We start from the raw sequence: 56,444 nt of genomic DNA on the forward strand, positions 1-56,444 counted from the left end.
GATCTACACCCGCCAGGAGCGCAACGGCATCCTGCTCGGCACTTACGAAAAGGCGTGCAAGCCATGGTCGCCGGTCAACACGCCCTGGGATTTCGGCCACGAGCTCTTGCAACCCGACCTCGACCGCATCGCGCCGTCGCTGGAGGTCGGCTTCAAGCATTTCCCCGGCATCGAGAAGGCCGGCATCAAGCAGATCATCAACGGTCCCTTCACTTTCGCATTGGATGGCAATCCGCTCGTCGGCCCGGTGCAGGGCCTGACCAACTTCTGGTGCGCCTGCGCCGTCATGGCCGGCTTCAGCCAGGGTGGCGGTGTCGGCCTGGCGCTGTCCAACTGGATGGTGCATGGCGATCCCGGCTTCGACGTATGGGGCATGGACGTCGCCCGCTTCGGCGAATGGGCCAGCCTGCGCTACACCAACGCCAAGGTGCGCGAGAACTATTCGCGCCGCTTCTCGATCCGCTTCCCCAATGAGGAACTGCCGGCAGCGCGCCCGGCGCAGACGACGCCGCTTTATGACACCATGCTCGCCAACAACGCCGTCATGGGCGACTCCTGGGGCCTTGAAACGCCGCTGTGGTTCGCGCCGAAGGGCAAGGAGCCGAAGGATATCGTGTCCTTCCACCGCTCCAACGATTTTGGGCCGATCGGCGAGGAAGTGCGCGCCACGCGCGAGCGCGTCGGCGTCACCGAAATCGCCAACTTCGCCAAATACGAGGTCTCCGGACCGGGGGCGGAGGATTTCCTCAACCGGCTGATGACCAACCGCATGCCGAAGGCGGGCCGCATCGTGCTGACCCCGATGATCAACGAATTCGGCAAGCTGATCGGCGACTTCACCATCGCCAAGGCCGCGGAAGAACGCTTCATGATCTGGGGCTCGTCGGCCGCGCAGAAATATCACATGCGCTGGTTCGAAAAGCACCTGCCGAAAGATGGTCCAAGGGCGTCAGAGGTGCGCATCCACCGCTTCGACCAGACGCTTGTCGGCCTGTCGATTGCCGGACCGAAGTCGCGGGATCTCCTGCAGAAGCTGGTCGATGTCGACATCTCGACCAAGGCCTTCCGCTTCATGGATTTCCGCGAAATGGCGGTCGGCGGCGCGCCCTGCATGGTCAACCGCATCACCTATACCGGCGACCTCGGCTACGAGATCTGGATGGCGCCGGCCTATCAGCGCTTGGTTTACAAGGCGATCAGGGACGCAGGCGAAGAATTCGGCCTGGTCGATTTCGGCATGCGCGCCCTGCTCTCCATGCGCCTGGAAAAGAACTTCCCGACCTGGTTCCGCGAATTGCGCCCGATCTACGGACCGTTCGAAGGCTCGATGGACCGCTTCATCAAGCTGGAGAAGAACGACTTTATCGGCCGCGACGCGGCCGCCAGGGAACGGGCCGAAGGACCGAAGCTGCGCCGCGTGTCCTTTATCGTCGAGGCGGCCGACGCCGACGTGATGGGTGACGAGCCGATCTGGGCCAAGGTCGGCAAGGACTACGGTACGGTGGAAAAGCCGCATGGCTTTGGCGCGCCGCGCTTCGATGCGGCCGGCAAGGAAGTGCGGGGCTCCAAGGCGGCACAAGGCGCATCCGCCGTGCGCGGCATCGTCGACGGCGACTGGCGCGTGGTCGGTTGGGTCACCTCCGGCGGCTATGCCCACTACGTCCAGAAGTCGATGGCGCAGGGCTACGTGCCGGCGACGCTGGCCGAGGATGAAAGTGCCGGCCTGTTCGAGATCGAAATCCTCGGCCATCGCCGTCCGGCCCGCATCAATGTCGAGGCGCCGTTCGACCCGAGCGGCGAGAAGATGCGGAGCTGAGGTTTCGCCATGGACAGCGCGGCGCCAAAGGGGAGCTTCGGCCGCCACCGCAAGATCATGCCGTTTGTGCCGGGCTCGATCGAGGCGCTGCGCGACGCCTCCCGCCGGAAGGCGGCTGATCTCAACCAGCATGTGCTGGGCTATGGCGCGACAGCCGAAGCGGAATGGGCGGCGGCAGGCATTGCCGCCCCCGACCTGGCCGAAATGCGCCAATACCGGCTGGCGCGCATCCGCGCCGAGCTGAAGCGCCGCGGCTATGCCGGCGCGCTGCTCTACGATCCCGTCAACATCCGCTATGCGATCGATTCCACGAACATGCAGCTTTGGGTGGCGCACAACCCGACACGGCATTGTTTCGTTGCCACCGACGGGCCGGTGGTGCTGTTCGACTATTTCTCCTGCGAACATCTGTCGGACCATTCCGGCGTCGTCGACGAGGTTCGCCCCGCCGTCTCGTGGATGTATCTCTACAGCGGCGAACTCACCGAGCAGAAGGTCGGCCGCTGGGCGGCCGGGATCGCCGATCTGGTGCGGGAACATGGCGGCTGCAACAGCCGCATCGCGGTCGACCAAATCAATCCGGAAGGCGTCGAGGAACTTGCGCGCCGCGGCATTTCCATCGGCAATGGCGAAGCGGTGATGGAGAATGCCCGGCTGATGAAATCGCCGGACGAGATCCTTGCCATGCGCCGCGCCATCGTCGCCTGCGAGGCGGCAATGGGCGAGATGGAACAGGCGCTGAAGCCCGGCATCTCTGAGAATGAATTATGGGCCGAACTGCACCGCGGCAACATTGCCCGCGGCGGCGAATGGATCGAGACGCGGCTGTTGGCATCCGGCCCGCGCACCAACCCCTGGTTCCAGGAATGCTCCTCGCGCCTCATCGAGGCGGGCGATCTCGTCGCCTTCGACACCGACCTGATCGGCCCCTACGGCTTCTGCGCCGACCTGTCGCGCACCTGGCTGTGCGGGGATGTGAAGCCAACCGACGAACAGCGCGATCTTTTCCGCATCGCCGCCGACCAGATCGCGCACAACACCGAATTGATACAGCCGGGCACCGCCTTCCGCGACCTTGTCGACCGCTCGGCGGTGCCGCCCGGCGACTGTTTCCCGACCCGCTATGGTGTGCTCTACCATGGCGTCGGGCTGGCCGACGAATACCCCACCTTGCCGCATGCCGACGACTGGACATCGGACACGCCCGACGGCGTGATCGAGCCAGGCATGGTGCTGTGCGTGGAGAGCTATATCGGCAGGCTCGGCGGGCGCGAGGGTGTCAAGATCGAAGAACAGATCCTGGTCACTGGCACCGGCAACGAAAAGCTTTCAACCTATCCGCTGGATGCGAGGCTGCTCGACTAAGCCGGCAAGGGCCTCGCGCATCGCGGCAACCGTTTTTTCCGGCGTCGTTTTCGCGGTGATGAAGGGCAGGCCCTTGCGCAGGCCCGTCCAGCCGACGACCTTCACTTGCCGGGCGGCCCGCTCGAAGCGCTGCGCCAGCGCCCAGCTCTCGCAGTCGATCGCCGCGACATCGGCCCTGCCCTCGGCCACGGCGACGATCGAAGCGCGATGTCCGCCGCTTTCGCTGCGCGAGGAAAACACATCAAGGCTTTCGCCCAACGCCTCCAGGTCGCGCGTCGGCGCGATGATACCGGACATGGAATCGAGGCTGTTGAAGGTGAAGCGCTTGCCCCGGATCAGATCGAGCGGGATGACGGGCCTGCCATTGCCAGGCGCAGGCACCGACGCCTTGCCGTCCGCCCGCATCACCAGCGCGCTCGAATAAAGCTCGCCCTGGCCGCCTTCGTAGACGTCATAGCTCGGCTGGCCGACAACCTGCACATGGCCGGCTAGGCCAAGCTCCATCGGCCCCCAGCAAGTCTGCGCGAACAGCAGTGCGGGATGCAGCCAGAGCTGGTGAAAATCGAGCGCGTCCGGCGGCAATGTCGCGGGGTCGGGCGCGATCAGAACGCCGGTGCCACTATGAATGCCGCCCGGCACCGGCGGCAGATCGCCGTTGCGGCGAATGACGGTCTCCGGCGCATCGATTATCCCCCCTTGACGGAAGGCATCGCGCAGCAGTGCCCATTGGTCGTCGACCTCGCGGCGCACTTCCGGCCAGTCATACATCGGCAGCGCTGCAACGAATTCGCTCATGCCGGGATCTGACCATTAAATCTGGAGAGAGGTTCACAAAAACGCGGCGTCGGATTTGAGTTAGCCGACACCGTCCGTCGTGTCGCGGGCTTCATTCCTTGGGCGGCTCGGCCGGGACTGGCGCGGTGCCGAGCCCGCTGATGCTCCGCGCCCTGACGCGCGGCTTGAACGCCCTGCCCGGCTCCGGCTGGCGCCGCAACACCGGATGCACGATCGGCTCCTTGGCCTTGAAAGCATAGGACCTGATCAGCGCGAAATAGCTGGGATAGGCATAGCCATTGTTCATCCGCAGCCATTCCTCGCGACGCTCGCGAAACAGCTGAGGCAGTCTGTACCAGGCCACCGTCGGGGTCTTGTGGTGGACGAAGTGCAAATTGTTGTTGAGGAACAGGAACGACAGCGGCGAGCGCTCGATGATCACCGTGCGGCCTTCCGGATGCTCGGACCATTGATGCTCCGCAAAAGTGCGGATCGCGATCAGCGACTGGCCGAGCCACACCGGCAGAATATAGAGCCAGAGCGGAATGCCGAAGCCGAACTGCACGATCGGCGCCACGACGGCGAGGCCGATCGCATGCAGCAGCCAGGCTTTGCGGATGGCCTTGTCGCCGGCCATCATATGTTTGGCGTCGTCGGTGAAGAAGCCGATGCAGGACAGCCAGGGACCGAGGAAGAACCGGCCGGCCATGGTGTTGTTGACCTTGAGCAGGAATTTCATTGCCCGCGGCAGGTCGTCATGCTGCCACAGCGCCTGGTAATAGCTCTCCGGATCGTCGAGCGGATCGGTCAGGCGCTCGTCGGCATGATGGCGCAGATGAAGCGTCTTGAAACGGCGGAACGGCCAGACCAGACCGATCGGCAGGAAGACGAAAGCCTCGTTGATCAGCGCATTGCGCGTCGGATGGCCGTGCAGCACTTCGTGCATGATCGACGACTGAAGTGCCAGGATGAAACCGAGGATGGCGAGCGCGGGGATCGGATAGGACGGCCAGAGCAGTAGACCGGTGGCGAGCCATGCTCCGTAACAGAAGAAAGCGAGGGCTACGGTTGGCCACTCGATGGCCGGTGTATTGCGTCGCCTTATGCTCTTGCCAGTCATGCTATCGACCACTGCCCCTCAGTCGCCGGAACCCCAGTGGCTCCTGACAGCATAGTGTCAGGAGAAACGATTCCACTCAACGAGACAAAGTGTACAAGATGTTGCGATTGCGCATTTTCAACCGCACATGTTACAGGTTGTAAACAGACCTAGGGATTCATTTGCGCCTGAAGCGCCCCGTCAGGACCTTCCAGCGAAAATTTTTCCTCATGATTCGGAGAGTCGGAAAATGGACAAACGGGATTTGTCAGCAATCTTTCGGGAGCGTCTCAAGCTGCTCCTGACACGGTCCGACCTCAACCAGTCCGCCTTCGCCACCGCCGTCGGCATCGATCGGTCGGCGCTGTCGCAGCTGATGTCGGGCGCCTCGACGCGCCTGCCGCGGGCCGAAACGCTCCTCAATATCGCGGCCGAGTTCAAGGTGTCGCTGGATTGGCTGCTCGGCCTCAGCCAGGACGAGGGCGTCACCGGTGAAATCCGCGAAAGCCTGGAGATCGAGGAAGCCCCCGACGGTTTTGACCGCACGCTTCTGGCCAGATGGTTCGCCGAGGCCGCGGGCACCAAGATCCGCTATGTGCCGGCTGGCATTCCCGATCTTCTGCGGACGCACGCGCTGGTCGACTATGAGGCAAACATCACCAACAGGAGCAGGCTCGCACAGGCCAGCGAGACCCAATACCGCATCGAATACAACCGGCGCCCGGAGACCGACATGGAAGTCTGCATGCCGCGTCACACGCTGGAGATTTTTGCACGCGGCCTCGGCGTCTGGGATCGCTTTCCGGAGGCCGACCGTCAGCAGCAACTCGCCCATATGGCGACGCTGCTTGATGATCTCTACCCGACTTTCCGCCTGTTTCTCTACGACGGCCGCATGCGCTATTCGATCCCGCTCACCATCTTCGGACCTTACCGCGCCGCCATCTATGTCGGCGACATGTACGTCGTGCTGAACGCCACCCAGCCGGTCCAGGCCTTGACCCGGCATTTCGACAATCTGATCCGGGCCGCCGACGTCAACCCGCATGAGGCAGCAAGCTTCGCGCGCAATCTGGCTGGCCTGTCGTTTCCATCAGGTTCCGCATGACAGCGGCACCCGTAACCGCGCCCTTCAACTGCGACTCCGCCGTCGCTATTTCATTGACTGGACATAAAGACTTCTTTATATCCTTATCCGAATTCAGAACATGAAAGCCAATCCGATGACGACGACCAACCCGATCGACGCGCTGCTGGCGCAAAAAGGCGTGCTTTTGGCTGACGGCGCCACGGGCACCAATTTGTTCGCAATGGGTCTGGAGGCTGGCGAGGCGCCTGAGTTGCTGAACGAGACCGCGCCCGACACCATCACCCGCCTGCACCAGAATTTCGTCGACGCCGGCGCCGACATCATCCTGACCAATTCGTTCGGCGGCACCCGTCACCGGCTGAAGCTGCATCATGCGCAGGACCGCGTGCACGCCCTGAACAAGCGCGCCGCCGAGATCGCCCGCGCGGTTGCCGACAAGGCCGGCCGCAAGGTGATCGTTGCCGGCTCCGTTGGCCCGACCGGTGAGTTGCTGGTGCCGCTTGGCGCCATGACCTATGACGAGGCGGTAGACGCCTTCGCCGAGCAGATCGAAGGCCTCAAGGAGGGCGGCGCCGAAATCGCCTGGATCGAGACCATGTCGGCGCCCGACGAGATCCGTGCCGCCGCCCAAGCGGCGATCCGCGTCGGCCTGCCCTATACCTATACCGGGTCTTTCGACACAGCCGGCCGCACCATGATGGGCCTGCTGCCGAAGGACATACACGGCGTCGCCGACGGCTTGTCGCAAGCCCCTCTCGGCGTCGGCGCCAATTGCGGCGTCGGCGCTTCCGACATCCTCGCCTCGCTGCTCGACATGACGCAGGCGAAACCGGAGGCAACCGTGATCGTCAAGGGCAATTGCGGCATTCCCGCATTCCGCGGCACCGAGATCCACTATTCCGGCACGCCCGAATTGATGGCCGACTATGTGCGCCTTGCCGTCGACGGCGGCGCGAAAATCATCGGCGGCTGCTGCGGCACCTCGTTCCAGCACCTGGCCGCCATGCGCAAGGCGCTCGACGCCCACACCAAGGCGGATCGTCCGACCGTCGAGACGATCGTCGAGCGCATCGGTCCGATGCGCAACAAGGTGGCCACGGCGAACAGCGCCGAGACCAGCGAGGCCCGCCGCGAGCGTCGTCGCAGCCGGGCCTGAAGCCACCGCTTTCTAATTATTCGCTGTTGTCAGCGTAGCTCGACTGCGCCGATTTGAGATCGACGACATTGTCGCCGCGCATCGTCATCAGCGCTCCGGATGAAACCGGATCGGTGATCTGCTCCAGCATAATGCGGAAACGGTCGTTGGTCAGAGCCGACATGGCGGTGTGGCGCGCCTGCGCGACATCGTCGCCGATGCGCCTGGATTCGGCTGATTGGGCGGCCGCCGAAGCGTCCCGTGCCGGCGGTGTCGAGTTGGCGGTAGTCCTGATCTGCAATTCCGGCTCCCTCAGCCCCACACACCTATCCGGCGTAACAAGAGGAAATTGCGATCCGGTACCGGAAATGCCGCGCAATTTAACGGATCGCAAATTCCGCAAGAAAAGGCCGGCAGGGAATGTCCCCTCGCCGGCCTGCCTCACCCGCCCGTGGTTCGGTTTCTCACGTCAGAACGATCTCATCTGAAAGAAACCGGCCGTCATCACTACCGATTGCCGCCCAGCGCCGAGGCAAGGCGCACAAGCGAGAGGAACTCGGACCTGTACCCAAACGGGTCGGCCCCCCGGGCGGCAGTGGCGATCTCCATGATCCTGTCATAGCCGAACTTCGCCGTCGCATCCTCGTCGCGCAGTTTCTGGCCGAAGGCCGCGACCGCGACGGAGAAACGCTGGTCGGTGGTGGCCTGGTCGAAAGACGCAACCTCGTTGGCCGACGTCACCGGGGTGGTGATCAGCTTCGAGAGGTCCTCGTTGGGCAGCTTGTAGCGTATCTTGACGAAGGCGTATTCGTCCGCATTGGCGACGCCACCATTGTTCACCGCGGCCTGGCCATAGCGAAGCGGTTCGATCTGTTCGCCGCCGCTGCCCTTGGGCGTGATCTCGTAGATCGCGGTGACCGAATGGCCCGAACCGATCTCGCCGGCATCGACGCGGTCATTGTTGAAATCCTCGCGGTTCAAGGCGCGGGTCTCATAGCCGATCAGCCTGTACTCCGAGACCTTCTGCGGATTGAACTCGACCTGGATCTTCACGTCCTTGGCGATGGGGAACAGCGTCGAGGAGGCATCCTCGACCAGCACCTTTTCCGCCTCGGCCAGCGTGTCGATATAGGCGGCGGTGCCATTGCCGTTCTGGGCGATGGTCTGCATCATCTCGTCGTTGAGATTGCCGCGGCCGAAGCCGAACACCGACAAGAAGACGCCGCTCTTGCGCTCTTGTTCGATCAGGCGCTTGAGATCGTCATCGTCGCTCTGGCCGACATTGAAGTCGCCGTCGGTGGCGAGCATCACGCGGTTGACCCCGTCCTTGATGAAGGACTGCTCGGCCAACTTGTAGGCCTCCTTGATGCCGGCCTCGCCGGCCGTCGAGCCACCCGGCTGCAAATTGTCGATGGCGTTGAGGATCTTGTCCTTCTCGGCAACCTTTGTCGGCATCAGCACCGTGCCGGCATCGCCGGCATAGGTGACGATCGAGATGGTGTCGTCGGCCTTCAGCTTGCTGACCAGCAGCCGGAATGCCGCCTTGAGCAGCGGCAATTTATCCGGTTCGTCCATCGAGCCCGAGACGTCGATCAGGAACACCAGATTGGCCTTGGGCTGCTCGGCCGGCTTGACGTCGAAACCCTTGATGGCGACATGCATCAGCTTGCTGTGCGCGTTCCACGGCGTCGGCATGACGCTGACGGTCGAATTGAACGGCGTCGACGCCGCATCCGGCCCCTTCCAGTCATAGGGGAAGTAGTTGATCATCTCCTCGACCCGCACCGTGTCGGCCTGCGGCAGGAAGCCCTCCTTCAGCGAACGGCGCACGAAGGAATAGGAGGCGGTGTCGACGTCGATCGAAAAGGTCGAGACCGGGTCCTCGAGTGCCGAATGTACCGGATTGGTCTTAAAATCCTGGACGCGATCGCGGTTTTCCTCCTGTGGTGCGATCTGGTCCGCCGGCGCCATGGCGGGCTGCTGCGGTGCTATCATTTTGGACATGCGTGCGGCTCGCGACGTGCTGGGCGCGGCAGTGCTATCCAGGGCGAACTCGCCCGTTGGCGCAGGTGGCGCAGGTTCCGCCGGCGCAACCTGTTCCTGCGCATTCTGCGGCGCCAGGCCTCCAGCAACGGCCGATTCGGATTTGCTCGGCGCCGCCAAGGCCTCCGTTTCGTCGCGGCTTTCCGCGTCGGTCTTCTTGTCTTTCTCAGGCGCGCTCGTTGCGAGCGGTTTGTCGATCGCCTGATCGCCCGTGGCCTGTTTAGCCAGCGGCTTCACCGTGGCGGGCTTGTCGGCCAGCGTCTCGGTGATCTTTTCGCCGCCGCCGAAAGTGGACGGCTGTTCCCTCAGCATATGGAAAGTGGCGTATCCGGCGATCGGCAGCGCGACGAGCCCGGCAATAGCCGGCGTGGCAATGAGTTTCTTTTGCATGATTTCGCTCCAGAGCTTTCGTGCTCGCTCTGTGAGACGAAGGCCGCCGGCCGATCCTTGGCTGACGGCGGAAATATTTTCCTCATCATAGGCGCGCAAGGCGGCCTCGAAGGCGCGCGCCTTCGCGCTCTCGCCGGGAGCCGGGATCACTATGTCGCGCAGCCTCTTGAGTTCGTTCTCGTCGACCATGGTCACACTTCCCCGGCTGAACGCATGAGCGTCTTCAGCCGTTTCTTCGCTTCATGGATGTGCCAGGAAACCGTCGTCTCCGAGATCGCCATCGCCTCGGCGGCGGCCGCGTGGCTCAAGCCCTCGCCATAGACCAGCAGCACGGCGTGGCGCTGCTTGTCGGGCAGTTGCCGGACCGCGACCCACATCGCCTCGGCAGGATCCTCGTTCTCGGCAGGATCCTCGCCCGAAATCAGCGCGTGGACGCCATAGGCTTCGGTCTTGACCGTCTCGCGGGCGCTCTTGCGCATCATGTCGCGCGCGGCGTTCAGCGTCATGGCATAGAGCCACGTGGTGAAGGCGCTGCCGCCGCGATAGTCGCGGATCGCCTTGCCGAGCCGGACGCAGACTTCCTGGGCGATGTCTTCGGCGTCCGCCTTCCGACCGCACCAGCGGTAGGCGGCGCGATAGACGAAGTCATAGTGCCTTTCGAGCAACGCGCCGAAAGCTCCCCTGTCTCCGCCCTTCGCCCGCCCGATCAGTTCGGCGTCGGAGGCTTCGCTCTCATCCAGCATCATCGCCATCATTTGCCTGTTGGACGAAGGCTAATGGCCAATCCTTGGGGTGAGGGAAAGATTTTTTTACTGGTACCTCTTCCTTCTCCCCGTTCTACGGGAGAAGGTGCCCGAAGGGCGGATGAGGGGCGGCGCCGACCTCTCGAAGATTGGCTTTACCCGAGCGTCTCGGAAAACAGGGTGATCAACCGGTTCCAATGCCGCTCGGCGCCATCTTCGTTGTAGACGCTGTGGTCCGGCACGCACCAGCCATGCGCCATGCCGACATAATTCTCCAGCACGTAATCGACTTCCGCCGCCCTGAACGCCTCGGCCAGCCGCGCTGATTGTTCGGGCGGAAAACTCCTGTCGACGCCGGCCATGCCGACATGGACGCGTGCCTTGACCGACCCCGCCTTGCGGTGCGGACTGTCGGCCGCGTCGCTGGCGAGATTGCCGCCGTGGAAACTGGCCGCCGCCCTGATGCGATCCGGATAGGAGGCGGCTGCGTTCAGCGCCCGCGCGCCGCCCATGCAATAGCCGACAACGCCGATCGGCCCGGTGACGCCTTCGGCAGCGAGTGCGTCGAGGAAGGCGCCGCTGTCGGCAATCGTCATCTCCTGCGTCGTGGCGCTGATCAGCGCCATCAGCGGCACCTTGGTTCTTTCCTCGACGAACGCGGTTTTGGCATCGAACGGACCGTAGGGCGCGTTGCGATAGAAGAGATCGGGCACCAGCACCGGATAGCCCTCGTCCGCCAGCCGCCCGGCCATGCCGTCGAGCGCGGGGCGCGGGCCGAAGGCATCCATATAGAGGATGATGCCGGCCTTGGGCGGGGAAGCGTTGGCCGGGCGGAACAGCCCCGCCCTCGCCATACCGTCCCTGGTCTTGATCTGAAGGTCTTGTTTCGCCATCGCCAGCTCCGTTCGGTTGCTGGGCGATACATATCCGGGCACGCCGACAGGGCAAGCTGTTGCCTGATTTTGGCAGTCAACATTTCGTGCGGCAGCGCGACGAGCTTACCGGCCCGCGAACGCTGCCATGTGGAAGGCCTGCACCTCTGAGGGGTAGCGATAGGCTGTGCCATAGGGACAGGCGTTGCGGTCAAGGCAGCCGCCGTCACAACAGGGCCCGCCACTCGGCCCGCGCACATGCGCCAGGCAGGCCTGGTAGGCGAAGCCTTGGATGGAATAGGCATCGACCGGACAGGATTTCAGGCACGGTTTGTCGACACAGGTGTCGCAAAGATGGACCGCCTCGCGAGCCTCCGGGAGCGCGATCTCGTCCTCGAACAGCAGCGCGCCGCGATAGGCATGCCAAAGCCCATATCGCGGATGCATGAGGATCCCGAGCGGTGACGGCTTCAGGCCCTCGGCCCGCATCGCCCATCGCTGGAACGGCAGATAGGGCTTGTCGGACGGCGACACGGCGCGTGCGCCGAATTCTTCCGCGACCGCGCCTATGACCTGCCGGGACCAGGTGTCGAGCGGATTGGCGATTGCTCGCGGCTGCTTTTCACGCCAGCGCAGAAAATGCGGCCAGGGTGCTGCCCCCGCCTGTCCCACCAGCAGCGCCGACCTGGTTGGTGCACCGGAGCGGCCACAAGGCGCCGCCTCGCCGTCCCCAAAGGTGAAGCCGCCACGCAGGATGAGGCCGTCGGCGCCAAGCGCGGCCGCAATCTCCTCCATCCTGCCGCGCGAAGGAATCATCCCTTCTTGACCGGATCGGAGAAGGCGCTCCGCCAGACTTCCTTGTGGATGATGTTGGCGACTTTAGCCCCGCCTGACTCGGGCTCCTTTCACGTGAAGGCGTCGGGCATCGACCCCTTCTTCTTGGCGATGAAGTCCTTCAGCGCTTCGTCGATCGCCGGATCGAGATGCGGCGCCTCATAAGATTCCAGCCAGCGGCGGGCGAGTTCGTTGGCGCGCTGCGGCGCGGTCTTCTCGCCTTCGGCCAGCCACTGCTCGTAGGAATTGTTGTCGGCGATGTTGGAGCGATAGAAGGCAGTCTGGAAATTCGCCTGCGTGTGGTCGCAGCCGAGATAGTGGCTGCCCGGCCCGACTTGGCGGATGGCGTCCATCGCCTGGCCGTTTTCCGACAGGTCGACGCCTTCGGAGAATTTTTGCGTCATGCCGAGTTGGTCGATGTCCATCATGAATTTTTCGTAGCAGGACGCCAGTCCGCCTTCGAGCCAGCCGGCCGAATGGAGGACGAAATTGGTGCCGGCCAGAATGGTCGAGTTCAGCGTGTTGGCGCTTTCATAGGCTGCCTGCGCGTCGGGAATTTTCGAGGCGCAGAGCGAACCGCCGGTGCGGAACGGCAGGCCGAGGCGCCGTGCGAGCTGTGCGGCGCCGTAGGACACCAGCGACGGCTCCGGCGTGCCGAAGGTCGGCGCGCCCGACTGCATCGAGATCGACGAGGCGAACGTGCCGAACAGCACCGGCGCGCCCGGCCGGATCAGCTGCGTGAACGAAGCGCCGGCAAGCACCTCGGCAAGCACCTGGGTCAGCGTGCCGGCCACCGTCACCGGGCTCATCGCGCCGGCGAGGATGAACGGCGTGACGATGCAGGCCTGGTTGTGGCGCGCATAGACCTTCAGCGCGCCAAGCATGGTCTCGTCGAAGACCATCGGCGAGTTGGCGTTGATCAGGCTGGTCAGGACCGTGTTGTTTTCGACGAAGTCGTCGCCGAACACCAGCTTGGCCATGGCGACCGTGTCTTCAGCACGTTCCGGTGCGGTGACCGAGCCCATGAACGGCTTGTCGGAATATTTGATGTGCGCGTAGATCATGTCGAGATGGCGCTTGTTGACCGGCACGTCGACCGGCTCGCACACGGTGCCGCCCGAATGGTGAATCGAAGGCGCCATATAGGCGAGCTTCACGAAATTCTGGAAATCCTCGATGGTCGCGTAACGCCTGACGCCGTCGAGGTCGCGCACGAAGGGCGGGCCATAGACCGGGGCGAAGACGGTAGCATTGCCGCCGATCTGCACCGAGCGTTCGGAATTGCGGGCATGCTGGGTGTAGATGGGGGGCGCGGTCTTCAAGAGCGAACGGCAGAGCCCCTTCGGGAAATGCACGCGTTCGCCCTTGACGTCGGCGCCCGCCTCTTTCCACAGCTGCAACGCCTCCGCATCGTCGCGGAAGATGATGCCGATTTCTTCGAGCACCGTGTCGGTGTTCTTCTCGATCAGCGCCAGGCCTTCCTCGTCCAGCACTTCATAGACGTTGATCTTGCGCTTGATGTAGGTGAGCTGGGTGCCGGGACCGCCGCCCGACCGCGCTGCCCGCCTTGCCGCCGCCCCACCGCTGGCGCCGCGTCCACGTCGCGCGTTTGACGCTTCCTGGTCCACTGCCGCGTGTTCGCTCATGATCGTTCTTCCCTGAATTTGGACCGGCTTGACTAGCGCCCGGCCCGGAACCGTTGTGGCCGCCTATCGCGGCTTCCGGCGGATCGTAGCCATGCACCCTATTCGAAACGGCCCGTCCGCGCCAACGCCTGTCGCAAAATCGACAAGAAAACCGATAGATTTTTCAGTCGCTTTCCTTTTGCGGGAAGTCGCAAATCAGCTATGGATACCCGCCCCTTGCGGGTTAGGTATTGGCGCGTTGATTTTAAGCTGCCATGGTCGTTCCCGGCAGCAAGGAGCCTGAGAAACAATGTCCGACGACGAGATTATCCTCTCCGAGCTTTCCGACGACGAGTTGGTGCAGCAGATGCACGACGATCTCTACGACGGTCTGAAGGAAGAGATCGAGGAAGGCACGCGCATCCTGCTCGAGCGCGGCTGGGCACCCTACAAGGTGCTCACGGAAGCGCTGGTCGAAGGCATGCGCATCGTCGGCGAGGATTTTCGCGACGGCATCCTGTTCGTTCCCGAAGTGTTGCTGTCGGCCAATGCGATGAAGGCCGGCATGTTCATCCTGCGCCCGCTGCTCGCCGCCACCGGCGCGCCCAAGCAGGGCAAGATGGTGATCGGCACCGTCAAGGGCGACATCCATGATATCGGCAAGAACCTCGTCGGCATGATGATGGAAGGCGCCGGCTTCGACGTCATCGACCTTGGCATCAACAATGCGGTCGAGAAATATCTCGATGCCATCGAGCAGCACCAGCCGGACATTATCGGCATGTCGGCGCTGCTGACCACGACCATGCCTTACATGAAGGTCGTCATCGACACTATGAAGGAAAAAGGCATCCGCGACGACTACGTCGTCCTGGTCGGCGGCGCGCCGCTGAACGAGGAATTCGGCAAGGCGGTCGGCGCCGACGCCTATTGCCGCGACGCCGCTGTGGCGGTCGAGACCGCCAAGGACTACATGAAGCGTAAACACAATGTGCGCGCTTCCGCCTGATACAAGGCAAGGCGGACGCTCAACAGACGAAGCCGCGCCTTGCAGCGCGGCTTTTTTGTTCCCAGATGTCGGGAGCGGCGGTCAGGGTTTCTTGACGGTATCGTCAACGGCCTTCGCGGTAGACTTGATATCCCTGCCGACGCCGCGGACGGTGTTGGCACAGGCCGAAAGGGCCAGGGCACAAGCCAGGATTGCGATTGGCGCAATGCGTAACAGTTTCATCGACGGTTTATCCCTCTCTCGGTAGATCGCCCCACAGCAACGAAAGCCGGCTCGGCTGGTTTCATGAAGATGCCCAGACCCAAGCAGAATCAAGCGGACAAGCTGCTCATCATCGCCTGCGGGATGATTGCGCGCGAGGTGTTGGCCGTCAAGGAACAGCTCGGGCTCGATCACCTTGAATTGACATGCCTTCCGGCCGAGTTTCATTTCTATCCGGACCGCATCGCGCCGGCGATGGACAAGGCCATCGAAAAGGCCAAGGCGGAAGGCTACAGCAACATCTTCGTCGGTTACGCCGATTGCGGCACCGGCGGCCTGCTCGATCGGGTCTGCGAGAAGCATGGCGTCGAACGCATGGCCGGACCGCATTGCTTCGCCTTCTACCAGGGCATGGATGCCTATGCGAAGGTCGCCGACGACGACATGATGTCCTTCTACATGACCGATTTCCTCTGCCGCCAGTTCGATGCCTTCTTCATGAAGCCGCTCGGCCTCGACAGGCATCCGGAGCTGATCAAGGACTATTTCGGCAATTACGAGAAGCTGATCTACCTGGCCCAGACCGACGATCCGGAGCTCGACAAGGTCGCGGAAAAGGCCGCGAAACTGCTTGGCCTCGTCTATGAGCGGCGCGCGACAGGCTATGGCGATCTGACGGCTGGGCTGGCCAAGGCCGCGGCTGACGTCTGACGCTGGCTGGGCTGCGGCCCTCTTGCGCGGCGATTGGCGATTATCGCCCTTTCCGAAGGCGAAGACAGGACGGATCGCCGCCTTCTACTGGAGAATGGCCTTGATCTGTTCCCAGGCCAATTGCCTTAATTTGGATCGCGGCGTGGTTTCGTTGTTAAGCACGGATGACAGCCTGCCGCGAATGGGTAAATTGCGCGCAAGCCATGCAAAGGCGCCGTCCAGTGGTCGGCTGCCGGACACCGACGAGGAATGCCGATGACCCTTCGCCCGATGCTTGCCGTTGCCGGCCTTCTCTGCTGCACCTTGCCCGCGCTTGCTGACGGCGAGGTGCAGAAGCTGATCACCGCCGCCGACAAGGCGCGGCTGGACAAATATGGCGAGACGCGCAAGGCGGCTCTTGCCGAGGCTAAGGCGGGCAATCCTGGCGAGGTCAGGCAGCTCGACGCCTTGCTGGCCAAGCCGCTGGTTGCCTTCTCCGACAAGGACCTCACCGGCAAGTGGCAATGCCGCACCATCAAGGTGGGCGGGCTGAGCCCGCTCGTTATCTATGGCTGGTTCAAATGCAGGGTGACCGACGACGGCTCCGGCTGGCGGCTGGAAAAGCTCACCGGCTCGCAGCGCACCAAGGGCCGCTTCTTCGACGACGGCGAAAAGCGTGCGATCTATCTCGGCTCCGGTTCCGTCAACAACGATCAGGCAAAACCCTATGGCAGCGGCCCCCGGACCGACCAGGTCGGCTACGCCTTCCGCAATAGCGCCGGGGAATGGCGCATCGAGTTCCCCGCTCCCTATTACGAATCGAAGCTCGACATCATGGAGTTCAAGCGCTGAGCGGAGCCTTCCTGACGATTCCGGCATACCAAGGATTAACCCGCCTCGTCTAAGCTCCGGCCGTGGCAGTTGGTCCCAGGGGTGGCAAGATCAATGGCAATACCGGAAACCGATCCGAGACCGATCGTGGTCGTTACCGGAGGAGGCCAGCACGTATGGGCAATGGTCAACGCCATCGCCGACCGTGTCGGCCCAGTCATCGTGATCCTGGAAGTCCCTGAATCCAAAAAGCGATTGCTGCTTGGCCGTGCCCGGCGCCAGGGCTGGCTGCAGGCCACCGGCCAGCTCGGCACGATGGTGCTGAGCAGGCTGGGCAAGCGGCTCTACGCCAGCCATGCCGCCCGGTTGATTGCGCAGGAGAAGCTCGAGACCGAGCCGCGGCCGGGCCAGGAGATCATCCATGTTGCCTCGGCCAACGGGCCGGAGTGTCTAGCGGCGATCCAGAGAATCCAGCCAGGCATCGTCCTGCTTAACGGCTGCCGACTCCTGTCGAAGGACATGTTGGCCAGGATGCCTTGCCCGGTGCTCAACTATCATGTAGGTATCACGCCGAAATATCGCGGCATGAACGGCGGCTACTGGGCGTTGGCATCGGGCGATTCCGCGAATTTCGGCACCACGGTGCATCTGGTCGATGCCGGCGTGGATACGGGCGGCGTGCTGAAACAGGCCTACGGTCAGCCGAAACCAGGCGACACGATCTCAAGCTATGCGCTGCGCCAAACCGCGTTTTCGCGCGACATCTGCGTCGAGGCGGTCAGCGATGCTCTGGCCGGAAAACTCGTGACGTTCGATCCAGGCCTGCCATCTAAACAGTGGTACCACCCGACGATCTGGTTCTATCTCTGGACGGGGCTCAGAACCGGCATCTGGTAGCGCTGGCGATACTGGCGATCGTATGCTATTGTCATACAAAATATGGAGCCCTATCGATGTCCAGCATGGCGCCTGTCAGCGTTCGCGTCACCTCGGACGAGCGTGACATTCTCGAGGCCGCCGCCAGGCAGGCTCATACAAATCTGAGCGACTTCATTCGGCGCAAGGCTGTTGAGGCGGCCGAGATGGAGGTTTTGGGCGGCCGTGTCGTCGTTATTCCCGCAGTCGATTGGGAACAATTCGAGGCCTGGGCGAAATCGACGCCAACGACCATGCCTGGACTGCAAAGGCTTGCTGCGTCCAGGCCAGTATGGCGGGACTGACGCCACCCCGCCCGCTTGCCGGAGATGACAGCTGGGACGCTTTCGATTGCGGTCGTGAGTCGTTGAACAACTGGCTTCGCCGTCATGCATGGCGCAACCAGCAGGATGGATTGTCGCGGACGAGCCTCATCTGTGATTCCGAAACCGGTGGGATAGCGGCTTACGTTGCGCTGAGCGCTGGCCATATCGAACGCGCATACCTGCCCAAATCGGGACAGCGTAATCGGCCTGATCCCATTCCGGTAATCCTGCTCGGCCAGTTGGCCGTCGATCGCAAATATCAGGGACGCGGCTGCGGGCGCTCCCTTCTCCTGTTTGCGCTCAGGACGGCGGTGCGGTTTTCCAGCAATATCGGCTGCTTCGGCGTTATCACACACCCGCTGGACGAAGGCGTAAGAGACTTCTATCGCGACTTCGCTTTTCAGGATCTTCCATTCGATCCCAAACGGAGCATGATCGTCCGCATCGCCGATCTGAGGCACAATGGCTTCGATGGCAGCATCGATCATTCCTGCTGATTTCTGCCTCAGGCCGACATTGAGGATTGCCTTTCATTTTACGACATCCAAATGCGTCGCTTTTGAATGCGCGCGCGTCGTCCCATAACAAGCGGCCCAATTGCGCATGCGGCAATGCTCGCAGATCGAGGAGTGAGAATTCATGGCCGATCTGATCGTCGTCTACTGGCGCGACATCCCTGCCCAGGTCATCGTCAGGAAAGGCCGCCAGAACGCCAAGCGCGAACTGCCGTTGCGCTTCACCGAGGCGATCGACATGTGCGCCATGCGCACCGGCGCCGGCGGCACCGACGACTATCTGGCCGAATGGCGCAAGGCCGATCCGGTTCCGGTCGGCGACGACCTCGAAGCCGAGGTCGAGAAGGCATTCCAGGACCTCGACGCGAAATATGACCGCGAGCGGCTGATCGCTCTGGTGAAGGCGGGCGGCAAAGAAAATGTCTGAAACCATTCCCGCCAAGGAGAGCCCGGCTCTCCAGCCGATCACCCAGGCGACCCTGGTCAAGAAGGCGGCACCGAAATCCGACTACAAGCCGGCCGACGTGTCGCCACAGCGCCGCGTGCAGCGCTCCTTCGCGGTGAGATTGTGGTCGGTCCGGCACTCGCGCCTGCTCGAATGGTTCTATGCCCGCTTCGCCGACACGTTCCTCCTGCTGCATCCTTTGTGGAAAGGCATCGGCTACAGCCGTGTCGAGGCCCCGGTGAAGTTTGTCGAAAAGCGCGTCAAGGGCTTCATGTTCGACTGCCGCATGTGCGGCCAGTGCATCCTGTCCTCGACCGGCATGTCGTGCCCGATGAACTGCCCCAAGCAGCTGCGCAACGGCCCTTGTGGCGGCGTGCGCGCCAACGGCAATTGCGAGGTCGAGCCCGATATGCCTTGCGTCTGGGTCAAGGCCTGGGAAGGGGCGCGCAACATGGAGCACGGCGACAGGATTCTTGCAGTGCAGAAGCCGGTCGACCAGTCGCTGCGCGAAACGTCCGCCTGGCTGCGCGTCACCGCGCAGGCGGCAGCCGCCCGTGAAGCCGCGGCCGATGCGAAGACCGGAGCGGCCGCATGATCGCCCGCCAGCGTGACGAGAACCCGGCCGGCATCCATCTGCCGCTCGACCCCTTGCCCGGCCACACCTCGCGCGGCCGGCTCGAACGCGTCCTGCGACGCGGTGAATTCGCGGTCACCACCGAGCTCAACCCGCCCGACAGCGCCGATCCCGAAGACGTCTACAACAGGGCGAAGATCTTCGACGGCTGGGTCGATGCCATCAACGCCGTCGATGCGTCGGGCGCCAATTGCCATATGTCGTCGGTCGGCATCTGCGCGCTCCTGACCCGTATGGGCTACGCACCGATCATGCAGATCGCCTGCCGGGACAAGAACCGCATTGCCATCCAGGGCGACGTGCTGGGCGGGGCTGCCATGGGCGTCGCCAACATGCTGTGCCTGACCGGCGACGGCGTGCAGGCCGGCGACCAGCCCGGCGCCAAGCCGGTGTTCGACCTCGATTCCATGTCGCTGCTCGAAACCATCCGCATCATGCGGGACAACGGCAAGTTCCTGTCCGGCCGCAAGCTTACCACGCCGCCGCAGTTGTTCCTCGGCGCGGCCGTCAATCCGTTCGCACCGCCCTTCGACTTCCGCCCGATCCATCTCGGCAAGAAGATCGCAGCCGGCGCTCAGTTCGTTCAAACGCAGTATTGTTTCGACGTGCCGATGTTCAAGGCCTTCATGCAAAAGGCACGCGATCTCGGCCACACGGAGAAAGTGTTCGTCCTGTGCGGTGTCGGACCGCTCGCCTCGGCCAAGACCGCCAAATGGATCCGCTCCAACGTGCCGGGAATCCATATTCCGGATATCGTCATCAAGCGGCTGGAAGGCGCCCAGGACCAGAAGAAGGAAGGCAAGCAGCTCTGCATCGACATCATCAACGAGGTGAAGGAAATCCCAGGCGTTTCAGGCGTCCATGTGATGGCCTACCGCCAGGAGGAGTATGTCGCCGAGATCGTCGATGAATCGGGCGTGCTGAAGGGCCGCCAGCCGTGGAAGCGCGAAATCCGCCGCGACGACCAGATGGTCGCCGACCGGCTCGACCATATCCTGCACGACGATGTTACCGAAACCCAGGTGGACATGGTGAAGACCGCGCATTGACTTGCGGGACAGCCACCATTCGCTTGATCGACAAGAGATAACGATATAAAGAACTCTTTATATCACGACGGAGAGATTTCATGACCCGGACCATCGTTGCCTCGGCGACACGAGAAATCATCATCGGCTTCGACCAGCCCTTCTGCGTGATTGGCGAGCGCATCAACCCGACCGGCCGCAAGAAGCTCGCCGCCGAGATGATCGCCGGCAATTTCGAAACCGTCATCAAGGACGCGCTGGAACAGGCCGCTTGCGGCGCCACCATGCTCGACGTCAATGCCGGCGTCACCGCCGTCGACCCCAACGCGACCGAGCCGGCATTGCTGGTACAGACGCTGGAGATCGTCCAGGGCTTGGTCGACCTGCCGCTGTCGATCGACTCCTCGGTCACCGCCGCGATCGAGGCGGCGCTCAAGGTCGCCAAGGGCCGTCCGCTGGTCAACTCCGTCACCGGCGAGGAGGAAAAACTCGAAGCCATCCTGCCGCTGATCAAGAAATACAACGTGCCGGTCGTCGCCATCTCCAATGACGAGACCGGCATTTCGATGGATCCGGATGTGCGCTTCGCCGTCGCCAAGAAGATCGTGCAGCGCTGCGCCGATTTCGGCATTCCGGCGCATGACGTCGTCGTCGACCCGCTGGTCATGCCGATCGGCGCGCTCGGCGACGCCGGCCGCCAGGTGTTCGCCCTGCTGCGGCGCCTGCGCGAGGAACTGAAGGTCAACACCACCTGCGGCCTGTCCAACATCTCCTTCGGCCTGCCGCACCGCCACGGCATCAACGCCGCCTTCATCCCGATGGTGATCGGCGCCGGCATGACATCGGCCATCATGAACCCGGTGCGTCCGCAGGAAATGGAAGCCGTGCGCGGCGCCAACGTTCTGAACGGCACCGACGAGAATTGCACCAACTGGATTCGCACCTATAAGGATTACAAGCCGGCCGAAGGCGGCCAAGCGGTCGCCGCTCCGACGGCGGTCAATGCACCAGGCGAAGGCGGCGGCAATGGCGGTCGCCGTCGTGGCGGTCGTGAAGCCCGCATGGCAAGGGGATAAGCGCGCAATCGTGAATTCGCATACCAACATCACCGATCCGCTCGTGCTGTTCATGCCGTCGGGCAAACGCGGGCGGTTTCCGGTCGGCACGCCGGTGCTCGACGCCGCGCGCCAGCTCGGCGTCTATGTCGAGAGCGTGTGCGGCGGGCGCGCCACTTGCGGGCGCTGCCAGATCGAGGTGCAGGAAGGCAATTTCGCCAAGCACAAGATCGTCTCCTCCAACGACCACATCTCGCCCAAAGGGCCCAAGGAAGAGCGCTATGAGCGCGTGCGCGGCCTGCCGGAACGGCGCCGCCTCTCCTGCTCGGCGCAGATCCTCGGCGACCTTGTCATCGACGTGCCGCAGGACACGGTCATCAACGCACAGACCATCCGCAAGGATGCCGACACCAGGGTGATCGCGCGCGATACGGCGATCCGCATGTGCTATGTCGAAATCGAAGAACCCGACATGCACAATCCTTCAGGCGATCTCGACCGGCTCAAGATCGCGCTGATGAAGGACTGGAACTTCAAGAACCTCGAATTCGATTTCTATTTGCTGCCGCAGGTGCAGGGCATCTTGCGCAAGGGCAACTGGACCGCGACCGCCGCCATCCACAAGGATGCCGACAGCGATATCGCGCGCGTCATCGCTTTGTGGCCCGGCCTCAAGAACGAGGCCTATGGGCTGGCCTGCGATATCGGCTCGACCACCATCGCCATGCATCTGGTGTCGCTGCTGTCGGGCCGCGTCGCCGCTTCGTCAGGCACGTCGAACCCGCAGATCCGCTTCGGCGAGGATCTGATGAGCCGCGTCTCCTATGTGATGATGAACCCGGATGGCCGCGAAGGCATGACGGTCGCCGTGCGCGAGGCGATCTCCGGCCTTGTCGACAAGGTCTGCGCGGAGGGCAGTGTCCAGCGCAACGATATCCTGGATTCCGTCTTCGTCGGCAATCCGATCATGCACCATCTGTTCCTCGGCATCGATCCGACTGAACTCGGCGGTGCCCCCTTCGCGCTCGCCGTCTCCGGCGCGGTGCGCATCAAGGCCTCGGATATCGGCCTCAAGCTCAACCCGGGCGCACGGCTCTACATGCTGCCCTGCATCGCCGGCCATGTCGGCGCCGACGCCGCGGCGGTGACGCTGTCGGAGGGCCCGCATCGCCAGGACGAGATGATGCTGATCGTCGACGTCGGCACCAATGCCGAGATCGTGCTCGGCAATCGTGCGCGAGTTGTGGCTGCTTCCTCGCCCACCGGTCCCGCCTTCGAAGGCGCGGAAATTTCCGGCGGCCAGCGCGCCGCGCCCGGCGCCATCGAGCGCGTGCGCATCGATCCCGACACGCTCGAGCCGAAATACCGCGTCATCGGCTCTGAACTGTGGTCCGACGAGCCGGGTTTCCTCGACAGCGTGCAGGCGACCGGCGTCACCGGCATTTGCGGCTCCGGCATCATCGAGATCGTTGCGGAGATGTATCTGGCCGGCATCATTTCGGAAGACGGCGTCGTCGACGGATCGCTCAGCATGCGCTCGCCGCGTATCGTCGCCAACGGCCGCACCTTCTCCTACGTGCTGAAGGAAGGCGAGCCGAAGATCACCATCACCCAGACCGATGTGCGCGCCATCCAGCTCGCCAAGGCGGCGCTCTATGCCGGCACCAAGCTGTTGATGGAAAAGCAGAACACCGAGCATGTCGACCGCATCCACTTCGCCGGCGCCTTCGGCTCCTTCATCGATCCAAAATACGCCATGGTGCTGGGCCTGATCCCCGATTGCGACCTCGACAAGGTCTCGGCCGTCGGCAACGCCGCCGGCGCGGGCGCGCGCATGGCGCTGCTCAATCGCGGCTATCGTCGCGAGATCGAGGAGACGGTGAGCCAGATCGAGAAGATCGAGACCGCACTGGAGCCCAAATTCCAGGAGCACTTCGTCTATGCGATGGCGTTGCCGAACAAGGTCGATCCGTTCCCGAAACTGTCGGCGGCGGTGAAGCTGCCGCCGCGCAAGACGGTGAGCGAAGACGGCATCGCCGGCGACGCCACCCCGCGCCGGCGCTCGCGCGAAGGCCACGCCGCGCGACGTGGCCGGGAATAAAATTAGGGCACAATGCAACGCCGAGGCGCCTTGGCCGCTTGTCAGTCGTTTGCCTCATTCGATGGCAAGCGCAAGCTGGGCCGCTGAGCCAGCAACGGCATGCTTTTGACGCGCGACCGGTTGAGAAAGCCCGTCAGCGGCTTTTCAATCGACAGGTAAAGCATCGCGGAAAGCGCGATGCTGATCAAGGCAATCGGCGCCGGCTGCCAATTTGGCGGAACCCCAAGCCGCAGCATGATGCCAGTTACCACGACAACCACCAGCACATGCCACAAGTAGATCGAATACGAGGCACTACCAAAAAATGTAAACAAGGCCACGGGGTTGAACGGTCTGGCACGCTCGGCAAAAACCGCTCCGGCAACGATCAGGGTCGCCGGAATACCCCAACGCAGAACACGAGGCAGCTCGGGGTCAAGCATCTGGATCGTCATCAACAGGAGAAATCCGCCAACAACCAGCGACAGCGCCGGCACAAGCCGGAGCCGAATATCCTCCATCCACAGCCGCCCGATAACAATGCCGGCCGCGAACTCGAGCATGAGGGGAGAGGTAAAGCGGTAGCCTTTGAGCAGCAAGTTCGATGCGACCATCACCGTCAGCACGCCGATCAGCACGGCAAAACGCTGCTTCTCGCCTAAAAAGAGCGCCAAGGCGAAAATGACGTAAAACATCATTTCATAACACAGCGTCCAGCCCTGGATCACCACGGGATGAAGTACCCCATCCTGCACGATCGGAAGAAACACCAGCGAGCCGAAAAAATTTTCCGGGCTCAGCACATGTCCGTAGAGAAATTGCGGCTTGAGGAAAATTGCCAGCGCGGTCAGCACCGTGACGATCCAATAGAGCGGCACGATGCGAACAATCCGACGCCATATGAAACGCCGTGGATTGGCAGGGCGATCGGCCGTGGTCACCCACATGATGAAACCGCTGATGACAAAAAACAGGTCGACGCCAGCAGCACCGACCGCGAACGGACCGCCGAACTGTTCGTTGATGTGAAAGCAAACTACCGCGGAAGCGGCGAGTCCTCGAAGGTATTGGATACTGTGAATGTCATTCACGCCATACTCCTTACCCGCACCCCCGATGCTGCAATGCACAATAGCAGACATCCGCCATCTGCTGTCAACGGGCAAGCTAGGTAGGATCGCGGCACGCCCTCTTGGACGCGGCCGAGAAGCGATCGCTCGGGGGTGTCAATCACCTGCAATTTCATTTGTATGCAAATGTTTCCGGATTGACTGATCCGGAAACCAAATCACCGTTTTCGCGAAATCCGACCGATACATGGCAGGCGCATTTACCCGGCATCGAACGGCGGCCGAAGATAATCCTCGGCCGCCGCCGTTCTTCAAGGGAGATGAAAATGTCGATGTTTGAAAATCTCGGCCGCTACGGTGCGACCATCAGGCAGGCCCGTGCCAGGAACAAGGCCGTCCGCGCCCTGAACAGCCTGCCGGCACATGTCCAGAAGGACATCGGCTGGCCGGCCTCGCCGCCCAGCGACCCGCAGGCGGCGCTTTCCGCCTTGCTTTTGGGCTTTACGCGCTGATGACCTTTGCCGAAAAGTGCAAACTGCTCGGCACGCGCCGGAGCCCGCGAGGGGCTCCGGCCGTCACCAGCAACCGCCTGCGCGCAGCCCTTCTGCCGCAGCGCTGATCCCTCCCGCGAGAAATGCGGCGCCGATCACAGCGACGTGTGCACACAGCGTAAATCTTGACATCTTCGACCAGGGCACGATCTTCAAATATGAAGGGGACTTCTCTTAGTCGGCTGCCGCCGAAGTTCGTGTATCCGCATGCCAAGTTTGAAAAGCCACGTCGTGTCCTTCGTGCTCAGGCACAGTCGCAAGAAGGCGTTTTCCAGCCCGGAAAACCTGCAGCGCTGGATCGCTGCGGCGCGCCGGACAGAGGACCATCACCCTCCGGTGTCAGTGCAGCAGCGCTTCAACATCGAGACGCGCACCGTCGACGGCTTTCCCGTCTACGAGATCGCCCCCAGGGCCGGCGAGCGCAAGCGGGTTCTCTATCTGCACGGCGGCGCCTATGTCTTTGAAATCACGCCCTATCATTGGCACCTGATCGCCGACATGGCCGACCGGCTGGGCTATGCCTTTACGGTGCCCATCTATCCCATCGCGCCCGAGCATGACTTCCACGCCATGTTCGGCATGGTCGGCGACGTCTATCGCCGGATGCTCGGCGAGACGGAGGCGGAAGACATCATCTTCATGGGCGATTCCGCCGGCGGCAACATGGCCGTGGTGCTCACCATGATGGCTGCCGAAGAAGGCCTGCCCTTGCCGTCGCGCCATGTGCTGATCTCACCCGGGCTCGACGTCTCGCTTGCAAACCCCGAGGTGTTCGAGGCGGAGCGGAACGATCCCTGGCTGGGCATCGCGGGCGGACGGGAGGCTATCCGGCTCTACAGTGCCGGAATAGACCCGACGGACTGGCATATCAGCCCCGTCTATGGCGACCTCTCGGTGCTGCCCAGGACATTGCTCCTGGCGGGCTCTCGCGATCTTCTCACGCCCGACAATCTGATCTTCGCACAAAAAGCACGGGCCGCTGGCGTCGAGGTAGAGCTCGTGCACGAGGAAGGCATGTTCCACGTCTGGCCGCTGATCGACATGCCGGAATCGCGCCGCGCGCGCGAACGGATCGTGGCGTTTCTGACCGAGAACCCCTCGCCCCTTGTTGAAGGCGCCGGCGCAAGCTTCGAAGCGCCGTCCACCGAGGCTTCGGGGCAGAGCCTCCAGTCAGAGCACCCCGGTTGATCAGAACTTGCCGGTTTCCCGGAAGACTTCGAACGTCGCCCGGATGTGGTCGGCCACCGCCTTGACCGGCGCGCTGGCGTCCGGCGCTACCACCATGGCGAGGTTATAGGTGCCGATATCGGGCATGCCGTCCTTGGGGCAGAGCTCGACCATGTCGTTGCCGAGGAAAGACTTCGGCAGCGGCGCCACGGCGAGATCTGACATGATGGCGGCGCGCTGGCCGGCCGTATGCGCGCTCATATACGCGATGCGGTAGTTGCGGCCCTCGCGGCTCAGCGCTTCGAGCGCCCCTGCCCGCCAGGCGCAGCCCTCTTCCCACAGCGACACCGGCAAGGGTTCGCGCAGATGCGCGCAGCCGCCCTTGGCGCCGGCCCAGACGATCGGCTCCGTCAACAGCACCTCGGCGCCGAGCGCGCTGGTCTTGTAGGAATTGGTGAGCAGCGTGATGTCGAGCGCCCGGTCATCCATGCGCCGGCGCAGATTGCTGCTCTGGTCGATGGTGACGTCGACGGCGATCGATGGATGCGACTGCGCAAAACGCTTCAGCACATGCGGCAGCACGCGCTCGCCATAATCGTCCGGCGAACCCAGCCGCACCACGCCGACAATATCGGGAATGATGAACTTGGACACCGCCTCGCGATTGATCGACAGCAGACGACGGGCATAGCCCAGCAGCATTTCCCCGTCGGTGGTCAGCGTCACCGAGCGCGCATCGCGCGCGAACACCGAGCGGCCCAGAATATCTTCCAGCTTCTTGATCTGCATGGAGACCGCCGAGGGCGTACGGAAGACCGCATTGGCCGCGGTGGTGAAGCTGCCGGTTTCGGCGATCGCCACGAAAGTGCGCAGCACGTCGAGGTCCAGCAGCGGCAGCGGATGATTGAGTGGGGCGTTCATGACGATCGACCTTCAATTTTTCTGATGCAAACTGTCATTCCATTTCGTTTGATTGAACATCAGTTCGAGCGCATAGTCAACTCCATCGAAGCAGGATGCTGCCAAGGCAGCCACGAAACGATCACGACACAGACCTGCCTTCGACATGCAATGAAGCTGATACAGACCTGACGTAAGGCATTGCCGGGCACTTCCGCCCCGACATGAGGAGATCGAAATGTCTATCCTGTCATCCATCGGTCGGCTTGCGACCGAATTCAGCGCGGCCCGCGCCCGCTACCAGACCGAACGCGCCATCCGCTCCCTGCCGATCGAGCTGCAGAAGGATATTGGCTGGCCTGAAGCGGCCGACACGAAGGCCGGCATACGCGCCGGCGTCGGATCCTGGGCTGGAGCAAAGTAAACCGTGTGTACCATGCATTGAAGGCCTGCCGCGCAAACCGCCCGGCAGGTCTTCTTGTTTTACCGACCTGTTTTGCCGTTTTATTTGCGTTCACATGAATTTCGGAGCCATGCTGCCGCTGCATGGCGCATATGAACAAGCCGCATAGCGGCTGGGTTTTGAGCTAACGCTTTGTAAGCTAACGAAAAATCCGGGAGTGCCTACAAAGGCTCCCGCCTTGCGTGTCGCTTTTCATATCAAGTGCTTCGCTTTTGCGATTTAGTTTTTACTTACACAAGCCTATATCCACGCCAGCAAACGAGCTGCCCCACTCCATCAAGCGAAGGCGACCCGTCTGAGCAACCGATTGGAGATGAACATGAAGCTTTTTGCCCGCCTTTTCCCTCGCCGCGAAATGAACCTGACCACGGCCCTCGAGCGCCAGCGCCTCGCCAACACCATGCCCGGCCAGACCGGCGCCATGGCTGCCGCACGCCTCGGTTTCGTCGCCTGAACCGATCCCGCAGGCAGCGCTCCCTCGCGCTGCCTGAATAGATGACGCCGCCCGGTTCCGCCGAGGCGGCGTTTGTTTGCACACCCTGACGGCGCTTCCATCGCGAACGGCGCCGCGGCTGCGCGGCATCGCAACACGATTGCCCATTTGCGACCCATGTCGCAAATTAAATCTTGCTAAAGCTCCTTAGCCGATTGACAAGGATGGTTTTTCCTGTTGTCGCTATGCTATTCGCGACATTCTGTTCGCGCCATGGCTGCGTGAGGTTCCCGTGAACGCCGTTAAGCATCCGATCAAGCGATCGTTTGTATTTTTTCTCATTCCCGACTTCACCATGATCGCGTTTGCGACGGCGCTCGACCCGCTGCGCTCGGCCAATCGCATGCTCGGCTACGAGGCCTATCGATGGCGCCTCGCCAGCATCGACGGCAAGCCGGTGCGCGCTTCGAACGGTGTCGAATGCGCGGTCAACACCTCGCTGGAGGAGGAGCGCAGGAAGATGGGAGGGCCGGATCGCCCCAACATGGCCATCGTCTGTAGCGGCACCAATGTCGAGCGCTACCAGAACAAGTCCGCCTTTGCCTGGCTGCGCGAGGAATACAATCGCGGCGTCTCCGTCGGCGGCCTGTGCACCGGAGCGCATGTTCTGGCCGCTGCCGGCCTGTTGTCCAACAAGCGCTGCGCCATCCATTGGGAGAACCTGCCCGGCTTCTCCGAGGCATTCCCGAAAGCCAATGTCTTTGCCGACCTGTTCGAGATCGACCAAAACATCTACACTTGCGCCGGCGGCACCGCCGCGCTCGACATGATGCTGAAGCTGATCGGCGACGATTTCGACGAGAATCTCGTCAACCGCGTCTGCGAACAGGTGCTGACCGACCGTGTGCGCAGCCCGACCGACCGCCAGCGCCTGCCGCTGCGTGCCCGGCTCGGCGTACAGAACTCGAAAGTGCTGACCATCATCGAACTGATGGAAGGCAATCTGTCGGAGCCGCTGTCGCTGATCGAGATCGCCGACCATGTCGACCTGTCGCGCCGGCAGATCGAGCGGCTGTTCCGCACCGAGATGGGACGCTCGCCGGCCCGTTACTACCTCGAAATCCGCCTCGACCGTGCAAGGCATCTCTTGATCCAGTCCTCGATGCCGGTGGTCGAGGTGGCGGTCGCCTGCGGCTTCGTCTCGGCCTCGCATTTCTCGAAATGCTACCGCGAGCTCTACGCCCGCTCGCCGCAGCAGGAGCGCGTCGACCGCAAGCAGCTGCTGGCGGCATAGAGGCGCGCCTCAGAGCACCTCTGCCGACCGCATCGCCTCGACGCGGATGTCCTCGGTCAGCCGCGCCTTCAACACGGAGAATTCCGGACTGGTCTTCAGCGTGTAGTGGCGCGGGTGCGGCAGGTCGATGGCGACGTCCGACTTGATCCGGCCGGGCCTGGCCGTCATCACCACCACGCGCGACGCCATGAAGATCGCCTCCTCGATGTCGTGGGTGACGAACAGAACCGTTTTCTTGCGCCGTTCCCAGATGCCGAGCAGCAGTTCCTGCATCAGCCCGCGCGTCTGGTTGTCGAGCGCGCCGAACGGCTCGTCCAGCAAAAGAATCGCGGGGTCGTTGGCCAACGCCCTGGCGATCGCCGTGCGCTGCTGCATGCCGCCGGAAAGTTGCTTCGGCCAGTGGTTCTCGAAGCCCTCCAGCCCGACGAGGTCGATATAGGAGGCGACGATTTCGCCCCTCTCCCGCTCGGCCATGCCGCGTTCGCGCAGGCCGAAGGCGATGTTTTCGGCGACCGTCAGCCATGGGAACAGCGTGTAGGACTGGAAGACCATGCCGCGATCCGGCCCCGGCCGGGTCACCGCTTTGCCGTCGAGCAGCACGCGCCCTTCGCTCGGCGCCTCCAGCCCGGCGACGATGCGCAAGAGCGTCGACTTCCCGCATCCCGAAGGTCCCAGGATGGTGATGAAATCATTGGCCGCGACCGCCAGGTCGACAGGCATCAGCGCCTGGACCGGTGAGCCGCCGCGCACGCCGGCGAACGTGCGCGAGACGCCCTCGATGAGAAGCTTGCTCATGCCAGGCTCCATGGGAAGAGCCAGCGATTAAGCGCCTTGAAGGCAAGATCGGACAACAGCCCGATCAGCCCGATGACGATGATGCCGAAGATGATCTGGCCGGTTGCCAGTCGCGACTGGCTGTTGATGATCATGTAGCCGATGCCCGACGACGAGCCGATCAGTTCAGCGACGATGACATAGGTCCAAGCCCAGCCGAGCACCAGCCGCAGCGTCTCGGCGATCTCGGGCGCATTGGCGGGCATGATCACACGCTTGACGATGCCGTTGTCCGTGGAGCCGAGCGTGTAGGCCGCCTCGACGAGATCGCGACGCGTGGAGCCGACCTTTACTGCGATGATCAGGATGATCTGGAACACGGAGCCGACGAAGATGACCAGCAGCTTCTCCAGTTCGCCTATGCCGGCCCAAAGGATAAGCAGCGGAATGAAGGCCGAGGCCGGCAGGTAGCGGGCGAAGGAGACGAACGGCTCCAGGAACGCCTCGACAGGTTTCCACGCGCCCATCGCTATGCCCAGCGGCACGGCGACGGCCGATGCCAGCACGAAGCCGCCGAAGACGCGCCAGATGGTGATCAGTATGTCGAGCCAGAACCGGTCCTCGACCAGCAGCCGCCAGCCATCCCGCAGCATCGATAGCGGATCCGCGAGAAAGATGCGGTTGACGTGGCCTCCAAGCGTGATCCACGTCCAGAAAACGACGAACAGCACGAAGAAGGAAATGCCGAGCACGGTTCGCGTGCCCGGCGAGATCGGATGCAGGGGGCGCGGCATTTACAACGGTCCTTGTGAAAGCGAAACGGCGGCGCGGGGCGCCGCCGCGAGACAGCGGCCGGTCAGTTCGCCACGGCGCTGGTATCGGCCAGCGTGGAGACGTCAGGCGCTTCCTTGATCAGCCCCATCTGCAGCAGAAGCTCGCCGGCGGTCTTGGAGAAATCCTGGAACTCCTTGGTGAAGAACTGCTTGTTCTCCGCCCGGTCGGCCCATTTCAGGTACTTCGCCGAATCCTCGAACTCCTTGGCCGACTGTTTCACGTCCGCGCCCATGATGCCGTAGGATTTCTGCGGGTCCTTCTTGATCAGGTCGAGCGCGTCGAAATAGCTGTCGGCAAGCGCCTTGGCGGCGTCCGGATTGGCTTTGAGGAATTCGGGCGTGCAGCCGACCGTGTCGAGCACCATCGGGTAGTCGAGCGTGGTCGCCAATATGTGGCCCTGGTCGGCCTTGTCGCGCACCGCCGAGATGAACGGCTCATAGGTGACGGCCGCGTCGTTCTGGCCGGCAAGGAAGGCCTGCGCCGCCGCGTCCGGCTCGAGATTGACGACCGTGACATCCTTTGTCGACATGCCGTTCTTGTTCAGCACCCAGGCCAGCAGGAAATAGGGCGAGGTGCCCGGCGCCGAGGACGCGACAGTCTTGCCCTTGAGGTCGGCGACGGTCTTGATGTCGTTGCGCACCACGATGCCGTCGGCGCCGTAGGATTTGTCGAGCTGGAAGATCTGCTTGGTGGTCACGCCGCTGGCGTTCCACACCTGCCACGTCTCGACCGTGGTGGCGGCGCATTGCAGGTCGCCGCTGGCGATGGCGAGCGGGCGGCTGGCCTGCGGCACTTTCTTCAAGGTCACGTCGAGGCCGTGCTTCTCGAAGAGTCCCGCCTGTTTGGCGAGCGTTAGCGGCGCGAAGCCGGTCCAGCCGCTGATCCCGATAGTGACCGATGTGGCGGCCGTCGCCGGCGCGGACAAGCCGGCGGCAAGCGCCAGCGTAAGGATAATGGTCCTGTTCATGTCAGTTCCCCTTTGTTTTCTCTGGGGGAATGTTCACGGACGCCGCCCGGCTGTCAATGAACAGGGCCGTGTTTGCCCACATCGTCGGCGACGAAGGTTCGCCTTGCCGCCACAAAACGGCAAGGCCGAGGACCTTGTCGTCAATACTGGTCGCAGTAGCACTCCGCGGACGAGATTCGGTCGTTCCAGTCGCTACCGCCGAAATCGCGGACCCTGCGCCTGATCTCGATCGATCGGCCTCCCCTGCGCGAATCCTCATAGGCAACGAGAGTGCAGCCTCGGCGAACGATCACCGACGACACGCGGTCGTTCCAGAACTCGCGGCCGCGAAAATTGACCGAATCGTCGGCCCCGAGCGCGATCGACCGTCCGCGAAAATTGCCATTTTCGAACATGATGCAGGCGGCCTGATCGTCGTATTGGGCGCTGGCGCCGTCGGCGTAAAGCATGGACGCGACCGCAGTCAGGATAGCTAGACGTCTCATCTGGTGTTTCCTCGGTTTGACCGCGTCACCCCGCCCGCCGGATGGCGCGGCAAGATCAGTTTGCCACTGCTTCTGCCGGACTGGCAAGCCTGGAACAGTTCGGCATTTCACGGAAACGCCGAACCGCTTTAACTATTTTTTTCAATCAATTCCAAAGGGAAAGCGTTACGCGCGTACCGGCAAAGCGCTATGCGCTTTTTCTGGAATTTCTCAGCGGCTATCGAGCATCCAATTGCGGTTGCGCCACATCTTTTCGCCGACCAGGCAATCGCTGGTTTGTTCGGCCTGCGCCAGCACCACCGGCGGACGATTGGCCTGGTCAACCGGCCGCGGCGAGGCCGGGCCGGCGAGCTCAAGCACAAGCTTGCGGCGGATAGCTTCGGGAAACTGCGTCCAGTCGTTGACCGGAACCATGAAGGCTCCGGGACCGCCGATGACGCAGTCGCTGTAATAGCGGTCGAGATCGTTGACATCGTAGGCGCTGGTGAAACCGCCGCGGGTCATCAGCGGCAAGCCGTTTATGACGATGCCTTGCTTGACCACCTCGTCGCGGATGATATCGACCGGCGCGCCCTGGTTGTTGGGGCCGTCGCCGGAAATATCGATGACCCGCTTCGTCCCTTGAAAGCCACTTTCGGCGAAAAGGTCCGCGCCGAATTCCAGCGCGCCGGAGATAGACGTGCGCCGCGCGCTGTTGGGAGGCTGGGCGGACAGCCGCGCCACCACCTGCTCGGCGTCGGCGCGAGTGGAGATCACCGTCCACGGCACGATGACGTGCTGCGAGTTGGTGCCAGCCCATTCGACATAAGTAACGGCGATCCTGCCATAAGCGCCGGCGGCGATGGCTTGCAGCACATGATCGTGCGTCAATGCAGCCGCGTAGCCGCGACGCTGGATCTCGAGCTCGTCCGCCGACATGGACAGCGAGACGTCGACCGCCAGCACCAGTTCGACGTCGACGGGTTCGTCCGCGAGCGACACCGGGGCCAGCCACAGCATCAGCGCCAGGGCGGCGGCGCCTGAAAGCAGATGTCTTGCGCGAGCAAAAGCAGACATGCCGCAGGGTAAGCCAGAATCGCCAGCCGAAAAAGAGAAAAGCCCGACCTTGGCCGCCGGGCTTATCCAAAAATTTGCTCACGAGCCCTGCTGGGAGGTTGCCTAGCTTCTCGGCTTCAGATTCTCCGGATCGTAGAGCGGCTTGTAGCCGACACCAGCGACTTCGACCGGATAGGTCTCGCCGAAATACTCCACCTTCAGCTTGCGGCCCTCTTGGGCATAGGCCCATGGCAGATAGGCGAGCGCGATGTTCTTGCCGATGGTCGGGCCGTAAGCGACCGACGTGGTGAAGGAACGGCGGCCGAGTTCGTCGACCAGCGTCTCTCCGGTCTCGGGGTCCAGCACCGGCATCGTGCCCACCGGATAACGCGCCACGCCCTTGGAATCGGTGTTTTCGGTCATCACCAGCGTGCACAGCATCGCCGGCTGGTGCTCGCGGGCGCGGTATTCCAGGTGCTTGGCCTTGCCGCAGAAGTCGTTCTCCTTCACTTTCGGGCGGGCAAGATCGGCCTCGAGCAGGTTGTACTCGGTGAGCAGATCGGCATTCTGCAAACGCAGGCTCTTTTCCATGCGCCGCGTATTGGCATAGGTCTCGACGCCGAACGGCATGACGCCGGTCGAGCGCAGCGCGTCCCAGACGGCCAGGCCGTCCTCGTAGCGCATGTGCAGTTCCCATCCCTGTTCGCCGACATAGGAGATGCGGAAGGCGGTGACGTCCTTGCCGGCGATCCGGATCGGCTTGATCGCGGCGAACGGGAAATTCTCCAGCGCAAGGCCCTCGGGATTCTCGACCACCTTTTGCAGGGTTGCTCGCGCGTTCGGGCCCCAGATGCCGATGGTGACGTATTTTTCCGTCACATCGGTGATGGTGACATCGAAACCTTTATCCTGCGCGGTGCGGCGCATGTACTGGAAGTCGCGCGGGCCGGCGTCCGCGCCATCGATCAAACGGCAGCGGTCGGCCATGCGGATGACCGTGAAGTCGGCGCGCACCATGCCTTCCTCGTCGAGGAAGTGGGTGTAGATGCCCTTGCCGATATTGTTGTCGCCGCCGATCTTGGCCGCGCACAGCCACTCCAGCAGCGCGACGTGGTCAGGTCCCTCGATGTCATACATCGAGAAGTGCGACAGGTTGACGATGCCGCAGTCTTCGCTCATCGCCAGATGCTCGGCATTGGACACGCGCCAGAAATGGCGATTGTCCCATTCGTTCTCGCGCACCGGCACCCGGTTGGCGTATTTCTCCAGAAGATGCTCGTTGGCGGCATAGCCGTGCGCGCGCTCCCAGCCGCCCAGCTCCATGAAATAGCCACCGAGTTCCTTCTCGCGCTCCCAGAAGGGCGAGCGCCTTATGTTGCGGCCCTTGGAGAAGGGCTCGCGCGGATGCACGGCGGGATTGTAGACCTTCATCGCCGTCTCGGTGCAGCGATCCCAGATGAACTGCTCCTTGGTCTGGTGCGGATAGAAGCGCGCATAGTCGATCGCGTGATGGTCGATCGAGGTGCGGCCGTCCGTCATCCAGTCGGCGATGAGCTTGCCCATGCCGGGGCCGTCCTTGACCCAGATGGCGACGGCATACCACAGCCCCCTCACCTTCTGGCTCTCGCCCATCGACGGACCGCCATCCGCCGTCACCTGCAGCAGGCCGTTGAAGGAATGGCTTTCGTTGTAACCGAGCTCGCCCAGGATCGGCGTCAGTTCCATGGCGCGCTCCAGCGGCGCCAGGATCTGCTCCATGTCGAGGTCGCGCTGCGAAGGCGAAAGCCGGGCCTGGTCCTTCTCGAGCAGGTCGCGCGGATGGCAAAGGCGTGGATTGGTCTCTTCGTAGTAACCCCACTCGATCTGCCCGCCCTCGGCGGTCTTGGGATCACCGGTGTCGCGCATATAGGCGGAATTGCCCTGGTCGCGCAGCAGCGGCCAGCCGATCTCCTTGCCCGTGCCGGCGAACTCGTTGTAGGGCCCGAAGAAGGTGAGCGGATGGTCGATCGGCATGACGGGCAGGTCCTCGCCCACCATCTCGGCGATCAGCCGGCCCCAGATGCCGGCGCAGACGATGACGTAGTCGGCCTCGATAGTGCCGCGGTCGGTCACCACGGCGCTGATGCGGCCGTCCTTGACGACGAGCGACCGGGCCGGCGTGTTGGCGAAGGATTTGAGCTTGCCCGAGGCTTCCGCCTGGTCGACGAGCTTGCCGGCGACCGTCTGCGAGCGCGGGATGACCAGGCCGGCGTCGGGATCCCACAGGCCGCCCTGCACCATTGCCTCTTCGATGAGCGGGAATTTCTCCTTGATCTCGGCCGGTTCGATCAGCCGGGCGCGCGTGCCAAAAGCCTTGGCCGAGGCGATCTTGCGCTTGATTTCGTCCATGCGGCTGTCATCGCCGACGCGCGCGACTTCGAGGCCGCCGATGCGTGCGTAGTGGCCCATCTTCTCGTAGAAATCGATGGAGTAGAGTGTCGTCCAGCAGGACAGGAAATCGTGGCTGGTGGTGTAGCAGAAGTCGGAAGCGTGCGCCGTCGAGCCGATGTCGGTCGGGATGCCTGATTTGTCGATACCGACAATGTCGTCCCAGCCGCGTTCGATTAGGTGATGGGCGATTGACGCGCCGACAATGCCACCCAGGCCGATGATGACGACCTTCGCCTTGTTCGGAAACTCTGCCATTGCCCGCGACTCCAGGTGCTGTTGCGGGCGGCGTCGGCGCCCGTCTGATCGGCGCACAATATGCAGACGACGATGAGCGCGCTACCGCCTGTTTGCGACACGCCGCGAATGCGTCGCGACCCAGTTTGGATCAGGGAAAATCTCTGCGGTCAGGCGAAGGCCCAGATGTCCTCGGCCTGGAAACCGACCTGATAACCGGCGGTCTTGAGCTTGACCACGACCTGGCCGATCTCCGGAGCGGGCAGTGCGCCGACCTCGACCTTGATCATGCCCGGACGGTAGCGTTGGAGATCGAGTTGCTCGAAGACCATCCAGTCTGCGCCCTCGCAATCGACGAGGAAGGCGTCGATATGGCTGATGCCGTTGCGGTCGAGCAATGTCTGCAACGTCTCGGATGGCACTTCGATGTCCCTGAGATACGGCGCGAACTTGTTGAAATTCACGTCATCCTCGCCCCAGGCATTCTTGCCCGACATCAGGTTGGTGTCGGTGACCGAGGAGCAGCCGATGAACTCGATCGGCAGCGTGCCGGCCTCGAGCGCGGCGGCATCGAAGGTGTGGACGGTGATCGTCCCCCTTATTTTCGTGACGGCAACCGGCTCGATGATGAAGCGGCTGGTATCGGGATAATTGGCGCGCAGGCGCTTCTGGTTATAGGGGATCGGCTCGACCAGCAGGGCACGGGCGCCCGGTATGCGATGCAGCCAGGGTGTGACATCGTCGAACAGGGCGCCGTCGCAGGCGCCGACATTGACCATCTGGAAGGGCCGCCTTGTCCCGCCGAAACGCGCTTTCAGTGCCGCCCCGGCCAGGAATTTCGTGCCGCGCAGCGACGGACCGCGGTCGAGCAAACCAGCCGGAAGGCCAAGCGACAGCGCTATGCGCGTCAGGCTGGACAGCGAACTCATGGCGTGTCTCCGGGAATTGGATGCAAGGCGGCGCGGTGCTGGCCGCGGGCGACTGTCGCCCACAGCGCCATGAAAGGGGTGGCCAGCAACAGGAATGGCGGAACCAGATGCGGGAAATAGATGCGCGTGTCGTGGATCGGGAAGACGGTGAATTTAGCCAGCGCGCCGAGCACGAGCGCCGCGAACAGAATGCCGGCGCGTCGGTCGAGCCGGAAGCCGGCACGGCCGACCGCGTACCAGCCGGCCAGCGCCAGCACCGAGACGCCGACCCAGCTGTTCAGGTTGACGGCGCGCAGCAGCGATGCGGCAAATGCCTTGAGATAGGCAACGACGGAGAACGGCGGCTCGAACCCGTCCATATTGTAGTGCTGCTCGACGCTGGAGAACCACAGATGCGGCCACCAGCCAGGATGATGCGCCCAGTGCGAGATGGCGAAATAGGCGACGAAGGACGCCGCAAAACCGACCAGCGCACCCCATGCCTGCTGCCGGAAGGCGATGAGCAGAACGGCGAAAACGGCAAGAAAGACAATATTGTCCGGCCGCACCATGAAGGCGAGGAAGAGCAGGATCGCCGTCGCCGCCTCGCGGCCCCTGACATAGGCGTAAAGCCCGCCGAGCAGCAGCGCCGAAGTCAGCAGATCCGGCGTCGAGGCGCGCGCCGCATCGCCGAAATCGGCCATGATCAACACCGCGCCGATCACCGGCGCCAGCGCCAAGGCCTTTTCCGAGCGCAGCCAGAGCAGCGTGATCGCGCCGAACAGCAGCACCGAGGCCACCTGCACCAGCCGCATCGCTTCGACCGGCGACATCGCCGCGCTCAGCGTCGACAGGATCTCGGCGTAGAGGAACTTGATCCGGTACATGCCGAGCAGCGAATGGAAGTCGGCGGCATTCTCCGCCATGTGGCTGCGGAAGCCGCCGCCATCATCGGTTAGCGTCTTGTAGTCACCTGCCGAGACCCCGGCCTTGACGGTGTTGTAGGCATAATCATGCAGCGCCTGCGCATCGGGGTATGTGCCTTCCTCTGATATGGCGAGATAGGGAAGCATGTCCCAATTAGAATCGGGCATCAACCAGGCCGTCAGCGCCGTCAAAAGGATGTAGAGCGCGAAAGCCGCCACGCCGATGGGTGCCGCCAGCCGCGCATAGGTCCCCTCACCCCACGCCAGGCCGGCCGCTGTGAGCCGGTCGAGCGGGTTTTGCGGAGTGGGCGACTTGGTCAGCATCGTCGTGGGGCTCAACGAACCTGGCTTTTGACGAAATCCTTCACGATTCCCACAATGCCGCGCGACAAAAGGCTGTCGAAAGCGTCGACGAACCGGTCGACATGCTCGCGCTGGCAGATCAGCGGCGGCTCGAGCCGGATGACGTTGCGGTTGTACTCGGTGAAGGCGACCAACACGTCATGGTCACGCAGCAGCAGCGCTCCGACGAAGCCCGACAGCGAGCCCTTCAGCTTGTCGTCAAGCACGCTGACCACCGGCCGCAACACCGTCGGCAAGGTCTGCGAAAAATCATGGAACTCGAGCCCGATCATGAGCCCCTTACCGCGGACGTCCTTGATGATCTTGGGGTATTTGTCCTTCAGTGCCTGGAGGCGCTGCAAAAGGTACTCGCCGGTAGCGGCGGCATTGTCGATCAGGCCCTCGTCATAGAGAACGTTGAGCGCTTCGATCGAGGTGACGCAGGCCTCGCCCATGCCGCCGAAAGTCGCCATGGCATGGATCATCGCCGTCTTCGGCGTGCCGTAGGCCTTCATATAGATCTCGCGCCTGGCGACCATCGCGCCGACCGCCGCCTTGCCGCCGCCGAGCGACTTGGCGAGCGCCGTCACGTCGGGAACGACGCCATAATGTTCGAAAGCATAGAAGCGGCCGGAGCGGCCATAGCCGCACTGCACTTCATCGGCCACCCACAGCACACCGTATTGATCGCACAATGCGCGCAGCTTCCGCCAATATTCCGCGGGCGCCTGGATGATGCCGCCGCCACCCTGGATGGTTTCCAGCACGATGACGCCGATCTCGGGATCGGCGCGGAATGCGCGCTCGACCGCTTCGATGTCGGCGAACGGAATCCGGACCGCATTGTCCGCCACCTTGAAATCGGCGCGGTAGAGCTGGCCGTCGGTGATCGCCAGCACACCCTTGGTCTTGCCGTGGAAGGAATTCTCGGCATAGACGATTTTGGGCCGCTTCGGGCCGGCGGCACGCTCGGCGAGTTTTACCGCCGCTTCCATCGCTTCCGAGCCGGACGAGCCCAGAAACACCATGTCGAGATCGCCGGGCGAACATTTGGCGATGTTGTGGGCCAACGCGGCCGCATATTGCGACATGAAGGCGATGGCGATCTCCTGGCGCTTCTCCTCCTGGAATTTCTTGCGCGCTTCGAGGATGCGCGGATGGTTGTGGCCGAAGGCCAGCGAACCGAAGCCGCCGAAGAAATCCAGGATCTTGCGGCCGTTCTGGTCGATGTAGAACATGCCCTCGGCGCGCTCGATCTTGATCTTGTGGAAGCCGAGCAGCTTCATGAAATGCAGCTGGCCCGGGTTGAGATGCGCCTTGAACAGGTCGGTCATCGCAGCGACGTCCATCGCCTTGGCCTGCTCGACGCTGATCAGGTCAGGCTTGGCGATGGTGGCTGGCGACAGCGCCGGCGCGCTGACCATGGTGCGCGCGCTCGCCTGATCGGGCTTGGCCATGACGGTCATTTCAATCTCCTGTCCGCGCGCAGGATCGGGGATCGTGCGCAGATGAAACTGTTGGCGGGCTGCTATTCGGCGGGCACATGTTTGGTGGCGACGGCGTGGCCGGCCTTCCTGGCGCGGTATTCGCTGTAGGCGGCGATCAGCATGTCCTCGTCGCGATGTTGCGGCACCCAGCCGAGTTGGCGTCCCGCTTTGGAGACGTCGAGCACGCACTCCTCGTCGGCGATCAGATATTGCTCGGGATCCATAATCGGCAGGTTCATCAGGTCGAGCAGGTCGAGCGTGCGCTTCACCGCCCAGCCCGGCGTCGGAATCAGGATCGATTTCGAACCGGCATGCCTGATCAGGTCGCCGAGCAATTTCCTTACCGGCGGCGGGTTGAGCGAACCCAGATTATAGGCCTCGTTCGGTACGCCGGCTTTCCAGGCCGCGCGGGCAGCTTCCGCACAATCGAAAACAGAAATGAACTGGTATGGATTCCGGCCCGAGCCGATCATCGGCACCGGAAGGTTCCAGTCGATCAGCTTGAACAGTTTTTCAAGGATGCCGAGGCGGCCGGGACCGATGATCAGGCGCGGACGAAACAGCGAGATCGACATGCCGCGCTTGCGCCATTCGGCGGCCAGTTCCTCCGTCTTCTGCTTCGACCAGCCATATTCGCCGAGCGGCGCGACCGGATGCTCCTCGGTCATCGGGAAGGTGACCGTATGGCCGTAGATCATGTCGGTCGTGTAGTGGACAAGCCTGGGTGCGCCAGCCTTGTCCATCGCCTGCATGATATGCTCGGTGCCATGGAAATTGACCGGAAAGAAGAAATCGTGCCGCTTGGCGCGCACCTGGATCGGCGACAGCATCTTTGCCGACAGATTATAGACCATGTCGTCGGCCTTCAGCCCAACCGCCGCCACCGATGCGGGATCGGTCACGTCGCAATGGACGAAGCCGACGTTGCGGTAATGCGCAAGATCGCTCTTGACGATGTCGGCGACGACAACCTCCTCGCCATCCGCCACGAGCTTCGGGGCAAGGTGGCGACCGACAAAGCCGTCGCCGCCGAAAATCAGATGTCTCATCGAACGATCTCGCTGGTGCCGATCTTGTCGGAGGTGATGGAAACGGTCTGCTCGTCATGCCCGTGGTCACCCAGGTCTCGGCCGCTTTGGGCGATCAGCACTGTGCCCACGCAGATGCAGCCGATACCCGCGATGCGCCAGCCATTGAGGTCCTCGCGAAAGACGAAATAGGCGAAGACCGCGACGGCGACATAGGCGAGGCTAAGGAACGGATAGGCAAAGGAAAGCTCGACCTTGGACAGCACGTAGAGATGCGAGGCCATGGAAATGACGAAGGTGCACAGGCCGAGGAACACCCAGGGGCTGAAGACGATCTGCAAAAGCCTGATAAGCGGGTTGGCGCCTTCGAACGAGATCGGCCCAAGCGACATCATGCCTTGCTTCAGCATCAGCTGCGCGGCCGCATTGGTCATGACCGTAAAGAGAATGAAGACGATATATTTCATGTCCGCTCACCCACCCGTGACGCTTTCTATTACAAACCCGAAAAGATTTCGTGAACTCACAAGGACGTTTTGAGTAAATCTTCTCGTTAACCGATCGCTAACCACGATCCATTTCAATTTTATCTATTCGGCGGCCTCGGCACCCCGTCTTCGCAGGTCGATGTTTTTGGCTGTGCGCGCCCAGAAGCCGGACATGAAGGCCGGGTCGCGCTGCGCCTCCAGCCGTGACCACTCCGGAAAGGACGCGGCGAAGGTCGCGGCGCTCATACGCGCATCCTTGTAGGGGTTGACTGCCCCGCCGGCTCCGATGGCGATGCGGTCGAGTTCGTCCAGCAACGCCAGGGTCGCGGCTCCCCTGTTGGGGAAATCCAGCGTCAGCGTGTAGCCAGGTCGCGGGAAGGAGAGCAGCGCCGGGGATCGGACGCCGCCGAAGCGTTTCAGAACAGTGAGGAACGAGCTCTGCCCGGCCCGCCTGGCAGCCGCGAGCAGCATCGGCACCGCTTCACGCGCGGCTTCTTCCGGCACAACGCTCTGGTGCTGGAACAGCCCGTTCGGACCGTAAAGCCGGTTCCAATCGCGCACGCCGTCCAGCGGGAAGAAGAAGCCCTGGTAACCGACCTGGCGCGGCGCGGCAGAGCGGCCCTTCCTCCATCGGTAGGCCGCATTGAAGGCGCTCAGGAACGGTCGGCTGAGCACATTGAACGGCGGCTGGAACGGCACCGCGAAATTGCCGCCGGCGCGCGCGGCGGTATGCGAGCCATGCTCGGCGTGATTGCCCGTGAACAGCAGGCCGCGCCCGCTGCGCCTGCCGCCGGCGAGCTGATCGATCCAGGCGACCGCATATTCATTGGCCTGGTCCGCCGCCTCGGCCAGCTCGAAAAATTCGCCCAGGTCGCGAAACGGCGTCACCTTCTCGATGATGTCGAGGGAATGCACCCGCATCAACCGGATCGAGGCCGACAGGATCAGGCCTGTCAGCCCCATGCCGCCGATCGTCGCCCGGAACAACCGCGGATTGTCTGTCGCGGAGCAGCGGTAGGTCCTTCCATTGGACCGCAGCAGCGTGAAACTTTCGACATGGCAGCCGAACGTGCCGCGCCGGTGATGGTTCTTGCCGTGGACGTCGTTGGCAATGGCGCCGCCGAGCGTGACGAACTGCGTGCCCGGAACGACTGCCGGGAAGAAGCCGTAGGGCGCGGCGTGGGCAATGATGTCGGACAGAAGCACGCCCGCATCCGCTTCGAGAAGGCCGATCTCGGCATTGAAGGCGCGGATGCGGTTCAACGGCCGCATGTCGACGACCGCGCCGGCCTCGTTCTGGCAGGAATCGCCGTAGGATCTGCCATTGCCATAGGCAAGCAGCGAGGCGTGCCTGGCCTGGCCGCCCTTCAGCAGCACGATAGCATCATCGACGCCGATGGCGTGGGGCGCGGGCGGCGTCGCGCGCCCGAAGCTGTCGAAGCGCTCGCCGGCCATGTCTACCAGCCCCCGATCACCAGCAGCACGGCGCCGATCAGCACCACGATCTGGCTGCGCCAGTCGCGGATGATGAACACGACCGGATCGTCATGCATCTCATCGCGACGCGCCAGGATCCAGACCCGCATGGTGAGATAAAGCACGATCGGCGGCAGCGGCCAGATCAGCCAGGGATGCGGGTAGAGCTCACGCACTGCAACACTATCCATGTAGAGCGCCAGCACCAGTGCCGAGGAGAAGGCCGAAGCCATGCCGGCCTGGGCGACGATCTCCTGGTCCTCGGTGCGATATCCGCGCCCGGCAATGCGCTCGCCGGGTGGAATGGCCGTGGTGCGCAATTCGACGAAGCGCTTCACCAGCGCCAGCGACAGGAAGAAGAAGATCGAGAAGGCGAGCAGCCAGAACGAAACCTCGACGCCGGTCGCGGCCGCGCCCGCCAGAACGCGGATCGTGTAGAGGCCGGCCAGCGTCAGCACGTCGACCAGCAGCATGCGCTTGAATGACAGCGAGTAAGCCGTGGTGACAGCCATGTAGCCGCCGAGCACGGCGAGGAATTCGGGCGCCAGAAACAGTCCTGTGCCGATGCCGATCGCCAGCAGCACCGCGATCGCGCCGATCCCGAACGGGATGGAGAGCGCGCCGCTGGCGAATGGCCTGTGACGCTTGGTGGCATGCTTGCGGTCAAGCGCCAGGTCGAAGAAATCGTTGAGGATATAGATGGCCGACGCCACCGCGCTGAACGAGATGAACGCCAGCACGCACTCCCAGATCATGCCGGTGTTGAAATATTCGTGCGACAGCACCATCGGCACCGCGATCAGCGAATTCTTCAGCCACTGATGCACGCGCAGCATTTTGACGATGGTCCGCAATGTCGGTTTCGGCGCCGACATGGTTTCGGCGCCATGCGCCGCCTGCCAGCGCGCGGCGTGGCGGTCCGGCGCCACCACGATCGCGCTGCGTGCCGCATCGAAAACCTTGAGATCATGGCGGCTGTTGCCGGCATAATCGAAGCCGCCATCGCCATAGGCCGCAATAAGCGAGGCACGCTTCTTGCCGGAAGTCAGATTGTCGACCCCGTCCGTCGCCAGCACCCGGTCGAAGACACCGAGGTGGCGAGCGATGGCGTCGGCGAATTTGCGCGGCGTGCCTGTCGCCAGCACGATCTTGCGGCCTTCGGCATGCTCGGCCCGGATGCGGTCGAGCAATGGCGCGCGGTAAGGCAGCGACGCGGGATCGATATCGACGCGCTGGGCGATGGCTTGCTTCAGCCGGGCCGGCCCGGCGGCGGCCCAGAAAGGCACGAGGAAAATGTAGAGCGGGTTCTTCTTGAGAAGGATGAACAGTCCTTCCCATAGCAGGTCGGTCGCGATCAGCGTGCCGTCGAGATCGACCGCAAGCGGTATTGCGTTTCCGTCGGACCGCGCGTCCATGTCGTCCTGCCCTGCCTCGAACCCGTCGCGCCGTTTGTCGGCGTCTTCACAAGACGTATAGCGGGGAGACGGCGTAACGAACGTTAAAACGCCGGGTTGTGGGCGGCTGTCACCGCGGTATTTCCCGTATCATTGTTAAACAACCGCTACCGGAAACAATAAAAGGCCGGGCAAATGTCCGGCCTCTCAAGAGATGTGGACAAAAATTACTTGATGCGGGCGATGCCGCCCGAGATCTCGACCGTTTCCGAGCCGGTCAGGGCTTCGAGATCGCCATTGGGCAAGGTGACGAAGCAGCCATTCGGGCAGAATTCCACGGTTTCGCCGGCGGCCAGCGCCAGGTCGGTCTTGCTGCCGCCTTCCGTCACGATCAGCGTGCGGGTCTCGGCGTCCTTGTTGACCGCGCTGGCGGAATGGGCCGACCCGCTCACGGCGAGCAAGGCGACGGCAGCGACGAGAGACTTCCACATGTGCAATATCGGTGTTCCCACCGCCTCTGTTGCATTTCGCAAGGCATTCTCGCCTTTGCATGGGAGCTTATATGAGATGGAAGCTGAACCGCAACTGAATGCCGCATTCATGCCGCAATTGGTTTGATGGCCTGAACCTTACGACCGCCGATCTAATCCGGATCAGGCTTCTTCGCCTTGCGTCCTGATCTGGAGAGACGTTTGGCCTCGGCCGCGGCTTCCGCCTTTGCTCGTTCCTGTTCGGCGAAATCGGCCTCGATCTTGTCGTCGTCGGTCGGCCAGGCCTTGACATGCTTGGGCTCGACGACCGCGCGTGGCGTCGAGGGTATCTCGATATGCTGATCGCTGAACGTCTCCAGCACGGTGAAGCGGATATCGTTCTGCACGATGTTGCCGTTCATCACATCGGCCAGGAACAGGCGGATCTCGAATTCCAGCGCGGCAGGCCCGAAATTGGAAAACAGCACGAAGGGTTCGGGGTTCTTCAGCACCAGCGGATGACCGCGGGCGATCTCGAGCAGGACGGCGTGCACCTGCTTGACGTCGCTGCCATAGGCGACGCCGACCTTGATGTCGATGCGGCCGAGCTTGTTGCGGTGCGTCCAGTTGCCGACGGCGTTGTTGATCAGGTTCGAATTGGGCAGGATCACCGACTGCCGCTGGAAGGTCTCGATCTCGGTGGCGCGCACGCTGATCTTCTTGACGGTGCCGCTGATGTCGCCGGCGACGATCCAGTCGCCGACCTTGAACGGCCGCTCGGCCAGCAGGATCAGGCCCGAGACGAAGTTCGACACCACGTTCTGAAGGCCAAAGCCGATGCCGAGGGAAAGCGCGCCGGCGACCAGCGCCAGGCTGGACAGGTCGATGCCCGCCGCCGAGATGCCGATCAGTGCCGCAAGTGCCACGCCGGCATAGCCGACGGCCAGCCGGATCGAGTTGCGCACCCCCGTGTCGACCTTGCCGCGCGCCATCACCGAACCGTCGAGCCAGCCCTGGAACCAGCGCGTCAGGAAATAGCCGATGATGAAGACGACGATGCCCGAAAGGATGCCGGTGACCGAAATCGTCACCGAACCGATATTAATCCCGGTCGCCAGTTTGTACGCCCAGGCCTGGATGTCGCCCAGTTGGAAGCCCCACATCAACAGGATCAGCGGCAGGAAGACCAGCACGATCATCACGTTGATGGCCACGCTGACGACAAGGCCGAACTGGTCGAGCGCGGTGTCCTCGTAGCTGGAATTGGCCGACAGCCAGCGCCCGACCGACGTATTGGCGAAGGCGCCCTCGTCGCCGATCGCCTGTGCCGACAGGAAGCCGATATAAGCGGTGACGAGCGCCGTGCCGGTGACCACCACCTGCAGCGACACGAACAGCGCAAGGCCGATATAGCCAAGCAAGGCGGCTATGATGGTGAAGAGCCCCAGAGCCAGCGCCAGGTAGCGCAGCCATGCCGGCCAAGGCCGCCAGCTGCCGTCACGGGCCTTGAACGGCCGCAGCATCGCCATCAGGATCAGGATGATGCCGACGACGATGGTGGCCACGAAACTGCGCGCGATCGTCAGCGACAGCGGCGATCCCATCTTGTCGTTGATGACGGACAGGAAGGTGTTGACGCTGATGACCACGGCCATGGCGGTGGTCAGGCGCACCAGCCAACGCGCCGGGCCGGATTCGACCGGGATCAGGCGCCAGTTCGGCAGCCGTGGCTCGAGCGCCGCATTGGCCAGCCGATTGACGCAGAACACCACCCCGATGACCGTCGCCAGCGCGTTGAGGAAAAGGCCAATGTCGCCGCGCAAAACGTTGTAATAGTTGAAAAAGAAAATCGTCGACCCAAGAAAGGCGCCGACCGCCAGCGTCGGCAGCAATGTCGACCAGAAGGCCACCGACAGGCGGCTGAGATAGGACGGGTCCTCATTGGACGGTTCGGCTTCGAACACCCGTCCAAACAACCGCCTGCCGCCGACCAGAAGCACCAGGGCCAGCCCGAGCGCCACGAAGGTTGCCGCCAGAATGGCCTGGAACTTGAACCTGAAGGCGAAGCTCAGCCAGGACGAGACCGCCTTGTAGAAATTGCCGAACTCGTCGCGGGCGTCGGAAAAGACCTGTGGGCTCAGCGCATCCGACAGCACATAGCGCTTGGTCAGGAGATTGCGGAAAAGCGCGCTGCGCATGTTGCCGATCTTGTCGATCATCCCGCTGATGCGGATCGACAGCGTCTGCGCCTGCGCGATGACCGCGTTGATCTCGGCCTTTTCGGAGACCAGCGCCTGGCGCTCGGTGCTGACGATGTCGGGTTCCGGCGGCTGGCCTGCGGCGGGTGCCGGGCCAAGCTGCTCGAGCCGGCTGTTGATCTCGCTAAGGCGGGTGCGGAAGGCCAGCGCGCTGTTCAGCGATTGCCGCGACAGTTCCTCGAGTTGCAGGCGGATATCGACGAGAGTGGCGTCGTCGTCGCCGTCCTGCTGGATCTTCTTGTCGAAATTATCGGTCTTGGTCGTCAGGTCCTGAAGGATTTTCTGCTGGTCGGCGACCAGTCCGGCAGGCGCCTGGCCAAGCCCTTGCGCCGACGCATCGAACGAAAGCGGCGCCGAAACGACAAGCGCGAACATCAAGACGAGACGAAGCAATTTGAAAAACATGATTTGTTGGCGACTCAAGGCGGCAATGGCAATTGAATTTGATAAAGACGGCCATATCATGGGGCAAGCCGTCGCATCCGACCGCCAGGGCTCCGAACTCGGGCAACAAAGACCTGACGACCGCCAGTCCCGTTGTGCCGGCAGCTTTATGATAGGAATTTTTTCTTGACTGAGTGAAGGCAGCTATGGTAGATATTCAGTCATGGTGCTGAGTTGCGCCAACGACCCGCCGCACAGGCGGGTTTTTTCGTTCAATGCTCCATCAACAGCGCGCCGGCGAAGGACCCCGTCACCCGGACTCGTCGCCTGATCCGACCGCACCTGCGCTGATCTGGAGCGTCGGCCAGTCGAAAGGCGATGGCGCAATATTGGCTTTGCGCGTGCGGCCTGCTCTATAGTCTGCCGCATCGCCCGAAACGGACATCATATCCATGGCAGAGTACTCGGCCCTTTCGCTGCTCGCGAACGCGCTCAAGGGAAACAAGGACTGGAAGCCGGCCTGGCGCAAGCCGGACCCGAAGGCATCCTACGACGTCATCATCATCGGGGGCGGCGGGCACGGGTTGTCGACCGCCTATTATCTCGCCAAGGAACACGGCATCACCAATGTCGCGGTGCTGGAAAAAGGCTGGCTCGGCTCCGGCAATGTCGGCCGCAACACCACCGCCGTGCGCTCCAACTATCTGCTGCCCGCCAACACCCGCTTCTACGAGCATTCGATGAAGCTGTGGGAGAACCTGTCGCACGATCTCAACTACAACGTCATGTTCTCGCAGCGCGGCTGCCTGAACCTGGCGCACACGCCGGCCCAGTTCGACGACTATGCACGGCGCGGCAACGCCATGCGCCATCTCGGTGTCGACGCCGAACTGATGACGCCGGCGCAAATCAAGCGCCTGATCCCCGCGCTCGATATTTCCAGTGATGCACGCTTCCCCGTGGTCGGCGGCCTGATGCAGCGGCGCGCCGGCACCGCCCGCCACGACGCCGTGGCCTGGGGCTATGCGCGCGGCGCCGACCGGCGCGGCGTCGACATCATCGAGAATTGCGAGGTCACCGGCTTCCTGCGCGACGGCGACCGCATCACCGGCGTCACCACATCACGCGGTGACATCCGCGCCAAGAAGGTGGCGGTCGCGGTGGCCGGCAGCACCGGCCGGGTGATGCAGCTTGCCGGCATCGAGACGATGCCGATCGAGAGCCATGTGCTGCAGGCCTTCGTCACCGAATCGCTGAAGCCCTTCATCGATACGGTCGTCACGTTCGGCATGGGCCATTTCTACATGTCGCAATCGGACAAGGGCGGCCTCGTCTACGGCGGCGACATCGACGGCTACAACAGCTACGCCCAGCGCGGCAACCTGCCCATCGTCGACGAGGTGATGAGCGAGATGCTGGCGCTGTTCCCGGGGCTTGCCCGCGTGCGCATGCTGCGCTCCTGGGGCGGCGTCTGCGACATGTCGATGGACGGCTCGCCCATCATCACCACCGGGCCCCTGCCCGGCATGTATCTCAACTGCGGCTGGTGCTATGGCGGCTTCAAGGCGACGCCCGCCTCCGGCTGGTGCTTTGCCTGGACCATCGCCAAGGACGAGCCGCATGACCTCAACGCCCCCTTCACGCTCGACCGCTTCCATCGCGGCCTGGTGATCGACGACAAAGGCCAGGGCGCCAATCCCAGACTGCACTGAACAATATCTCTCCAAGCAAGGCTTCACCAAGCAAGGCTGCACCAGGAATATCCGATGTTGATCACTTGTCCCTATTGCGGCCCGCGCGACGTCATCGAGTTCACCTACCAGGGTGACGGCAACCGCGAGCGTCCCGACCCCGCCTCGCAGAACTTCGAAGCCTGGAACGCCTATGTCTATGACCGGCTGAACCCGGCCGGAGACCACAACGAGATCTGGCAGCATTCCGGCGGCTGTCGCGCGCATCTCAGGGTCGTGCGCAACACGCTGACGCATGAGATTTCCAGCGTCGCCTTCGCACGCGGCGATCACGGTCCGGTCGCGCGGCGCAAGGCGGAGGGCAGATCGTGAGCCCGCGCCGGACCGAGACCGGCGGCCGCATCGACCGGCTGAAGACCATCCGCTTCACCTTTGATGGCACGCCCTACACCGGCCATGCCGGCGATACGCTGGCTTCGGCGCTGCTGGCCAACGGCGTCACGCTTTACGGGCGCTCGTTCAAATACCACCGCCCGCGCGGCCTCCTGACAGCAGGCGTGGAAGAGCCGAACGCACTGGTGACGGTGCTGAAGGGCGAGGTCCGCGAGCCCAACGTCGCGGCGACCATGGTCGAGCTTCATGACGGGCTGGTCGCCGTCAGCCAGAACCGTTTTCCGTCGCTGGCCTGGGACGTCAGCGCCGTCAACCAGCTCGGCGGCAAGCTCCTATCGGCCGGCTTCTACTACAAGACCTTCATGGGTCCGGTGATCGGTCCGCTGAAGGGCACGCGCTTCTGGATGTTCTGCGAGCATTTCATCCGCCGCGCCGCCGGCCTCGGCCGGGCCGGTTCCACCGCCGACCCGGCGCGCTATGAGCGCATGAACGCCTTTTGCGACGTGCTGGTGGTCGGCTCCGGCCCTGCCGGGCTGACGGCCGCCAAGGCCGCTGCTGATCAGGGCGCGCGCGTCATGCTTGCCGAACTCGATCCGCGTTTCGGCGGCTCTGCCAACTGGTCGAACGAGACGATCGATGACCTGCCGGCGGCCGACTGGGCCAGGCGAACCGTGGCCCAGCTCGAGGGTTACGACAACGTCCGGCTTCTGCCGCGCACCACGGTCTGGGGCTACTACGACAGCAATACGCTTGCCGCCCTTGAGCGCGTCACCGATCACAAGGAGACACCCGGCAAGGGCGAACCGCGCCATCGCTATTGGGCGATCCGCGCCCGATCGGTGGTCTTGGCCACCGGCGCTTTCGAACGACCGCTCGTATTTCCGGGCAATGACCGCCCGGGCGTGATGCTGGCGCATGCCGCGGAGCGCTACGCCAACGAATTCGGCGTGCTGGCGGGGCAGACGGTCGCGCTGTTCACCAACAATGACAGCGCCTATCGCTGCGCCCTGGCGCTGAAGAAGGCCGGCGCAAGGATTGCCGCGATTGTCGATGTCCGTCCCGAGCTTTCGGGCGAAATGCGCAAGCTGGCCGAGGAGACCGAAGCCGAGATCTTTCCCGGCCATGCCGTGATCGCCACTGAGGGCGGCAAGGCGCTCTCCGGCGTCAAGCTGCAGCGCTTCGACATGACCAACGGCACGCTCACCGGCGACGCCCGCAGCATCCATGCCGACTGCCTCTTGATGTCGGGCGGCTGGTCGCCAACCATCCATCTGGCCAGCCAGGCCGGCGGCAAGGCGCAGTGGAATGCCGCCCGACAAGCCTTCCTGCCGCCGAAGCCGACGCAGAACTGGATTGGCGCCGGCGCCTTCACCGGCAGCTTTTCCACCGCCGAAGCGGTAACCGAGGGCCGCGCCGCAGGCCTTGCCGCGGCAGGCGCGCAAGCCACGCCGGCCGCACTGCCCTCGGTCGAAGCCGTAGCTTGCGATCCCGATCCGGCGCCGGTGTTCGAGATCAGGGCCAGCGGCAAGAGCTTCGTCGACTTCCAGCACGACGTGACGTCGGAGGACGTGCGGCTGGCGCACCGCGAAGGCTTCGTCTCGGTCGAGCATCTGAAACGCTACACCACGCTCGGCATGGCGACTGACCAGGGCAAGAATTCCAACGTCCCCGGCCTTGCCATCATGGCCGAGGCGCTGGGCAAGCCGATCCCGGAAGTCGGCACGACGCGCTTCCGGCCGCCTTTTGCGCCGGTTTCGATCGGATCGCTGGCGGCGGAGCGCTTCGGCGACCTCAAGCCCGAACGGCTGACGCCGATGCATGACTGGCATGTCGCCAATGGCGCGACCATGTATTCCGCCGGCCTGTGGTACCGGCCGATGATCTATGGCCTTGCCGGCGAGACGGTCGAGCAGGCCTATGTGCGCGAGGCCAGGGCGACGCGCGAAAGCGCCGGCATCGTCGATGTTTCGACGCTGGGCAAGATCGCGGTGCAAGGTCCGGACGCGGCCGAATTCCTCGACCGTGTCTACACCAACATGTTTTCCACGCTGGCCGTTGGCAAGGCGCGCTACGGGCTGATGCTGCGCGAGGACGGACTGGCCTTCGACGACGGTACCACATGGCGGCTCGGCGAACAGGATTTCCTGATGACCACCACCACGGCCAATGCCGGCAAGGTTATGCAGCATCTGGAATATTTCCTCGATGTGGTCTGGCCGGAGCTCAAGGTTCATGTCACCTCCGTGACCGACCAGTGGGCGGGTGCCGCGATCGGCGGGCCGAAAGCCAGGCAGATCCTGGCCGGCTGCGTCGTCGGCACCGCTGTCGACAATGCGGCGCTGCCGTTCATGGGCATCGTGCATGGCCAGATCGCTGGTGTGCCGGTGATGATCTGCCGGCTGTCCTTTTCCGGCGAAATGGCGTTCGAGGTCTATTGCGGCGCCGACCATGGCACGCATGTCTGGGGAGCGCTTATCGAGGCCGGCAAGCCGTTCGGACTGGTGACCTACGGACTGGAAGCACTGGGCACGATGCGCATCGAGAAAGGCCATGTGACGGGCGCCGAGATCGACGGCCGCACCACGGCGCGCGATCTGCATCTCGACTGGATGCTGTCGAAGAAGAAGCCGTTTATCGGCTCGGCGATGATGGACCGCGAGGGCCTCATCTCCCCCGACCGGCTGGAACTTGTCGGGCTGGTCGCGCTCGACAACAGGCCGCTCAACGGCGGCGCGCATATCGTCGAGGAGCTTGACGAGTCCAACCCGCACGGCTCCATCGGCCACATCACGGCCTGCTGCTATTCGCCGGCGCTCGGCAAGCACATCGCGCTGGCGCTGATCAAAGGCGGCAAGGCCAGGCACGGCTCGCGCGCCCATGTCTCCGATCCGCTGCGCAACCGGTTCGGACCGGTCGAGATTGTTTCCAACCACTTCTACGATCCGGACGGGAGCCGCATGCATGGTTGAGCGCCTTTCACCGCTGGAACCGGAATTCCATGTCGGCTCGCACGGCAATTTCGAACATGGTGTCGAGGTCATCCTGACCGAGACGAGACCGGGCTCGATCGTGCAGCTCGCCGCCTGGCCGGGCGAAGAGAAGAAACTGATATCAGGCATCCGCGCCGTCACCGGGCTTACGTTGCCCGACGGTGCCGGCGGTGGCGCCACCAATGGCGCCAAATCGGCATTCGGTTTCGCACCGGGAAAGTTCACCGTAGCCGACGAAGCCGAGGGGCTGGCCGCGGCTTTCGCGGGCGTGGTGACCCCCGCCATCGGCACGGTGACCGATCTTTCGCATGGCCGCACCGCGATCCGCATCGCCGGTCCGAAGGCCGAATGGGTGCTGGCGAAGTTCTTCGCCATCGATTTCACGCTGCCGGCCTTCCCACTCGACGCCGGCCGGTCGACCACCCATCACGACATCTTCGCCCAGGTCCAGCGCACCGGCGGCGACCAGTTCGACATCTACGTCTTCCGTTCTTTCGCGCGCTCCTTCTGGAAGGCGCTGTGTCACGCCAGCGAGGAAGTCGGCTACGAGGTACAGTAGGCTCGGGGTCGACGAATTCTGGCATCAAGGCCGGCTGGCTCTGACGCTACAGCAATGCGCCGGCGGCCGTCATACTGGCATGACATGGCCGTCAAGCCGGTCCGAAGGGTAACAAAACCCGTCTCCAGAATCCGCGCATCCGTTTGGTTCGAATATCTCCATGACCGCAGAAATATCCGCCGGCGCCACCGATCGCGCCGATGTGCCAGCCAGAGCCCTGCTCCTGCTGCCGCTGACGGTCGCCTGCGGCGTGTTCATGACCAGCCTCGACCAGAATGTCGTGGTGACGGCGCTGCCCGGCATCAGCGAAAGCCTTGGCCGCCCACCGAGCCAGCTTGGCCTGCTGATCACGGTCTACGTCGCCAGCCTGATCATCTCGATGCCGCTCGGCGGTTGGGCTGCCGACCGCTTCGGCCTGCGCAACGTCTACTGCTTTGCGCTGCTGGTATTCGCCGCCTCGTCGGCGCTGTGCGGCCTGTCCGACAACATCTGGACGCTGGTCGGCGCCCGCGCGCTGCAGGGCTTCGGCGGCGCGCTGATGGGCACGCTCGGTCAGGTCGTCATCCTGTCGACCTTCCCTCGAAGCCGGACGCTGAAGATCAACATGTATATCTCGCTGGCCGGCCAGTCCGGCCCGCTCGTCGGTCCGCTCGTCGGCGGCGCGCTGACCACTTACATTTCCTGGCGCTGGATCTTCTTCATCAACGTGCCCTTCGCGCTGGCCGCGGCTGTCCTTGCCGCCTCGCTGTTTCCGACGGTGACCAAACCCGTGCGCACACCGTTCGATTTCCCGGGCTTCCTGCTGGTCGGCAGCGGCATGGTCCTGCTTGTCTTCGGCATGGATTCGCTGGCGGCGAAAGATGCGGCCGCCGGCGTGATCGCGGCCGAGCTTGCCCTGGCGCTGGTCATCCTGACGGTCGCCTCGTTCTATTGCCTGCGCGTGCGCAATCCCTTGCTCGACCTCAAGCTCCTGCGCATCCGCACCTTCCGCATCTCCTTCCTGACCGGCGGCGGTCTGGACACGATCGGCCTCAGCTCCGTCGTCTTCCTGCTGCCGCTGATGTTCCAGCTCGGCTTCGGCATGAGCGCCGTGCAGGCGGGATCGCTGACCTTCGTCGCCGCGGTCGGGTCGGTGGTCATGCGTGTCTTCATGCCTCGCCTGCTCAACCGCTTCGGTTTCCGCCGCGTGCTGGTTTTCAACACGCCCGTCGTCGCGGCCATGGTTGCGGGCTTTGCCCTGATGCAGGCGACCACGCCGGTGTGGATCGTGCTTGCCTACATCTTCATCTTCGGCGTCTTCCGCTCCGCGCAATGGGCGTCGACCGGCAACCTTGCCTATTCCGACATCGCGCCCGAGCAGCTCGCCCGCTTCAGCGCGCTCTATTACATATTGTGGCAACTGGCGGTGGCGATCAGCGTCGGCCTCGCCGCCGCTGCACTATCGTTTCTGGCCGGCGGCGGCCCGGCCGTCGCCAATCACTTCCGGATATTGTTCGTAATCGAGGGTGTCATCACGCTGTGCGCGCTATCAGCCTATCTCAAGCTGACGCCGCAGGATGGCGCCCATGTCAGCGGCCATGGCGCCCAGATGAACACGGAATAGCGGATGTCGCAGCGCAGCAGCGGCCTACTCGCTGAACGTCACCCATTCCTCCAGCGGCACGCGGTCGGTTCGGAAGGCGTTTTCGGGCTTCGACGTATCTTCATAACCGAGCGCCATGCCGCAGACGACGATCTCCTCGTCGGGAATGCCGAGCACCGGCCTGATCTGCCGGTGATAGGGCGCGAACGCCGCCTGCGGACAGGTGTGCAAGCCCCTGCCCCGCGCGGCAACCATGATGTTCTGCAGGAACATGCCGTAGTCGATCCAGGAACCCTGGTTAAGCCGGCGGTCGATGGTGAAGATCATGCCGACCGGCGCGTCGAAGAAGACGAAGTTGCGGTCGTGCTGGGCACGCATCTTGTCGACCTCGCGGCGACCGATGCCGAGCGCGCCGTAGAGCCCGAAACCGTTGGCGCGGCGGCGGGTCAGGTAGGGTTCGAAGAACTGCGTGGGATAATAGCGATATTCGTCCCAATCGGCCTTTTCAGCACGGATGCCGGAATTCAGGATGGCATCCGATATCCGCTGCTTGGTGTCACCCTTGGTGACATAGACCCGCCATGGCTGCATATTGGTGCCGGAAGGGGCGCGTGCCGCGACCGCCAGTATGTCGCGGATCGTGTTGTCGTCGACCATGTCGGGCAGAAAAGCGCGCACCGACCGGCGCGATACGATCGCGTCGTCGACGATCTCGGCATCAACCGTGATTCGAGCCTTCTTTCCAAGCATGGGCCGTCCTTACCCTGTGTCCCGATCGGACGTCCCCACTCGCCGCTCGCGGCCGAGCCTTTGCATGAACCGCCAAAATCGCGCAAGCAAATCTTGTGCACCCGTGAAAATCCGCTTGATTTTTTCACCGCTCCGGCATCTCATGAAATTTGATGGGATTTTTTCACGAGAGCGCGATTTGCCTCCAGCTACAGCGAAAGCATTGCAGGGAAATTACGAGCGATTGCTGGCCAGCGATATCAGGGCGCTGCGCAAGGCGCGTGGGCTGACGCTCGCCGAGATCGCCCTGAAACTCGGCCGGTCGGTCGGCTGGGTCAGCCAGGTCGAACGCGGCCTGTCGACACCGTCGCTCAGTGATCTCCGGGCTTTCGGCGAACTGTTCGGCGTGCCGGTCAGCCTGTTCTTCGGCCACGACGTGCCTGTCGAAAGCGAGCGCGGCGCGGTCGTGCGGGCCGGCAGCCGCCGCACCCTTGGCACAAGCGAATCCGGCCTCATGGAGGAGCTTCTGTCGCCCGATCTCGGCGGTAGCTTCGAGATGCTGCGTTCCGTCTTCGCGCCGGGCGCCGAGCTCAAGAGCGAGGCGCGCCGGCCGACCGAAGAGGCTGGATATGTCGTGTCGGGGACGTTCGACATCGAAATATCGGGGACATGGCATCGGCTCGGCGAAGGCGATTCCTTTCGCTTCGAGGGCAAGCCATTCCGCTGGCGCAATCCGGGAATGGAGCCGGCGGTCGTCATCTGGGTGGTTTCGCCGCCAGTTTATTGAATGAAATTGGACCAAGGGTTGGAGAAGAACATGGCCGGTTTGCCGAGCACGGCACGCGTGGTGATCATCGGAGGCGGTGTCGTCGGCGCCTCCTCGCTCTACCATCTCGCCAAGGCGGGCTGGACCGACTGCGTTCTCCTGGAAAAGAATGAACTCACCTCCGGCTCGACCTGGCATGCCGCCGGTAACGTGCCGACCTTCTCCTCGTCCTGGTCGCTGATGAACATGCAGCGCTATTCGACCGAGCTCTATCGCGGGCTGGCCGAGGCCGTCGACTATCCCATGAACTACCATGTCACCGGCTCCCTGCGGCTTGCCCACACGCAAGAGCGCATGCAGGAGTTCCAGCGCGCCAAGGGCATGGGCCGCTACCAGGGCATGGACATCGATATCGTCGGCA

54 protein-coding genes (1 of these 54 running past the window's edge) are annotated in these 56,444 nt (G+C 63.2%); 28 read left to right on the forward strand and 26 right to left on the reverse strand.

Annotated elements, in window-relative coordinates; genetic code table 11:
• Both FJ443_RS14190 and FJ443_RS14195 read left to right on the forward strand, forming a co-directional pair.
• Positions 1 to 1,816 (forward strand): FAD-dependent oxidoreductase (locus FJ443_RS14190; protein WP_140664516.1); only part of this gene is annotated, 1,816 nt, incomplete at its 5' end.
• 9 nt (positions 1,817 to 1,825) lie between these two features.
• Positions 1,826 to 3,181, forward strand: a complete 1,356-nt coding sequence (locus tag FJ443_RS14195) for a Xaa-Pro peptidase family protein (RefSeq protein WP_140664519.1) — start codon at positions 1,826 to 1,828, stop codon at positions 3,179 to 3,181.
• On the opposite strand, the gene FJ443_RS14200 is transcribed toward FJ443_RS14195, so the two are convergent.
• Together FJ443_RS14200 and FJ443_RS14205 are read right to left on the reverse strand one after the other, a co-directional pair.
• The gene (locus FJ443_RS14200; protein ID WP_140648804.1) at positions 3,146 to 3,976 is read right to left on the reverse strand and encodes a PhnD/SsuA/transferrin family substrate-binding protein; all 831 of its coding nucleotides are present in this window, start codon (positions 3,974 to 3,976) and stop codon (positions 3,146 to 3,148) included. The two genes, FJ443_RS14195 and FJ443_RS14200, sit on opposite strands and share 36 nt — an antisense overlap.
• A gap of 91 nt (positions 3,977 to 4,067) precedes the next feature.
• Positions 4,068 to 5,075 (reverse strand): fatty acid desaturase, encoded by a 1,008-nt coding sequence (locus FJ443_RS14205; RefSeq protein ID WP_140664521.1) that lies wholly within the window; start codon positions 5,073 to 5,075, stop codon positions 4,068 to 4,070.
• Positions 5,076 to 5,304: 229 nt separating this feature from the next.
• Here FJ443_RS14205 and FJ443_RS14210 point away from each other — a divergent pair, with 229 nt between their 5' ends.
• Together FJ443_RS14210 and bmt are read left to right on the forward strand one after the other, a co-directional pair.
• Positions 5,305 to 6,162, forward strand: coding sequence for a helix-turn-helix transcriptional regulator (locus FJ443_RS14210; RefSeq protein WP_140664524.1), 858 nt, complete (start codon positions 5,305 to 5,307; stop codon positions 6,160 to 6,162).
• A gap of 115 nt (positions 6,163 to 6,277) precedes the next feature.
• The gene (bmt, locus tag FJ443_RS14215) at positions 6,278 to 7,300 is read left to right on the forward strand and encodes a betaine--homocysteine S-methyltransferase (RefSeq protein WP_181175104.1); all 1,023 of its coding nucleotides are present in this window, start codon (positions 6,278 to 6,280) and stop codon (positions 7,298 to 7,300) included.
• Between the two features lie 16 nt (positions 7,301 to 7,316).
• Here the strand turns inward: bmt and FJ443_RS31165 are convergent, their stop codons facing one another.
• From FJ443_RS31165 to FJ443_RS14245, 6 genes are all read right to left on the reverse strand, one after another.
• Positions 7,317 to 7,580: a hypothetical protein gene (locus tag FJ443_RS31165; protein ID WP_181169919.1), complete on the reverse strand. Its 264-nt coding sequence runs from the start codon at positions 7,578 to 7,580 to the stop codon at positions 7,317 to 7,319.
• Positions 7,581 to 7,786: 206 nt separating this feature from the next.
• Entirely contained in the window at positions 7,787 to 9,901 is a 2,115-nt protein-coding gene (locus FJ443_RS14225; protein ID WP_140664530.1) for a VWA domain-containing protein, read from the reverse strand.
• Between the two features lie 2 nt (positions 9,902 to 9,903).
• On the reverse strand, positions 9,904 to 10,464 hold the full coding sequence (locus tag FJ443_RS14230) for an RNA polymerase sigma factor (protein ID WP_140664532.1): 561 nt from the start codon (positions 10,462 to 10,464) through the stop codon (positions 9,904 to 9,906).
• A gap of 146 nt (positions 10,465 to 10,610) precedes the next feature.
• Positions 10,611 to 11,348, reverse strand: a complete 738-nt coding sequence (locus tag FJ443_RS14235) for a dienelactone hydrolase family protein (RefSeq protein ID WP_140516327.1) — start codon at positions 11,346 to 11,348, stop codon at positions 10,611 to 10,613.
• Between the two features lie 105 nt (positions 11,349 to 11,453).
• Positions 11,454 to 12,143, reverse strand: coding sequence for a 4Fe-4S dicluster domain-containing protein (locus FJ443_RS14240; protein ID WP_140495660.1), 690 nt, complete (start codon positions 12,141 to 12,143; stop codon positions 11,454 to 11,456).
• 89 nt (positions 12,144 to 12,232) lie between these two features.
• Positions 12,233 to 13,807, reverse strand: a complete 1,575-nt coding sequence (locus FJ443_RS14245; protein WP_140495659.1) for a trimethylamine methyltransferase family protein — start codon at positions 13,805 to 13,807, stop codon at positions 12,233 to 12,235.
• 289 nt (positions 13,808 to 14,096) lie between these two features.
• On the opposite strand from FJ443_RS14245, the gene FJ443_RS14250 reads away from it, so the two are divergent.
• The 11 genes from FJ443_RS14250 to FJ443_RS14305 all read left to right on the forward strand — a co-directional run bounded on the left by FJ443_RS14250 (position 14,097) and on the right by FJ443_RS14305 (position 23,536).
• Complete coding sequence (locus tag FJ443_RS14250) at positions 14,097 to 14,795, forward strand: B12-binding domain-containing protein (protein WP_140495658.1); 699 nt, start codon at positions 14,097 to 14,099, stop codon at positions 14,793 to 14,795.
• 285 nt (positions 14,796 to 15,080) lie between these two features.
• Positions 15,081 to 15,707, forward strand: a complete 627-nt coding sequence (locus FJ443_RS14260; RefSeq protein ID WP_140516331.1) for a DUF1638 domain-containing protein — start codon at positions 15,081 to 15,083, stop codon at positions 15,705 to 15,707.
• A 255-nt stretch (positions 15,708 to 15,962) separates the two neighbouring features.
• Entirely contained in the window at positions 15,963 to 16,538 is a 576-nt protein-coding gene (locus FJ443_RS14265; RefSeq protein WP_140664535.1) for a DUF4893 domain-containing protein, read from the forward strand.
• Between the two features lie 93 nt (positions 16,539 to 16,631).
• Entirely contained in the window at positions 16,632 to 17,414 is a 783-nt protein-coding gene (locus FJ443_RS14270; protein WP_140664538.1) for a formyl transferase, read from the forward strand.
• 56 nt (positions 17,415 to 17,470) lie between these two features.
• Positions 17,471 to 17,737 carry a DUF6290 family protein gene (locus FJ443_RS14275; RefSeq protein ID WP_140559615.1) on the forward strand — a complete coding sequence of 89 codons (267 nt, stop codon included), beginning with the start codon at positions 17,471 to 17,473 and terminating at the stop codon, positions 17,735 to 17,737.
• Positions 17,725 to 18,255 carry a GNAT family N-acetyltransferase gene (locus tag FJ443_RS14280; protein ID WP_140664541.1) on the forward strand — a complete coding sequence of 177 codons (531 nt, stop codon included), beginning with the start codon at positions 17,725 to 17,727 and terminating at the stop codon, positions 18,253 to 18,255. The genes FJ443_RS14275 and FJ443_RS14280 overlap by 13 nt, the downstream gene beginning before the upstream one ends.
• 142 nt (positions 18,256 to 18,397) lie before the next feature.
• The gene (locus FJ443_RS14285; RefSeq protein WP_140664543.1) at positions 18,398 to 18,700 is read left to right on the forward strand and encodes a virulence factor; all 303 of its coding nucleotides are present in this window, start codon (positions 18,398 to 18,400) and stop codon (positions 18,698 to 18,700) included.
• The gene (locus tag FJ443_RS14290) at positions 18,693 to 19,313 is read left to right on the forward strand and encodes a methylenetetrahydrofolate reductase C-terminal domain-containing protein (protein WP_140664546.1); all 621 of its coding nucleotides are present in this window, start codon (positions 18,693 to 18,695) and stop codon (positions 19,311 to 19,313) included. The genes FJ443_RS14285 and FJ443_RS14290 overlap by 8 nt, the downstream gene beginning before the upstream one ends.
• On the forward strand, positions 19,310 to 20,401 hold the full coding sequence (locus FJ443_RS14295; RefSeq protein WP_140664549.1) for a methylenetetrahydrofolate reductase: 1,092 nt from the start codon (positions 19,310 to 19,312) through the stop codon (positions 20,399 to 20,401). Before FJ443_RS14290 ends, FJ443_RS14295 begins: the two co-directional genes overlap by 4 nt.
• Positions 20,402 to 20,481: 80 nt before the next feature.
• The gene (locus FJ443_RS14300) at positions 20,482 to 21,456 is read left to right on the forward strand and encodes a methyltetrahydrofolate cobalamin methyltransferase (RefSeq protein WP_140495648.1); all 975 of its coding nucleotides are present in this window, start codon (positions 20,482 to 20,484) and stop codon (positions 21,454 to 21,456) included.
• A complete protein-coding gene (locus tag FJ443_RS14305; protein ID WP_140495647.1) occupies positions 21,407 to 23,536 on the forward strand; it encodes an ASKHA domain-containing protein in 2,130 nt (709 codons plus the stop codon). The genes FJ443_RS14300 and FJ443_RS14305 overlap by 50 nt, the downstream gene beginning before the upstream one ends.
• Before the next feature lie 41 nt (positions 23,537 to 23,577).
• Here FJ443_RS14305 and FJ443_RS14310 read toward each other — a convergent pair whose 3' ends face one another.
• Entirely contained in the window at positions 23,578 to 24,606 is a 1,029-nt protein-coding gene (locus FJ443_RS14310; protein WP_224518991.1) for an acyltransferase, read from the reverse strand.
• Between the two features lie 101 nt (positions 24,607 to 24,707).
• Between FJ443_RS14310 and FJ443_RS32065 the strand changes: the two genes are divergently transcribed.
• Complete coding sequence (locus FJ443_RS32065) at positions 24,708 to 25,097, forward strand: hypothetical protein (protein WP_318012663.1); 390 nt, start codon at positions 24,708 to 24,710, stop codon at positions 25,095 to 25,097.
• A gap of 246 nt (positions 25,098 to 25,343) precedes the next feature.
• Complete coding sequence (locus FJ443_RS14320; RefSeq protein ID WP_140495645.1) at positions 25,344 to 26,324, forward strand: alpha/beta hydrolase; 981 nt, start codon at positions 25,344 to 25,346, stop codon at positions 26,322 to 26,324.
• Here FJ443_RS14320 and FJ443_RS14325 read toward each other — a convergent pair whose 3' ends face one another.
• Positions 26,325 to 27,224 carry a LysR substrate-binding domain-containing protein gene (locus FJ443_RS14325; protein WP_140495644.1) on the reverse strand — a complete coding sequence of 300 codons (900 nt, stop codon included), beginning with the start codon at positions 27,222 to 27,224 and terminating at the stop codon, positions 26,325 to 26,327.
• Positions 27,225 to 27,441: 217 nt separating this feature from the next.
• On the opposite strand from FJ443_RS14325, the gene FJ443_RS14330 reads away from it, so the two are divergent.
• The 3 genes from FJ443_RS14330 (at position 27,442) to FJ443_RS14340 (ending at position 29,393) form a co-directional block, all read left to right on the forward strand.
• On the forward strand, positions 27,442 to 27,627 hold the full coding sequence (locus FJ443_RS14330; RefSeq protein WP_140495643.1) for a hypothetical protein: 186 nt from the start codon (positions 27,442 to 27,444) through the stop codon (positions 27,625 to 27,627).
• Positions 27,628 to 27,985: 358 nt separating this feature from the next.
• Entirely contained in the window at positions 27,986 to 28,120 is a 135-nt protein-coding gene (locus tag FJ443_RS31970; protein WP_127853696.1) for a hypothetical protein, read from the forward strand.
• 271 nt (positions 28,121 to 28,391) lie between these two features.
• Positions 28,392 to 29,393, forward strand: a complete 1,002-nt coding sequence (locus FJ443_RS14340) for a GlxA family transcriptional regulator (protein ID WP_140495642.1) — start codon at positions 28,392 to 28,394, stop codon at positions 29,391 to 29,393.
• Positions 29,394 to 29,402: 9 nt separating this feature from the next.
• On the opposite strand, the gene FJ443_RS14345 is transcribed toward FJ443_RS14340, so the two are convergent.
• The 15 genes from FJ443_RS14345 to FJ443_RS14415 form a co-directional block, all read right to left on the reverse strand.
• Entirely contained in the window at positions 29,403 to 30,188 is a 786-nt protein-coding gene (locus FJ443_RS14345) for an ABC transporter ATP-binding protein (protein WP_140495641.1), read from the reverse strand.
• Positions 30,185 to 30,961, reverse strand: coding sequence for an ABC transporter permease (locus tag FJ443_RS14350; RefSeq protein ID WP_140664555.1), 777 nt, complete (start codon positions 30,959 to 30,961; stop codon positions 30,185 to 30,187). Before FJ443_RS14350 ends, FJ443_RS14345 begins: the two co-directional genes overlap by 4 nt.
• 62 nt (positions 30,962 to 31,023) lie before the next feature.
• Positions 31,024 to 31,968 (reverse strand): ABC transporter substrate-binding protein, encoded by a 945-nt coding sequence (locus tag FJ443_RS14355; RefSeq protein WP_140555034.1) that lies wholly within the window; start codon positions 31,966 to 31,968, stop codon positions 31,024 to 31,026.
• Between the two features lie 140 nt (positions 31,969 to 32,108).
• The gene (locus FJ443_RS14360; protein ID WP_140495638.1) at positions 32,109 to 32,453 is read right to left on the reverse strand and encodes a peptidase inhibitor family I36 protein; all 345 of its coding nucleotides are present in this window, start codon (positions 32,451 to 32,453) and stop codon (positions 32,109 to 32,111) included.
• 210 nt (positions 32,454 to 32,663) lie between these two features.
• Entirely contained in the window at positions 32,664 to 33,509 is an 846-nt protein-coding gene (locus tag FJ443_RS14365; protein WP_140664557.1) for a DUF1194 domain-containing protein, read from the reverse strand.
• A 102-nt stretch (positions 33,510 to 33,611) separates the two neighbouring features.
• Positions 33,612 to 36,173 (reverse strand): FAD-dependent oxidoreductase, encoded by a 2,562-nt coding sequence (locus FJ443_RS14370; RefSeq protein WP_140521113.1) that lies wholly within the window; start codon positions 36,171 to 36,173, stop codon positions 33,612 to 33,614.
• Positions 36,174 to 36,322: 149 nt separating this feature from the next.
• Positions 36,323 to 37,081, reverse strand: a complete 759-nt coding sequence (locus FJ443_RS14375; protein ID WP_140521114.1) for an FkbM family methyltransferase — start codon at positions 37,079 to 37,081, stop codon at positions 36,323 to 36,325.
• Positions 37,078 to 38,310, reverse strand: a complete 1,233-nt coding sequence (locus FJ443_RS14380; RefSeq protein ID WP_140664560.1) for a DUF2029 domain-containing protein — start codon at positions 38,308 to 38,310, stop codon at positions 37,078 to 37,080. Before FJ443_RS14380 ends, FJ443_RS14375 begins: the two co-directional genes overlap by 4 nt.
• 11 nt (positions 38,311 to 38,321) lie before the next feature.
• Positions 38,322 to 39,752 carry an aspartate aminotransferase family protein gene (locus FJ443_RS14385; protein ID WP_181168531.1) on the reverse strand — a complete coding sequence of 477 codons (1,431 nt, stop codon included), beginning with the start codon at positions 39,750 to 39,752 and terminating at the stop codon, positions 38,322 to 38,324.
• A gap of 104 nt (positions 39,753 to 39,856) precedes the next feature.
• The gene (locus FJ443_RS14390) at positions 39,857 to 40,864 is read right to left on the reverse strand and encodes an NAD(P)-dependent oxidoreductase (RefSeq protein WP_140521116.1); all 1,008 of its coding nucleotides are present in this window, start codon (positions 40,862 to 40,864) and stop codon (positions 39,857 to 39,859) included.
• Positions 40,861 to 41,310: an EamA family transporter gene (locus FJ443_RS14395; protein ID WP_140521117.1), complete on the reverse strand. Its 450-nt coding sequence runs from the start codon at positions 41,308 to 41,310 to the stop codon at positions 40,861 to 40,863. Before FJ443_RS14395 ends, FJ443_RS14390 begins: the two co-directional genes overlap by 4 nt.
• A gap of 123 nt (positions 41,311 to 41,433) precedes the next feature.
• Positions 41,434 to 42,786 (reverse strand): FAD-binding oxidoreductase, encoded by a 1,353-nt coding sequence (locus FJ443_RS14400; RefSeq protein WP_140516359.1) that lies wholly within the window; start codon positions 42,784 to 42,786, stop codon positions 41,434 to 41,436.
• A gap of 2 nt (positions 42,787 to 42,788) precedes the next feature.
• The gene (locus FJ443_RS14405; protein ID WP_140495630.1) at positions 42,789 to 44,222 is read right to left on the reverse strand and encodes a UbiA family prenyltransferase; all 1,434 of its coding nucleotides are present in this window, start codon (positions 44,220 to 44,222) and stop codon (positions 42,789 to 42,791) included.
• Positions 44,223 to 44,428: 206 nt separating this feature from the next.
• Complete coding sequence (locus FJ443_RS14410) at positions 44,429 to 44,692, reverse strand: hypothetical protein (protein WP_140495629.1); 264 nt, start codon at positions 44,690 to 44,692, stop codon at positions 44,429 to 44,431.
• A 152-nt stretch (positions 44,693 to 44,844) separates the two neighbouring features.
• Positions 44,845 to 47,334 carry a mechanosensitive ion channel family protein gene (locus FJ443_RS14415; protein WP_140664566.1) on the reverse strand — a complete coding sequence of 830 codons (2,490 nt, stop codon included), beginning with the start codon at positions 47,332 to 47,334 and terminating at the stop codon, positions 44,845 to 44,847.
• On the opposite strand from FJ443_RS14415, the gene FJ443_RS14420 reads away from it, so the two are divergent.
• The 6 genes from FJ443_RS14420 to FJ443_RS14445 all read left to right on the forward strand — a co-directional run bounded on the left by FJ443_RS14420 (position 47,324) and on the right by FJ443_RS14445 (position 54,549).
• Complete coding sequence (locus FJ443_RS14420; protein ID WP_140664569.1) at positions 47,324 to 47,503, forward strand: hypothetical protein; 180 nt, start codon at positions 47,324 to 47,326, stop codon at positions 47,501 to 47,503. The genes FJ443_RS14415 and FJ443_RS14420 overlap by 11 nt on opposite strands.
• Positions 47,504 to 47,765: 262 nt before the next feature.
• Complete coding sequence (locus tag FJ443_RS14425; RefSeq protein WP_140495627.1) at positions 47,766 to 49,025, forward strand: sarcosine oxidase subunit beta; 1,260 nt, start codon at positions 47,766 to 47,768, stop codon at positions 49,023 to 49,025.
• A gap of 54 nt (positions 49,026 to 49,079) precedes the next feature.
• Positions 49,080 to 49,376, forward strand: coding sequence for a sarcosine oxidase subunit delta (locus tag FJ443_RS14430; protein ID WP_140516363.1), 297 nt, complete (start codon positions 49,080 to 49,082; stop codon positions 49,374 to 49,376).
• Positions 49,373 to 52,366: a sarcosine oxidase subunit alpha gene (locus tag FJ443_RS14435; RefSeq protein WP_140664572.1), complete on the forward strand. Its 2,994-nt coding sequence runs from the start codon at positions 49,373 to 49,375 to the stop codon at positions 52,364 to 52,366. The genes FJ443_RS14430 and FJ443_RS14435 overlap by 4 nt, the downstream gene beginning before the upstream one ends.
• Entirely contained in the window at positions 52,359 to 52,946 is a 588-nt protein-coding gene (locus FJ443_RS14440) for a sarcosine oxidase subunit gamma (RefSeq protein WP_140664574.1), read from the forward strand. Before FJ443_RS14435 ends, FJ443_RS14440 begins: the two co-directional genes overlap by 8 nt.
• Positions 52,947 to 53,106: 160 nt before the next feature.
• Positions 53,107 to 54,549, forward strand: a complete 1,443-nt coding sequence (locus FJ443_RS14445; RefSeq protein ID WP_140664577.1) for an MFS transporter — start codon at positions 53,107 to 53,109, stop codon at positions 54,547 to 54,549.
• 24 nt (positions 54,550 to 54,573) lie between these two features.
• On the opposite strand, the gene FJ443_RS14450 is transcribed toward FJ443_RS14445, so the two are convergent.
• Complete coding sequence (locus FJ443_RS14450; protein ID WP_140516370.1) at positions 54,574 to 55,278, reverse strand: nitroreductase; 705 nt, start codon at positions 55,276 to 55,278, stop codon at positions 54,574 to 54,576.
• Between the two features lie 223 nt (positions 55,279 to 55,501).
• Between FJ443_RS14450 and FJ443_RS14455 the strand changes: the two genes are divergently transcribed.
• Positions 55,502 to 56,044 carry an XRE family transcriptional regulator gene (locus FJ443_RS14455; RefSeq protein WP_181167629.1) on the forward strand — a complete coding sequence of 181 codons (543 nt, stop codon included), beginning with the start codon at positions 55,502 to 55,504 and terminating at the stop codon, positions 56,042 to 56,044.
• Between the two features lie 30 nt (positions 56,045 to 56,074).
• Positions 56,075 to 56,444, forward strand: partial view of an FAD-dependent oxidoreductase gene (locus tag FJ443_RS14460; protein WP_140664579.1) — the beginning only. Its footprint extends 2,084 nt past the window's final position; the window shows 370 of its 2,454 coding nt (coding positions 1-370); the start codon lies at positions 56,075 to 56,077; its stop codon lies off the right edge, out of view.

This window comes from Mesorhizobium sp. B2-6-1, assembly GCF_006440475.1.
In the GTDB taxonomy this organism is placed as follows: Bacteria; Pseudomonadota; Alphaproteobacteria; order Rhizobiales; family Rhizobiaceae; genus Mesorhizobium.

What these genes read in the sequence shown, in the direction of transcription:
- FJ443_RS14195 (WP_140664519.1), top strand. Translation starts at nt 1,826, where the DNA reads ATGGACAGCGCGGCGCCAAAGGGGAGCTTCGGCCGCCACCGCAAGATC.
- FJ443_RS14200 (WP_140648804.1), bottom strand. Translation starts at nt 3,976, where the DNA reads ATGAGCGAATTCGTTGCAGCGCTGCCGATGTATGACTGGCCGGAAGTG.
- FJ443_RS14205 (WP_140664521.1), bottom strand. Translation starts at nt 5,075, where the DNA reads ATGACTGGCAAGAGCATAAGGCGACGCAATACACCGGCCATCGAGTGG.
- FJ443_RS14210 (WP_140664524.1), top strand. Translation starts at nt 5,305, where the DNA reads ATGGACAAACGGGATTTGTCAGCAATCTTTCGGGAGCGTCTCAAGCTG.
- bmt (WP_181175104.1), top strand. Translation starts at nt 6,278, where the DNA reads ATGACGACGACCAACCCGATCGACGCGCTGCTGGCGCAAAAAGGCGTG.
- FJ443_RS14225 (WP_140664530.1), bottom strand. Translation starts at nt 9,901, where the DNA reads ATGGTCGACGAGAACGAACTCAAGAGGCTGCGCGACATAGTGATCCCG.
- FJ443_RS14230 (WP_140664532.1), bottom strand. Translation starts at nt 10,464, where the DNA reads ATGGCGATGATGCTGGATGAGAGCGAAGCCTCCGACGCCGAACTGATC.
- FJ443_RS14235 (WP_140516327.1), bottom strand. Translation starts at nt 11,348, where the DNA reads ATGGCGAAACAAGACCTTCAGATCAAGACCAGGGACGGTATGGCGAGG.
- FJ443_RS14240 (WP_140495660.1), bottom strand. Translation starts at nt 12,143, where the DNA reads ATGATTCCTTCGCGCGGCAGGATGGAGGAGATTGCGGCCGCGCTTGGC.
- FJ443_RS14245 (WP_140495659.1), bottom strand. Translation starts at nt 13,807, where the DNA reads ATGAGCGAACACGCGGCAGTGGACCAGGAAGCGTCAAACGCGCGACGT.
- FJ443_RS14250 (WP_140495658.1), top strand. Translation starts at nt 14,097, where the DNA reads ATGTCCGACGACGAGATTATCCTCTCCGAGCTTTCCGACGACGAGTTG.
- FJ443_RS14260 (WP_140516331.1), top strand. Translation starts at nt 15,081, where the DNA reads ATGAAGATGCCCAGACCCAAGCAGAATCAAGCGGACAAGCTGCTCATC.
- FJ443_RS14265 (WP_140664535.1), top strand. Translation starts at nt 15,963, where the DNA reads ATGACCCTTCGCCCGATGCTTGCCGTTGCCGGCCTTCTCTGCTGCACC.
- FJ443_RS14270 (WP_140664538.1), top strand. Translation starts at nt 16,632, where the DNA reads ATGGCAATACCGGAAACCGATCCGAGACCGATCGTGGTCGTTACCGGA.
- FJ443_RS14275 (WP_140559615.1), top strand. Translation starts at nt 17,471, where the DNA reads ATGTCCAGCATGGCGCCTGTCAGCGTTCGCGTCACCTCGGACGAGCGT.
- FJ443_RS14280 (WP_140664541.1), top strand. Translation starts at nt 17,725, where the DNA reads ATGGCGGGACTGACGCCACCCCGCCCGCTTGCCGGAGATGACAGCTGG.
- FJ443_RS14285 (WP_140664543.1), top strand. Translation starts at nt 18,398, where the DNA reads ATGGCCGATCTGATCGTCGTCTACTGGCGCGACATCCCTGCCCAGGTC.
- FJ443_RS14290 (WP_140664546.1), top strand. Translation starts at nt 18,693, where the DNA reads ATGTCTGAAACCATTCCCGCCAAGGAGAGCCCGGCTCTCCAGCCGATC.
- FJ443_RS14295 (WP_140664549.1), top strand. Translation starts at nt 19,310, where the DNA reads ATGATCGCCCGCCAGCGTGACGAGAACCCGGCCGGCATCCATCTGCCG.
- FJ443_RS14300 (WP_140495648.1), top strand. Translation starts at nt 20,482, where the DNA reads ATGACCCGGACCATCGTTGCCTCGGCGACACGAGAAATCATCATCGGC.
- FJ443_RS14305 (WP_140495647.1), top strand. Translation starts at nt 21,407, where the DNA reads ATGGCGGTCGCCGTCGTGGCGGTCGTGAAGCCCGCATGGCAAGGGGAT.
- FJ443_RS14320 (WP_140495645.1), top strand. Translation starts at nt 25,344, where the DNA reads ATGCCAAGTTTGAAAAGCCACGTCGTGTCCTTCGTGCTCAGGCACAGT.
- FJ443_RS14325 (WP_140495644.1), bottom strand. Translation starts at nt 27,224, where the DNA reads ATGAACGCCCCACTCAATCATCCGCTGCCGCTGCTGGACCTCGACGTG.
- FJ443_RS14330 (WP_140495643.1), top strand. Translation starts at nt 27,442, where the DNA reads ATGTCTATCCTGTCATCCATCGGTCGGCTTGCGACCGAATTCAGCGCG.
- FJ443_RS31970 (WP_127853696.1), top strand. Translation starts at nt 27,986, where the DNA reads ATGAAGCTTTTTGCCCGCCTTTTCCCTCGCCGCGAAATGAACCTGACC.
- FJ443_RS14345 (WP_140495641.1), bottom strand. Translation starts at nt 30,188, where the DNA reads ATGAGCAAGCTTCTCATCGAGGGCGTCTCGCGCACGTTCGCCGGCGTG.
- FJ443_RS14350 (WP_140664555.1), bottom strand. Translation starts at nt 30,961, where the DNA reads ATGCCGCGCCCCCTGCATCCGATCTCGCCGGGCACGCGAACCGTGCTC.
- FJ443_RS14355 (WP_140555034.1), bottom strand. Translation starts at nt 31,968, where the DNA reads ATGAACAGGACCATTATCCTTACGCTGGCGCTTGCCGCCGGCTTGTCC.
- FJ443_RS14360 (WP_140495638.1), bottom strand. Translation starts at nt 32,453, where the DNA reads ATGAGACGTCTAGCTATCCTGACTGCGGTCGCGTCCATGCTTTACGCC.
- FJ443_RS14365 (WP_140664557.1), bottom strand. Translation starts at nt 33,509, where the DNA reads ATGTCTGCTTTTGCTCGCGCAAGACATCTGCTTTCAGGCGCCGCCGCC.
- FJ443_RS14370 (WP_140521113.1), bottom strand. Translation starts at nt 36,173, where the DNA reads ATGGCAGAGTTTCCGAACAAGGCGAAGGTCGTCATCATCGGCCTGGGT.
- FJ443_RS14375 (WP_140521114.1), bottom strand. Translation starts at nt 37,081, where the DNA reads ATGAGTTCGCTGTCCAGCCTGACGCGCATAGCGCTGTCGCTTGGCCTT.
- FJ443_RS14380 (WP_140664560.1), bottom strand. Translation starts at nt 38,310, where the DNA reads ATGCTGACCAAGTCGCCCACTCCGCAAAACCCGCTCGACCGGCTCACA.
- FJ443_RS14385 (WP_181168531.1), bottom strand. Translation starts at nt 39,752, where the DNA reads ATGGTCAGCGCGCCGGCGCTGTCGCCAGCCACCATCGCCAAGCCTGAC.
- FJ443_RS14390 (WP_140521116.1), bottom strand. Translation starts at nt 40,864, where the DNA reads ATGAGACATCTGATTTTCGGCGGCGACGGCTTTGTCGGTCGCCACCTT.
- FJ443_RS14395 (WP_140521117.1), bottom strand. Translation starts at nt 41,310, where the DNA reads ATGAAATATATCGTCTTCATTCTCTTTACGGTCATGACCAATGCGGCC.
- FJ443_RS14400 (WP_140516359.1), bottom strand. Translation starts at nt 42,786, where the DNA reads ATGGCCGGCGAGCGCTTCGACAGCTTCGGGCGCGCGACGCCGCCCGCG.
- FJ443_RS14405 (WP_140495630.1), bottom strand. Translation starts at nt 44,222, where the DNA reads ATGGACGCGCGGTCCGACGGAAACGCAATACCGCTTGCGGTCGATCTC.
- FJ443_RS14410 (WP_140495629.1), bottom strand. Translation starts at nt 44,692, where the DNA reads ATGTGGAAGTCTCTCGTCGCTGCCGTCGCCTTGCTCGCCGTGAGCGGG.
- FJ443_RS14415 (WP_140664566.1), bottom strand. Translation starts at nt 47,334, where the DNA reads ATGTTTTTCAAATTGCTTCGTCTCGTCTTGATGTTCGCGCTTGTCGTT.
- FJ443_RS14425 (WP_140495627.1), top strand. Translation starts at nt 47,766, where the DNA reads ATGGCAGAGTACTCGGCCCTTTCGCTGCTCGCGAACGCGCTCAAGGGA.
- FJ443_RS14430 (WP_140516363.1), top strand. Translation starts at nt 49,080, where the DNA reads ATGTTGATCACTTGTCCCTATTGCGGCCCGCGCGACGTCATCGAGTTC.
- FJ443_RS14440 (WP_140664574.1), top strand. Translation starts at nt 52,359, where the DNA reads ATGGTTGAGCGCCTTTCACCGCTGGAACCGGAATTCCATGTCGGCTCG.
- FJ443_RS14445 (WP_140664577.1), top strand. Translation starts at nt 53,107, where the DNA reads ATGACCGCAGAAATATCCGCCGGCGCCACCGATCGCGCCGATGTGCCA.
- FJ443_RS14450 (WP_140516370.1), bottom strand. Translation starts at nt 55,278, where the DNA reads ATGCTTGGAAAGAAGGCTCGAATCACGGTTGATGCCGAGATCGTCGAC.